This window comes from Candidatus Eisenbacteria bacterium (genome assembly GCA_005893305.1).
Classification (GTDB): Bacteria; Eisenbacteria; RBG-16-71-46; order SZUA-252; family SZUA-252; genus WS-9.
Genome location: VBOZ01000016.1, coordinates 14,453 through 63,622 on the forward strand (window position 1 = coordinate 14,453; position 49,170 = coordinate 63,622).

Genomic DNA, 49,170 nt, shown 5'->3' on the forward strand with positions numbered 1-49,170 from the left:
TAGCCGCGATCGAGCAGGTCATCAACGAGAGTGGAATCGCCTCCGCCGACATCGATCACAGGGGCGCTCTTATCCAAGCCGGCCGATTCGATCAACTGGACCGAATAATCGAGATGGGGTCGGTACCAGCTGGGCTTTCGACCCTCACTGTAGACGCGTTCCCAGTGGTCCCTTTGATCCATTCGAACCCCCTGGATGGCGGAGCATGGCGCGCTGGCCGTCGGCATCGTGCGGCCGGCCGAGGGGCCGACACCTGCTCATGACTCCGCGACGTATTCCTTGAGACGGACGTCGATGCGGCAGATGTGATCGATCAGCCACTTGTCTACGCTGTCCACGAGATCGCGAGCGTCGGCGCGGACGAAGCCGCTCGCCGTGTAGCGTTGCTGAAATCCGGAGAGAACTTCCACGAATCTCGCGTGCGCCTTCTTATTCCCCTCTGCCACAGGGCAGCTGTATTTGTCCATGCACCTCTCCTCGAAACCGAAGTGGGTGCGAACGTAGAGCTCCAGTGACTCCAGCATCCCGCCGTACACCTTCTCTCCCGCCCCCTCGTCAAGGGCGGCCCGGAAGTCCTCGGCCATCTTGAAGATCATCTTGTGCTGATCGTCGATGTGATCAATGCCGGTGGCGTACTGGTCGGACCACTTCATCGTGGACTCCTCGCCAGAAGCGCGGCGCGGGGGTCTCCCACAACGGTCCGTGCCTCAGCGCTCAGGCCAGCCTCCCGCAGGCGAGCCGCGGCACGCTCCGCGATCTCCTTGTGGTACTTCTCTTGCTCCGCCATCAGCCGACCAATCGCATCCGCTGCCGCGGGTTCATCGGCTCCGACGAAGATGGGCGAAGCGGCCGAGAGGACGAGGAACTTCGTCGCCTTCGGCCACGCCGTTCCGGTTACGTGCCCGATGACCGCATCGGAATGTGGTGAGTCGTCGATGCCTATGAGGACTTTCATTACCTGACCCCTCCGTCAGCGGGAATCGTATCGCTACCCCGCACCCAGCAAAATGCTACCGTCGACTGCCTAGGCTAACACACTGTCTGAGCGAAGCTTAGCACGATTTCGGGCAACCCCATGCTCGATTCCATCCGGCCAACGACGAGATCGCGCAGGATCGCATTGAATTCGACCGATAGAGAGTCTCTGTACCGGAGCGGGCTCGGCCAAGACCGGGAACCGGGGAGGGACTCTCATCGGATCGGAGCCAAAGAGCGGCGGGGGCCGGGAAGCGTCGGCGCGAGGGTATACCCTCGTCGCGGCCCTAACCTTGGCCGTATTTGCGACGTCCGTGGCCGTGACGTTCCCGCCATCCCCTCGATTCCTTCCAACGGAACAGGCGGACCTCGGACGCGTGACGTGGGGGCCGCCGCGGCGCGGGGACACCCTGAGCCGGGGAGCGCCCTTCTCCCAGGTCCTCGATTCCCGGGGATTCGATTCCGATCAGGTACGGGAGATTACGCGCCTCCTCTGGGCCTACCGCAGCCCCCAGGCGCTCCGCCCGGGCACGACCCTCCTCTTCTCGGCCGGGGCGGATAGCCTTCCGGACCGAATCCGCATCCAGCTGAACCCTGATTCCCTGCTCCATTTCGTCCGCGCGGATTCCCTCTGGACGACACGCGTCGAGTTGGTTCCCTTCGTCATGGATACGGTGCGGATTTCCGGCGCCATCGAATCGAGTCTGTGGTCGGCCCGCCTCAGCGGGGACCTGGATCGGTTCGGGAGGAAGGACTTTGAGGATCTGGTCTACGACATCGCGGACGTATTTGCCTGGAAGGTGGACTTCACGCGGGACCTGAGGCGCGGCGACGCGGTGCGCTTGGTCCTGGAGCGAAAGGTGCGGCCAGACGGTTCCATCCGAAGCCGCCACTTTCTGGCGATCGAGCTACGCAATGGCGACCGCGTCCTGCGGGCCATTCCGCAGCCGACGCCCGGCGGGCGCTACGCGTACTTCGACGAGGAAGGTCGCTCTCTCCGGGGAGCCTTCCTGCGCTATCCGGTGCCGTACCGCATCACCAGCCATTTCACGACTCGCCGTTTTCATCCCATACTCAAACTGTGGCGGGCGCACGAGGGCATCGACTACGGCGCGCCAGCCGGGGCGCCGGTGGAAGCCACCGCATCCGGGATCGTCACGCGGGCCGGATTCATGGGCGCGTATGGTCGCCTTGTCGAGCTACGCCACCCCGGGGAGATCCGCACGCGCTACGCGCACCTGAGCTCCATCGCGCCGGACGTCCGGCCCGGCGCGCGGGTGGAGCAGGGCCAGATCATCGGGCGGGTTGGGTCGTCCGGCCTCGCCACGGGACCGCACCTTCACTATGAGTTCCTGAAGAACGGAAGGCATCGGGATCCCCTCACGGTCGAAATGCCGGGCGCCCCGTCGATCGCCGCATCGCAACTGGAGGATTTTCGCCGGGATCGTGACGCGGCGCTTGCCCTGCTTTACGGCGTCCCGATTTCCGAAGCCGTCCAGATCTCCCTCGCGAGCGGGCCGGTCCGGAGCACGACGAGGTAGCTGCCGAGACCTCCCAAAGGGGATGTACCAAGGGGGCGCGACCCCCCACAAATCGCGCCCCCCGTCCTCTGCCTTCCAGCGAGGCTACCGAAGAATCGCCGTCCTCTGCACCGTCTCCTTCCCGCCGGGCAACGTCACCCGGTAGAAGTAGATTCCGCTGGGGACGCGGCGGCCGTCAGCCCGCCTGCCATCCCAGCTGATGCCGTAGCTTCCGGCCGGCTGATCCTCCTCGAACCGGTGCACCAATCGGCCGGCGACGTCGTAGACACGCACGACGACATGCCCGCCCTGCTCCATGGCATATCGCATGACCGCCACGCCGTCGACCGGGTCGGGTATCACAACCTTCCCCGAGCCGGCGGTGCCCGCGGGCACCGCGCCCGTGAGGTGCGCCGTTGTCGAATTCGTCGTGATCACCCGGAGCGTGTACGGCATTGGCGAGCTGCCCCAGTTCATGACCGCGAAGCCGTAGCTCCCCGGGGTGGTCGGTATCGCTTGGAGGGCGCCCGTCGGGAGTAGATTCGGAGCGTCCCCGAGCAGCGCCCCGGCCGGATCGAGGATCTTGAGCTCGCGACTGCCCAACGTTTCCTCCGGAACCTCGAGCACTCCCTCGATCAGCTGCTGCTTCTCCGTGGTGCTGACATGCTCCACCGCCATCCCAGGAGCCCCGGCGACTCCCGAAGGCGCGGTTCCGGTAAAGGTAATCGTGGTCTCGGTCGGATTCGCGCTGCCCTGGGTGCTCCCGGCGATGAGTAAGCCGTCCACGTAGATGATGTCCCGGGCCAGGCCGTTCGCTGGGCCGATGTCGTTCAGGACATTGAGCCGGAAGGTGTGCGTTCCCGAGCTTGTCGGGAAGGCTACGTACTCCCCGAACGTGAGGTCGTTCTTCCCGGTTCCGTCCGGATGTGCGGGATCGGATGGCGGGCGGTAGAAAGTCACCTTCCCCTTCGATGCCCCGTCGATCTTCACTTCGGCGTCCCCGCCGCGCGGGCCGCGCGCGATCAGGAGATCCACCTCGGTTCCGGTGTAGCGAAATTCCAGGTACGCCTTCGAGCTCTGTTTCGCGCCTACGTTCCGGCAGTAGTGGCCGTCCGTGGCGCGGGCATCGGTCATGTCGTGCCATCCACCCGACTGGCTCAGACTGGCGCTGTTGCAGTCGATCTCCGTCATCGGCCCCTGACCGCCGCCGCCGAGCGGACGATTCGCGCCCTTGGTGTAGAAACAGATGGCCGCGGTGGACGGCGGATCCACGCCGTCGATGGTGTCCGCCGCATAGATGATGTTCGGGAAGCCATCATTGTCGACGGTCAGGGAGGAATACTCCGCCAACTCGCGCGTGCCGCTCGGGCAGCCCAATCCGCGAAGGCAGACTTGCCCCCTGTGAACGACACCTCCGCCCTGCTTGCTCGCGATGTCGAGGTACACGCTCGGCGTGGTCGAGAGGGCGTTGTCGACCTGCGCGTAGACGAGCTTCCACGGCACCTGGGCAGTCTCGAAGTCCGGCGTATCGGGATCGCCCTGCACGTCCGTGGCGTACCAGATCACCCCGACCTTCCCCGGGGCGCCGCCATGAATCCACGGAAGCACGCACGTCCGCGTGAACTCGAATCCGGCAACTCGGGGCGCGTTGAGCGGGACGGGCTTCGTCCAGCTGGCGGGAAGGGTGGGGTTCGCTCCGGCCGGGCAGCTCACGAGGTAGATGTTGTGCCGGTCGGAGAACACGATGTGGATGTTGTCCCCGCGATCCACGGCCATGATCGGGAACCGGTTACTCGTCGTGAGATCTCCCGCGCCGTGGAAAATCAGACCCGTGTCGAACGTGTTTGGCGTGAAGACCGGCACGTCCATCGTGCCTACCGGGATGTTCGCCGGAGCGCTCGAAGGATACTTGGGCGTGCGCCAGACGTAGAGATCGTGCCTGTCCCTGCTGACGAAGGTGCCTAGCAGCGTTCCGTTGCTTTGGATCACGCTGTTGCCCCCGACATCGTCCCCAGCGCTGCTGAGCGGATCCCGCACGAATGAGCCCTTCGGCCACGTCGCCCCACCGTCGTCCGACTGGGCGACATAGACATCGAACTGGCCCGCCTGGAGCTGGGCAGCCTTACGAAGGCTCATGTAGACGGTCTTCTCGCCGCGCGCGACATTCCACTGCCGGTCGAGCTGCGCGGTCGTGAATGGGAACGGGGTCCAGTGATCGCCTCTGTCCTGCGAGACCGACATGGTGGCGGAGCCGAGCCAGAGGCTCGTCACATAGACACGTCCCGTGGACTGGATCCCAGGGGACACGCCGGGCACCGGCGGAACGACGAAGAACGGATCCCCCAGAGCGATGTCATCGTCACCGCCCCCCACGCCGCCTTCCGGCGGCGGATTCGGCGTCGGAGTCGGATTCTGGGTGCCGTCCGGCTGGCCCAGGAAACGGAAGGACGTGCCGCCGTCGTCCGAGCGCCAGAAGTCCACGCCCCCTGGGATGCCACGGATGGCCCCGATGTAGATCGTCCCGAAGCGGTCGATTTCGATCTCGGGCTCGACATCCTGGTCGATGAAGACTTGACTACGCTCTTGATCGGGGAGTTTCACCTCGGGTCTGAAGCCGAAATCGAAGCGCGTGTAGGTCGCCGTCCGGAACTGGTTCGGGGGCTCGGCCGGAACCGTGACGAGGTCGGCCTTCGCGGTGTAGGACTCGTTGACCGCACGGTAAACGAGCACGGACACACGATAGACAACGGCGGGGTCGGCGGCGAACGTGACCTGCTCGGCGTTACCGACGGCCTGACCGTCCACGGCGATCTCCGCGTTGGTCGCGTTATTGAAGACATGGAGATCGAGGTCGTTGAGGGGATTGGTCCAATCGATCCGCACCGTCACCTTGTGAATCGATGGGTCGGTGCCCGACAAAGTGAGCAGGTAGATGTCGCAGGTCGAGTTGGAGCAGTCGGCGGCGACCGGGTTGCTACTCGATCCCGTGAAGGGACCGCCGGTCCACGCCAATGACGGCGTGGCCGTCGACATGGTGCCGCTCGACGGCGTCGCGGCTTGGGACAACGGTGTAAGAACGAGAAGCAACAGAAGCGCAACAAGAAGGATAGGGACATGCTGCCGCGTCCGCATCGGGACCTCCGTTGCAGAGGGTTTTCCTGTCGAATTCAATTGGCCGCCGACCGGCGACTTCTGGGAGTGGAGCGTAAATTTTAATGAGGAGACCGCCTACGGGGCTATCGGCGTACTTCTGAAAATTGTGTCGGGATCTGGCCTACGCGGTGTGGGGGGATACCCGGTCAGTGCATGTAGTGCGCGTCCATCTGGCCCGCGCGGATCGCCACCTTGAGCCGGTTCGTCGCGGGTGGGATGGGGCAGTTGTAGTGCTCCGAATAGGCGCACGCTGGGTCGTAGCAGAGGTTGAAGTCGAGTACGTAGAGGCCGTCGGGCCGCAGCTGGGCATCGAGATAACGCCCCACGCTGTAGGTCTCCTTGCCGGTCGTCGCGTCCGTGAAGAACAGACTGAAATCCTTCTCCCCCACCCCTGGCTCGAGGAGCCGCGTCGCCTCGAGGCGGCACGGCGTGCCCCCCACCTTGAAGTCGAACCACCCCACCCGGACGGCGCGTCTCTGGTTGCCTCGGGTCGAGAGGATGATGGTCGTATCGGGCTTCGGATTCGGCGTGAGCGCCGCGACGATGTGGTAGGAAAGATCGGGCGGGAAGAACTTCATGCCCTTGTAAAGCTTGTACCGTGGGCTCTGCGGATCGAACACGATGATCGCCGGGAAGCGTTGGTGCGAGAGCCGGAGTGTGAAACGCCCCACGCTGATGGTGCTCGCCGGGAGTGTCGCGGAGGACATCTCGGCGTCCTTGACCTTGAAGCTCGCCCCGCGGGCGAGAGTCTCGACGCGGAACGAATCCCCCACGACGGTCGCTCGTAGATGGCGCGGCTTGACGCCCGGATCTTCGATCCGCACGTCGTTACCGGACGCGCTGCCCACCGTGAGCGACGTGCTGCTCCCAAAATCGCGCCGCTGGACGGTGGCCAGGTAGGAGGTCGGCGCGCTCTTCAACCAGTCCTCGGTATCGGCGCGGTCCTTGGCATAGGATTGGAGCAGCGTGTCGGCCTCGGCAGCGCTCATGGCCTTTGAGCCGGCGCGCGTCGCGTCGCTTCCGCCCCCCGAGCAGCCTGCAAGCAGGCCGGCGAGCAGAAGTGCCGCAGGCGGAGCGGCGCGAGACATGCGGCGCAGGTAATCATGTATGGTCATCCAATCACTCCTCCGAGAGGCTGTCGCGGCCGTCGAAGGAGAACTCGAGGTCGGAGCGGAATCGCTAGGAGCAAAGCGCGAGCGGAGCAAGGACCACTACCGAATCTCGAGCGACGCGATCTTGTCGCCGCCGAGCTCGAAGATGTGCTCGAGGGTCAGGGGGCTGTTCGGAAAGTTGCCGGAAACTCTAGCCTTCACCACGATCTTACCCTCCCTCAAAACGGAATCGAGCGGCTCGACCGTATGGTGATACTTCTTCCTCGCCTCGGCGTTCCACTCCTTGATTGCCGGAAGACCTCTTACCGTCTGGCCCTCATCCCGGACGACCCCGTCGGCGACAAAGCAAAGAGCCACCGCGTCCGCATCTTTGTTCTTCTCGGCCGCGAAATACGCGGCGACTGGTCTCGGTAGTGTCATGATCCCCATGTCTGGAGGTTTCCCGAAGGAGGCTCCGTCACTCGACCGTGGCCTCGATGGCCGCCTCGATCGCGGCGACCAGATCTTGGTGATACCACGGCCCGTCGTGACGCTCGCCGTTGATAAAGAACGTCGGGGTCCCATTGACCCCGCTCTTCACCCCGCTCATGAAATCCTCCTTCACGCGCGCGGCGTGCTTGTGCGACTTGAGCTCGCCGGCGATCCGGTCGGCATCGAGCCCGAGGCCGGCGGCATAGGCAACGAGATCCCGAGTCAGGAGGGCGCTCTGATGCTCGAAGAGCGTATCGTGCATCTCCCAGAACTTCCCCTGCGCCCCGGCCGCCTCGGCCGCTTCCGCTGCGTTCGACGCGTTCGGATGCATTTCGCTTAGGGGGAAATTCCGGAACACGAACCGGACGCGTGGGCCGAGCGTCTTTTGAACGGCCTTCACGATCGGGTAGGCTTGGCCGCAGTACGGGCATTCGTAGTCCCCATACTCGACGAGCGTGACGGGCGCACTCGCCGAGCCCTGCGCGTGATCGCGATCGCCGACCGGCAGAACGAGAGTGGGGCCATGATGTCCGCTCTTCATGTCTTGCTCACCTCCTGCTGAAGCGCCTCGAGCGCCGCAAGAATGCCCTCGGCGCCCGGATTGACCCCCACCGGGGAAACGTGACTCCATCGAATCACCCCATCCGCATCGATTACGAACAGGGCACGTTCGGTGAAGCCATCCGAGGGTCGATAGACGCCATATGCTCGCGCGACCGCACCCTTCGGCTCGAAGTCGGCCAGGAGCGGAAAATGCAGCTTCCGATCCGTGGCGAATGCCGAATGACACCACGCCCCATCCACGGAGATCCCGAGTAGCTCTGCCTGGTAGCGCCGGAACTCCGGCAGGATCTCGTTGTAGAGCGCCATCTGATCGCCACAGACCGGGCTCCAGTCGGCGGGATAGAAGGCGAGGATCACCGGCTGCCCGCGAAAATCCGAAAGGGATACCGACTGATCGGGCGTCGTCTTGAGTGAGAACTCGGGCGCAGGACTGCCCGGCTGAAGCGCGAGCCCATGGTGCTGGTTCGCGCCGTGGATCGTCTCGGGGTCGTTCATGGATCCTCCTGGCTGTGAAGCAATCGAGTCTGATTCCCGGATTGACGCAGGTCAAGGATCGGTGATGAGACCGCCATTTTATCACGAACGGTCCGGGCCGCCATACGCAGCCGGTTCACCAACAAGCTTCTGATGCACTGGCGTGCCGCCGGATGCACAACGGGCGGAGCCGCATCTCCTCCACGAAGGCAGACTAGCATCGGTTCCCGCCGCCAGCTACCCTGCAGCCAGGTCGAAATGGTGGCGATCCGGATCCGGTCCGGATCCGCCAGCCGTCCTCCTACCTCAAAGGGGCCAAACCATGCACGACGTTGCCGCCGCACACCTCTCGGCGTGGGAGAGCTTTTACATCATCGTGGGTTCCTCCGCCGGGGCGCTGACCGGATTGCAGTTCGTGGTAATGGCGCTGATTCGGGAGGCCCGCCCCCATGGCAGCAGACATGAGGTATCGGCGTTCGGCACCCCGACCGTGGTGCACTTTTGCGCCGTCCTGCTCCTCGGCGCGGTGTTGAGCGCGCCGTGGGGTGCGGTCTCGAAAGCCGCGTTCCCCTTGGGGGTGCTGGGATTGGCGGGCATAGCCTACACGGCGGTCGTAATCAAGCGCGCCGTGAGGCAGCAGGGTTATAAGCCGGATTTCGGAGATTGGACATGGCACACCGCGCTTCCCCTCTTGTCCTATGCGGCGCTCCTGGTCGCGGCAATAGCCATGTCGCGAAGCCCGGCGCAAGCGCTCTTCGTGATCGGCGCATCTTCCCTCACCCTTCTATTCGTCGGGATCCACAATGCTTGGGACACGGTTACCTACATCATCGTGAGCGAATGGGAGTCAACGAAGGCAAAGCGAAAAGCGGAGGAGTCCTAGGACCGGTCCCGCCAGCGCGCCAGCGTGGGCGGCTCCTTGAATAATTCGGGGACGGTGACGAATCGATATCCCTTCGCGCGTAGTCGCTCGATGACCGACGTCAAACCGCGGACGACGACACTCCGATCGGCGCCGGGCGCGAGGTTGAGCCCGTCGTGAAGCAGGATGATCGCGCCGGGATGCGCGTTTGCCACCACGCGGTCCGAGAGCTGTTGAGCCGTCACTCGATTCCAGTCGATGGCCGAATCGTCCCACGTCACGGTATCGAGCGAGTCTCCCTGGGCGACCCGCATCAGCCATGGGGAGCGCAGCCCCTGAGGCGGGCGGAAGAGGTGCGGGTAGATCCCCGTCGCATCATGGATCGTGATCTCCGCCCGATTGATCTCCCCTTGGATGCGGTCCGGGGACTCGAACGCCAGGCCGAAGGGATGGGTGTCGCTGTGATTCCCCACAACGTGCCCTTCCCCGACGATCCGCGCCGCGATGCTGGGGTCCCGCCTCACTCGCTCGCCGATCAGGAAGAACGTCGCGCGGACGTGCTCCCGCCTCAGGACCGATAGGACTTCGGACGTGTACGGCTCGTTCGGCCCGTCGTCGAACGTCAACGCCACGACCCGATCCCGATTCGAGCCCGTCCAGTGCGTGGTGCCGAACGCGCTCGACCAGGGCGAGACCGCGTCGTAGACGCCGATCCCGACAACCGCGGAGACAAGCGCGGCCGCCGCCCACCGTATCGACCACTTACGGCCGCCGGCCGGGGTCTTGCCGGGGCCCTCATCCCGCACGTCGGGAAATGCCCTCCAGAGCGGCCGGCCCCGCAGCTCGAGCGAGAAGAAATTGGTGGCGTAGAGAAACAGGCTGCGGCCAAGCATTCGGTTCCAGCGCCGGCACGAGGTGTACACCGGAAGGTCCTCGAGGAGCACGACCTGACCGAACTCGCGCAAACGCTCCGACAATTCGGTATCGACTTGGAGATTGAAATCGAGGTTCCACCCGCCGGCCGCATCGAAGGCCGAGCGACGAACCGAGAAGTTGGCACCCCAGAGGTGCGGCCCTTCGGGGCAATTTCGATCGAGGCGATTCAGGACCGGAAGCAGGCCCCGGGTGAACAGTTTGGCGCGGCGGTTCGGGTTGCAGAAGACGATCTCGCCGCCGACCGCCACGACCTCCGGCCGCGTTTGGTACTCGCGTACCAGCCGGGAGACCCAGAATCGAGGAACGACGGTGTCGGCATCGGTGCTCGCGAGGATGTCCCCGCGAGCGACCGCGAAGCCGCGGGCGAGCGCCCGGCTATAGCCGTGCTCCGGCTCCTCCACGACCCGCACGCCGCGGGAGCGCGCCACGGCTGCCGTGGCGTCGGTGCTTGCGTTGTCAACGACAATGACCTCGATGTCGCCCTCATAGTCCTGCTGGAGAAGCGAGTCGATGCAGGCGGCGAGGAGGACCTCTTCGTTGAAGGCGGGGATGACGACGCTGACTTTCATTTGCCGCGCCCGTCACTGTTCTGGCGACCGCTGAGACGGGTCGCCAATAGAATTCGGACGTCCCGCTGCCAGTTGCGGGCTGCCGTCGCGTAGGCGCGTTCCGCGAAACCTTTCGCCGGGTTGTGCTCGATATCGCGCCGGGTGGCCAGGCCAGCCAGGAAGGTGACCTCCACGCTGTCCCGCGGCAGGGATCGGACGGCGACGAAACAGCGGCCGAACGCCTTTCCCGAGAAGAGGCGGAAGAAGAAGTTGTGGATCGGCTTCCACTGAGTCGTCAGGTGGGAGTCCTCCTGTCGCGGAGGCTCGAGCTGCCAGTGATCGTCCTCGAGCGCCAGGCGGGACGCGAGGAGCGCTGTCCTGAGAGAGGTGGCGAGCGTGTCCCGGTGCGCACGTCCGAGGTGCAGATGCCATCCCCCCCCATTCGCCCAACCGCGTGGGTCGCGTCCGACCGAAGGCGGGGGCGGATCCGGCTTCTTGGCCCACGCGGCCGCGGGGCATGCGACCGCGGCGAAGAGGGAGAACGCGGCGAGCGAGCGCGCGATCAAGCGACACCCGCGGCGGTGACGGCGGGATGCAGCTCCAACACCCCGTCCAACGGGGAATGCAGCTCTTCCCTGGGCCGATCGACGTAGGTGCGGGCCCACAGCTCGAGGCAGGTCAGTGCGAATATCTGATGCGCTTGCCGGCCCGGTTGCCACGAGTCCCGGTCGAGCATCGCGGCCACCCCCTTGGGATTCAGCCAACCGCGTCGCGCACAACGTCCGTCCAGCAGCGTCTGGCGGGCAAGGGTTCGGAGTCCGTGATCCATCCATCGGTGGAGAGGGATTCCGAAGCCACGCTTCCCTCGACGGAGGATCGCATCCGGCAGGAGCTGCTTCGTGCTCTCGCGGAGTATCCATTTCGTTACTCCCTGGCGCACTTTCATGGAGAACGGAAGCCGAGCGGAGAACTCGACGATGCGCTGGTCCAGCAAGGGAGTGCGTACTTCCAGCGTGTTGAGCATCGACATCCGATCGACCTTGGTCAGGACGTCGTCCGGAAGGTAGGTCTTCGCGTCATAGTCGAGCAGCGCGGCGAATGCCTCGCCGTTCCGCCCGGCTTGCGGGCTGGGCGTCTCAGCGAGCAATCCAAGTGGGCCGGAAGTCGCCGTCGCGGCCATGTCGGGCGTCAACAAGCTCCCGATATCTTCGGGACGGAACAGCGACATGTTCGCCAGATGGCGTTCGAGGATACCTCGATCCAGCTGGCGCAGCCGCCCCAGAGCGCCTTGCCCGAGAGGAAGCGCCCTCGCCGCGGAGGCGACTTGTCTCCGCAACGCCAAGGGCACCCAATCGCCCGATGCGTGCCGCAGCGCCTTCCGGTACGTGTCGTATCCGCCGAACATCTCATCGCCGCCGTCCCCCGAGAGAACGACCGTCACCTGCTCGCGCGCCAGGCGCGCCACGTGGTAGCTCGGCAGGATGGACGGATCGAAAAACGGCTCGTCGAGCCCCCACACGAGACGAGGCAGCAAGGACAAGGAGCTGGGCCCGATAAAGTACTCGCGATGCTCGGTGTGAAGATGGTCCGCCATGAGCCTCGCGTGCGCGATGTCCCCCTCCGTCTCTCCTTCCACGCCGATGCTGAACGTCGGAATGGATGGGCCGCACTGCGCGGCCACCACGGCGGCAACGCAGCTCGAATCGATTCCACCGGAGAGGAAGACGCCGATCGGCACATCCGCGACGAGGCGCGTCCGTACGGCGTCGTCGATCAGGCCCCGGAGCTCGTCCGCGGCATCGTCGTCCGATCGGGGCTCCATCCTCTCGGTTGGGGCCGCCCAGTATTGCTCGGTGCGCGGACCCGACGAGTCACAGAGGAGGCGTTGTCCCGGAAGGAGCTTCTGCACGCCCTTCCAGATCGTCCGAGGAGACGCGATGTAGCCGAACGTGAGTGCCTCGACGACCGCGCTCTCCTCGACGTTGCGAGGGACGGCCGGGTCGAGGAGTAGCGCTTTCAGCTCCGACGCGAAGACAATCCGATGCCCGTCGTCGTACCAGTAGAGCGGCTTCTTCCCCATCCGATCCCGCGCGAGGAGCAACACCCGGGTCCTGGTGTCGAAGACGGCCAACGCGAACATTCCCGTCAATTCTTGAAGCGCGGCCATGCCCACCTCTTCCCAGAGATGGACCAGCACTTCGCTGTCGCTGGCGCCGCGGAAGGTGTGGCCGCGATGCCGCAGGCGATCGCGGATCGCCCCGCTGCCGTAGAACTCTCCGTTCACGACGACGACGACCGTCCCATCCTCGTTCTGGATGGGCTGTCTTCCGCCTTCGGTTGTATCGATGATTGGAAGTCGCTGATGCCCCAGCCTGGCGCGCTCCCCTCTCCAGACGCCGGGTGTTTCGGGACCGCGATGACGGAGCGCGTGAAGCTGACTTTCGAGGACGTCGAGCGCGGCGGGACCATCGGCATACGCGAACGACCCTGCGAAACCGCACATCGAATCGCCCCTCCGGGCTGATCAGAAGTTACCGTCCGCGCTGCACAGCTACTCTATGGGTATAAGTCGTTCGATACGAGCGTATACCCCTCCCGCATTGCACGGTTGCACGGACGCGAGGAGAAAGTGAACCGGACCCAAACGTTGGCGGCGCGGCGAGGTCCTTCGACGGGCGCCCGTAATGTGGAGTAGCCTTGGTCAAGTGAAGTTAATTCAGCTACTTAACGTCTTGCCTTCATGTTTCATGGCAGCCCATCCGACATCCGATAGCCCACGCCTGTTTCGGTCATGAGCAGCCGCGGCCGCCCCGGATCCGGTTCGAGCTTGTGCCGGAGCTGAGCCATGTAGACCCGTAGATAATGAGACTGGGTGGTATACGCCGGTCCCCATACTTCTCGGAGCAAGAACTCATGGGTCAGCACGCGACCGGCATGTCTCGCCAGTGTGACCAGCAAGCGGTACTCGATCCGCGTGAGCGAAACCGGCGTACGTCCGATCGACACGCGCCGTCGCCCGAGGTCGATCCGCAGAGCTCCAATGCCGAGGACGCTGGTTCCCGAGTCGGACTCGCCGCGAGCCCGATGCCGCAGCGCGACTCGCATTCGGGCCAGAAGCTCCGGCATTGAGAATGGCTTCGTCACGTAGTCGTCCGCGCCGGCGTCAAGCGCACCGATCTTGTCGGACTCCTGCCCACGAGCCGTCAGTACGATGATCGGGATTCCTGACCACTCCCGAATCCGCCGCACGACGGCCAATCCATCGAGATCGGGGAGCCCGAGGTCCAGAAGAACGACGTCCGGGGATCGCGTGGCGGCTTGAGTCACTCCTTCCCCACCTGTGCTGGCCTCGATGCAGCGATATCCCTGGCCTTCCAGCCCGGTGCGCAGAAATTTTCTGATGCCACCCTCGTCTTCGATCACGAGCACGAGCGCGGCAATGCTCCGGTTGACGGGGTCTTTGGCGACTCCGCTCGCAGTCACGGCGTTTCCATCTCCGGCGAATCGCCGGCGTCCTCACGCTCGACGGTGGGCGGCGCGCCCCCGAGCGGAAGGTTTACGGTGAACACGGAGCCGCCGCCGGCGCGCCTCGCCGCGAGGATGGTCCCTCCGTGAGCATCCACGATCCCTCGACAGATCGAGAGACCGAGCCCGGCGCCCGGTCGGATCGCGACTCGCGATCCTCGATAGAACTTCTCGAAGACTCGCTTCTCCTCGCCGGCCGCGAGCCCTTCCCCTCGATCGGCGACCTCGAGGCGAAGCTGCTTCTTGTCGACGGCCGCATTGATCTCAATGGGACAGCCCGCTGCCGAGTACTTGTGCGCGTTCTCGACGAGGTTTCGGACGACTTGCTCGAAGAGCACGTCGTCCATCGGAATGAGAGGGAGGTCGGCCGGGAGCGAGACATTGACCTCTCGACCCGACAGCTCGGGACCGAGCCTCGTCAGCGAGGCCCCGACCACTTCCTCGAGCGAGTGCCACTCCTTCTTCACGCGAAGGGTGCCGGACTCCAGCCGCGTCATGTCGAGCAGATTCCCGATGAGGCGGTTCAACCGCTCCGCTTCCTCCGAGATCGTATCCGCAAGCTCTCGACGGGCACGCTCGCCGATCTTGCTCCCATCGTCTCGAAGGGCGCTTGCCGCGCCGGTAATCGCGGCGAGCGGCGTCCGCAAGTCATGCGACACGCTGCTTAGGAGCGCGTTTCGGGCGCGCTCGGCTTCGATCTGGGTCTGGATCCGACGTGCGTCCTCCGCTAGGCGACAGCGCTCAAGGGCAAGCGCGGTGAGATTGGAAAACGCCCGGATCATCTCCATGCGCTCGGGGTCGAGAAGATTCTCTGGATCCATGGCGCTCAACGACAGGACCGCGTTCACTTTCGTTCCGGCGACGAGGGGAAGGTGCAAGCCTCGGACTCCTTCCGGCGTGCCCCGTGTGAATCCGATGGGCCGGCCATGAAGCAACGCCGACCGAGCGGCGGCACGATCGGGTTCGGACGCGAGGATCTCGGGATCGCCGGCCGCCACAGTGACCGCGCCTTGCCCGTTGGGCAGCACCGCGGCGGCCTCGATTCCGAGGATCTCTCGGATACGACCGACCGCGGCCTCCAGCACCTCGGTCGGGCCGCTGCGTAAGGCGAGATCCTGGCTCAGCCGCTGCAGGGACGTGATGCGTCTCTCGCGCAGGAGGGCCCGCTCCCGCTGCTCGCGTAGGCGGGCGGTGAGCGTGCCGGTGATCACGGCCACCGTCAGCATCACCGCGAAGGTGACGAGGTATCGTGCTTCCGAAACACGGAAGGTGAATCGAGGCGGAACGAACAGGAAGTCAAATGCCGCCACACTCAGCAATGCGGCGACAATCGCCGGACCCCGACCAAAGGAGATGGCGATGATCACGACGCCCAGCAGGTAGAGCATCGTCAGATCGGATAGTTCGGCGTGGTTCTGGAGGAAGGACGAAATGGCGGTCGCGCCGGCCACGACGGCGATGGCGCCCGCGTAACCCTTTCCACTCCCCCGTCGCGCCATGGATCATGATTCTAGCGCAGCCGAACCCGGCGCGAGGGTCAACGCCCATAAATTGATGAAATCTTGATGTGCCCGGCCCGCCTCCTGACACCGCATTGACACCGTTCCGTCATCTACTTACGCGAGGTGCGACCCAACGAGAACATGCCTCGGGACATCTTCGCGGAGCTTCGTCGCTTCTTCATCGGCGGACCCAAAAACCTGTTGGATCCACGCATTCACCAGCATCTCGCCCTCGTCGCCTTCTTCGCCTGGGTCGGCTTGGGCTCCGACGGGCTTTCGTCTTCTTCATACGGCCCGGAGGAGATATTCCGCCAGCTCGGAGCCCACCAACACCTCGCTCTCTACCTCGCGGCGGCGGTCGTGGGGACCGTCTTCCTCATCTCGACCTCGTACAGCCAGATCATCGAGCAGTTCCCGTCGGGAGGCGGCGGCTACCTGGTTGCAACGAAGCTGCTCGGCCCCACTCCTGGGGTAGTGTCCGGATCCGCACTCGTCACGGACTACGTGCTCACAATCGCCATCTCGGTCGCCGCGGGATGCGATGCAATCTTCTCCCTCCTCCCTGGTGCATCGGGCTGGCTCAAGCTCCCTGCGGAGTTCGCCGTCCTCGGGTGTCTCATCCTGCTCAACCTGCGCGGCGTGAAGGAGTCGGTCTACGTCCTGACGCCGATCTTTCTCGCCTTCATCGTGACACACGCCGGGTTGATCGTGTACGGCATCGCGCGGCATGCGAGCTACATCGTCCCAACGGTGACGGCCACCGTCGCGGAGACGCGTGGCGCGGCGGGCGAGCTGGGGATGGCGGGCCTGGCTGTCGTCCTCCTGAGAGCGTTCTCGCTCGGCGGGGGAACATTCACCGGGATCGAAGCCGTTAGCAATGGCGTCGGCATCCTCCGAGAGCCCCGCGTGGAGAGCGGGAAGCGAACCATGCTCTACATGGCTACGTCGCTCGCGTTCACGGCTGGCGGGATCCTTCTCTGTTACCTGCTGAACCGCGTTCAGTTCGAGCCAGGGAGGACCCTGAATGCCTCCCTGTGGGATCAGCTCGCGGGCGGGTGGAGGCTGGGCTCCATGGAGATCGGATCCCCGATCGTCTGGATCACCCTCGTTTCCGAGGGAGCCCTCCTCTTTGTTGCGGCACAGACAGGCTTCGTCGACGGTCCTCGCACGCTCGCCGCCATGGCCGTCGACGAATGGGTCCCCCGTCGGTTCAAGAACCTCTCGGACCGCCTCGTGACGCAGAATGGAGTGCTGACGATGGGCACTGCCACCGGCGTGGTGTTGTGGTACACGCGGGGCGCGGTCGAGCTGCTGGTCGTCATGTATTCGATCAATGTGTTTCTGACATTCACGCTCAGCCAAACCGGCATGGCGCTCCATTGGGCCAAGGCGCGAGGCCACGAACGCCACTGGCGCCGGCGGCTGATCGTGGCTTCCCTAGGCGCGCTGGTCACCGGGATGATTCTCTCCATCATGATCGCCCTCAAGTTCCTCGAAGGAGGCTGGGTCACGCTGCTCGCCACGGGCGGATTGATCGGCGTCTGCTTCGCGGTCAGGGGACACTACAACGACGTCCGCCGGCACCTCACCGCCCTCGATGAAACCCTGCTCGATCTCCCCCTTCCGGCCGCTGCCGAGGTTCCCAGGCGATCACCGACCAGCGCCACCGCGATCATGCTGGTCGAGTCCTACAGCGGGCTCGGGGTCCACACGTTTCTCTGGATCCATCGCCTCTTCCCCGAACAGTTCAAGAACTTCGTCTTCGTCTCCGTGGGACTCGTCGACTCCGCCCAGTTCAAAGGAGTCCAGGAGCTCGGCGCCCTCGAAGGGCGCGTGCGTGAGGATCTCGAGAAGTACGTCCATCTGGCCCACCGGCTCGGGTGCTACGCGGAATACCGCTACGCCCTTGGAACCGATGTTCCTCTGGAGCTGGAGGGCATTTGCACGGCTCTCGCGGGAGAGTTCCCTAGCCCCACCGTGTTTGCGGGAAGGCTGGTGTTTCAGCGGGAGTTACTGATTACCCGCTCCCTTCACGACCAGACGGCCCATTCCCTCCAGCGCCGGCTCCTCTTTCATGGGATCCCGGTCATCATTCTGCCTGTGCGGGTATGGGATATCGCGAGCGTCGGCTGATTTCCGGCAGCGAACCATCGGTGCCCGCGGCGCTAGTGCGCTCCGTCGTGAATCGAGGGCGATGAAGCGCTAGTACGCCAGTTGTACCGCGCCTTTTCCGGCGGCAGCCAATTGGGAAGCGGCATCAGCAAGTAGTCGGAGAGGGCCGTAAGGTAGGGCGTATACAGTCGTCGGAGGTCTCGGAACCGGGCATCGGCTTCGGGTCCTTGCTCCAACGGTAGGCCCGCCGCTTCGAGCCAGGCGCGCAATCCCGCGATCCGCTCGGTCTCGCCGCCGGCGCTTCCTTCATCCCGAGGCTTCAGCCGAAATACCTGACTTACGTCGACCAGGGTGTGGCGGCAGATCGCGAAGGTGAGCCGCGCCTGGAACGGGTCGACGCCCTTCACCCAAGCGCCGGCAAGGGCCGAGGCATCCAAAATGGCGCAGAGCGACGCTAGCCACGACTGGTTGTCGTGCTGCGAGCGGAAGAAGGCGAGCGTTGGGTACGAGAGGTGGCTCTCGAGGATCTCGGCCGCCGTCAGCTCCCAATCCCGGAACAGTCGATCCAGCTCGCCGCCGGGATTTCCGCTCTCGAACGCACGCTTCAAGATGAGGCCGGCGGCGGGCGGCGATCCCGCCCACTGATCGAGCATCGTGATCCGGGCCTCCCGCCGGGAGAAGAACTGGTAGAGAACCGGCACGTACGCGATCACGAGCGCGAGGAATCCGAAGCCTATTCCCGCCTCCAGCACGGTGAGCACGCGAGCGAATTGCGTCATCGGGACGACGTCGCCGAGCCCCAGCGTGAAGAAGGTAGTGCCGCTCATGTAGAGGTCTTTTCCAAAACCGGCGACCCCGCTGGGCGCCGCGAGGTGCGATCCGACCGCCCAGTGAAGCAACGCGAAGCCCAGGATGAGCCCCGCGGCCCAGACGCTGAAGAGCCCGAGGAGCGACAACTGCGCGTAGAAGCTGAGGAACAATTCACGATCGTTTCGGGCGCGGATCCCCCGGGAAAGCCTCCTCCACACCCTCCAGATACTCCGGAGCACCAGGCGCGAGACGCGGATGTCCCCCGGAAGTCTACGCGGGAGCAAAATGGTCTCGTACGCGTCCCACAAGAGGATCGCGAGAAGGAAAACGCCGAGCGCTCCCGTGAGCGTCGTGATTAGGCTCATCGCTTCGCGTGGGACTCCGTCGTCTTGTCGAGAGCGGCGCGGAGCCCTTCCGCGAGAGCCCTGGTGGAGCCCACTCCCCAGTAGTGAAGAAAGACGATCCTCGGTTCCTCTCCTGTCATGTGTTGATGGATCGCAACGATGTTGATCCCCGCGGCTCGCAGTGCCTTCAACACGCCCTGCAATTCGGATTCGAGCATCGCGAAGTCGCCATCCACGACCGAATGATCGTCAGTTCCCACAAAGGCTGCCCATGTATTCACGCCCATCGTGTTACCCATGAGATGACCGTGCATTTGGGTCGTTCTTCCCACGACGACCTTGTAGACCCCGTCATTCAGGCTTCCCTTTTCGCGCAGTGCCGCGTCGATCTTGGACGGGTCCAGCGTGGTCTTCGAGGGGTCGAGGTCGGAGGCCGGGGTATCCCCCTTGCCGCCTCCGGTGTCCTTGATCTTCGCGAACACAAATCCGACGGCCGCGGCGAGCTTCGCCTCGTCGCCCATGCCGCCGATATGCATGAACATCACCCTCGGGCTGTCCCAGAGGAAGTGATTATGGAGAGCGGTGACCTCCAGCCCGTTGTCGAGCGCCACGCTCATGACCGGATTGACCTGATCTTCGAGCAGGACCATGTCACCCATGACCACCGTATTGCTGCCTATACGCTTGAATGAGGCCCATGACGTCAGGCCCATCGGCGGTGTCATTCGCACCCCTGCAACCCTGATGTCCAGGTCCGCGCGCGGAACCGACACCTTAAAGACGCCCTCGTCGTCGAGTTTTCCTCTCGCTCCGGTCAGCTCTTCGATTCGGGCCGTGTCTGGCCGCGTCGTCTCGTGGGCTGGGGCTCCCGCCGCACTCGAGACCGCTGCAATCAAAATGAATGCCGGTGCGAGCAATGCTGCTTTCATGGTGCCTCCACTGGGCTCGCTACGGAACAACATCGAAAACACGAATCTCGGACTGCTGGGAAGCATGGTGAGGCACCGCGACGAAGAGCCGTTGGCGTTCCGGAACGAAGAGCGCGGTTCGGGCTCCCGGCGCCGTCGGGACCCTGGCGATCACACGGAGCCCACCGAGGTTAGCAGGCTCCAGCACATCGACGAATCCTGCGCCGCACGCGACGTACAGACGTTCGCGCCGCGCCTCGTAGAACATATCATCGGGGTCGCCATCGACGGGTACTGCTTCTAGAGTTCGCCCGGACCGGGTGTCCAGGACCACGACCGCCGCGGGAGTGCGGCAGCCCACGAATAAGCGATGCCCTGGATCGTCAAGCTCCATGGGGTAGTTCGCGCGATAGGCCCCGAGCTTCCACGTCGCGATGACCTGGCCGCTCGCGCGGTCCGCGACAGCAACCTGACTGGCATCCGGGATGTTTACGAATATTCTGGCACCGTCCCGTTCGAGCTGGAACGACTCGGGATGACCGGCAAGCGCGACGTTGCCCAGGCTGTCGCCTGTCCGAGCGTCGACGATCCCGACCGCGCCGCCGCCGTATCCCACGTAGATTCGATTCGCCTTTGCGTCGTACCGGATGTTGTCGGCGTCGCCGGAGAAGCGCAGAGTTCGCAAATGATGAAACGTCGCCCCGTCGACCATGTCGCACGTGCCGTCGCCGCCGTTGGAAACGAAGAGGCGTGTGGGAATGTTCGTGAAACCGAGACCCTGTGGCTCGCGGAACCCACGAAGACTCCGTTCCCGCCTTCCCGACCGAAGGTCGACAACCTCAACCGTCCCATTTCCGAGCGCGGCGACGAAGAGCCGCTCTCCCTGGGGATCGACCGCCATATGGTCAATGCGACCTTCGACCCCGGCGAGCGGGACAGACTGAACGAGCCGCAATGGGTTTTCGTCCCGCGCCGCGGCTGCCGGCATGCCGCAGCATAGGAAGCTGAGGGCCAGGCACAGGGTGATTCGGCTCACTACCGCAATTCCACGTGGGCGAACACCATCCCCGACGTCGGATTGCTTCCGTAGACGTCCTGGATCTCTTGGGGCACCAACGAGAGCGTACCGAGAACTCCCAGGCCCGCGGCCAGGTGTTGATTCCTCCAGAAGTCATACCGGTAGCCAAGACTCAGCTCACCCACGTCGAATGCTTCCCCGCTCCGCGAATCGCCCTCCGGGAAAAGCTCGTTCTTCTCGACACGCTCCGCGCGCGCAAACAGCGTGTGCTTCTCTTGAAGCTGTACCGCGGCCTCGGCGGTGAAGGCGTCGAGAATGGGACCGGGGCGACTGCGGTTTCGACCCCAGGCCACGGTCGTCTCCCACCGCCCACCCGTCCAGGCCCCCGCGTACATCGCTGATGCCGTGGTGCGGTCGACGTTCACCTCGGGCTCGAGCTGCTCGGGGCTCATCAATCGACCGTAGCTCACCTGGAATGCCCATGCCGGCGCGGGATTGAGCGACAGGCGGAAGGAGTGGGAGTCCAGCTTAGGCGACTCGATGTCGTAGCGGTTCTGATCGGGCTCGCGGCCGCGGAACGCCGACGCCTCGATCTTAGCGCCTCCCACCACCGCTCCCGCCGTCAGAACGCCGAAGGTGATGTGGGAGGAGTCGAGCCAGTGGTGCGTGATGGGAGCCTGCGGGATGTTCGAGCCCGAGAAGCGGTGCATGAACGCCGGAGGCCCCAGCGCGGGCTCACCCGGAAGGCCGCCGTAGACGAAGAGCGACCGGTTCCCCCTCGCGATGCTGTAGGTGGCCGCGAGCTCCATGAAGAGATCATGAGGATGCTGCCGGTCGATCAGATGGGTTCGGCCGTTCGCCGTCTCTCCTGTCTGAAGCAAGAGCGGATAGCCTTCCTTCCCGATCGTCGTGGGTTCCAAGGAAACCATCGCCCGGAAACCTAGCGTGCCGGGACCAGCCGGCCGCTGCGCCATGCCCATGAGCATGTTCGAGCTGAAGACCTTATCGTCCCCGCGCGCGCCGCCCTGCTTGTCGTACACCACGTCCGCCATGCCGTGAAGCATGAGCACCCACGATCCCCTCATTTCGTGAATGCCATGGTGACCCGCTCGGTCGGGTTGCCAGGCCGTCCCCGAAGCCTCGCGAGACATGGAATAAGGACCGTACAGACCGTTCATCGCCATCTCGTGATCATTGCCCATCGCCGCCATGTCATGCCCCATCGCGGACATGTCGTGGTGGTGAGCCGTAGCCGAGGTGTCGACTTGCGCCGACGCGGGTTGTGTCAGGGCCAAGCCAGCGGCTAGGACGTACGCCATCCGCCAAAGTAAATGATCCAGCATGTCTGCCTCCAATGTATTGCTTTGAGTCACGCGTTCCCGGGAAAGTGGAGAGTGCTGCGGAATTTCTAAGTGCGGAGAACCGCGGACCCCATCCACCAACCGTGACGGCGACCAGCCACCGACGCAAGGCATTTCTCGCCTAGCCTCGGGGGCACCGGAAACCGCTGGCCACGGCTTCCCCCAAGAGCAAAACGGGCCGGGAAAATTGCCCGGCCCGCTTCGGTTCCATCATGGATCTCGCTACATCAACAAGCTCCCCGTGCGGAGCAGATACGCTAGCTTTGTCCGCTGGTCCGGGTTCAGCAGGGCGTGGAGTCGATCCACGGACTCGACCACCTTCCGCTGTACGTGCTCGGCGCTCTTCGTTCGCAGCGCCGCGGCCTCGTCCGCCTTCGCGCGATCGAATACCTCGCCCTCGGCGGCTTCGGCAAGCAAGCTCACGGCGCGACGGTCATCCACCTCCGCCTGCGCCCGCTCGATCTTCAGCTGATCCAGGATCGCGGCGAGCTGTTTCATTTGCGGCTCGTCGAGCTGAAGCTTCCACGCCAGGAAACGGAGTGGACGGCGGACGCCGAGGCCCGGCGAATGCCCGAAGCCTGGGAAGTGGTGGTGCTCGAAGTGGGTGAACGGGTGGCTCGCGCCCCAGTTACGGGGACCGCAGTGGGCGCGCGCCATAAACACGGCGGGACGGCACATAGGTTGTTCCTCCTCGCGCCGGGGTTGGATAACGCCCGGCGGGTCGTCAAGACGCGGGCACCATACCTCGCGTCCCAATAAATATAGCATACTAATGTCGATTCCGGGCCCCTCCAGGGAGGTACCCATTACCGCCGGCCGTCGCGCTCCAGTGTCGTGAAGGTTCTCGAAACCCAGCGCCTGATCGTCCGGCGCTTCTCTCTCGAAGACGCCGCGTTCGCCCTCGAGCTGGTGAACGATTCGGCGTGGCTCCAGTACATCGGCGATCGCAAGGTGAGAACGCTCGCGGACGCCCGTGCCTACCTTCGCAAGGGCGCGCTCGACATGTACGATCGCGTCGGTTTTGGCATGTTCGTGGTGACGCTGAAGAGCTCCGGGGAGCCGATCGGGACCTGCGGCCTCATCAAGCGGGACTCGCTGGACGATGTCGATATCGGATTCGCGTTCCTGCCGGGATTTCGAGGCCAGGGATTTGCTCTCGAGTCCGCCGCCGCGGTCCTCGACTACGGCCGCCGCTCCCTCGGCCTCACGCGGATCGTCGCGATCGTCTCCCCCGCCAACCGCCGCTCCATTGCGATTCTCGAGAAGATCGGCCTCAAGTACGAGCGGATGATGAAGCTCCCCGGAGAGGACGAGGAGATTTCTCTGTACGGCTACGAGACTGCGGATGCCGGGAGCTGATCGATCATCTTCTGCACGTGGGCCAGCTCGTCCCGATTGATGGTGTGCCCTAGCGCCGGATAGATGCGGAGCTCCACCTCCCCGCCGATTCGCGTGAGCTCCGCGCCCGACTCCTCGACCCGCTCGCGCGGGATGTGCGGATCGGTGTCGCTGCAGCCGAGAAAGACCGGCGTCCGGTCCAGAGAGCCCGTGAAATTCCACCGCCGGCCGGGCGGTCCGATGAGGCCCGCCGAGAGGCCCGCGACTCCACCCCAGCGCCGGGCAAACCGGCCAGCGAACTCCACGACCAGGCAACCGCCCTGAGAGAATCCAAGCAGGATCTGCCGCTCGGCAGGGATGCCCCGAAGGCCCAGCTCATCCACGATCGCTCCAAGAAGCGCGATGGCCGACGAAAGATGGGGCTCGTTCTGCTCGAGCGGAGCGAGGAAAGTATACGGATACCAGGTGGACCCCGCGGCTTGGGCAGCGACGAAGGCGAATCCTGCCGCGCTCCATTCCTCCCGCAGCATCAGGATGTCCTCGGCTGATGCCCCTCGACCGTGCACCAGGACCATCGCCGCCCGAGCTTCCTTGAGGGGCGTGCCCGCCGTCCGGATGATCGCATCACCGTGGGGAGGAGGAACCTCACTACTCAGAGTGAGGCGGTCCCTGCGCTCGTTCATCGCGCGAAGGGTAGCTCAGAAATCCACCGGCGGGGGTGAGAGTCTCGAACCGTTGGGTCGCCTACGCGATACCGGTCGCCGATGCCTTCAGAACATCGCGCAGCTTCTCCAACAGCGCGTCAGCGTTGAATGGCTTCTGGATGAACGCGACGCGCGGGCCGAGGAGCGAGCCCAAAGCTTCCACGTTCTTTCCAACATACCCCGACATCAGCAGCATGGGCAGATTGGGCCGGATCTTTGCCACTCGACGGGCCAGCTCTCGCCCGTTCAGGTTCGGCATGACGACGTCCGTGACGACGGCGTCAATCACCGAACCGTCATTCTCGAGCATGGTCAAGGCCATTTCTCCGTTGTTCGCCTCAACCACGGTGTAGCCGTGGAGTCTTAATATCTCGCTCACCAAGCCGCGCAGCGAAGCATCATCGTCGACGACGAGAATCGCCTCCGTACCCCGGGCCGGCTGTGCGTGCGAAGCCGTGGACTTCGAGACTTCCTGACCGGCCGAGACCCTGGGGAAGTGGATCCGGAACGTTGTTCCTTGGCCCAGTTCGCTTTGAACCGCGATGTGACCTTCGCTTTGCTTCACGATCCCGTGCACGGTCGAGAGCCCAAGGCCGGTGCCTCTCCCGAGCTCCTTCGTTGTGAAAAAAGGCTCGAAGATCCGCGATGACGTCTTGGCGTCCATTCCGGAGCCGGTATCGGAAACCGTCAGAAGGACGTACGAGCCGGACGGAATCTCGGATCGGTCTCTGATCTCGACGTTCTCGGTCTCTATGGTGATCCGCCCCCCATCGGGCATCGCGTCACGAGCGTTGACGATTAGGTTCAATAGCACCTGCTCCACTTGGCCGGCGTCCGCCCGGAGCTGCCCCAACCCCTCGGCTGGCCGGAACCGAAGGTCGATGTCGGCGCCCAGAAGCCGGCTGAGCATCTTCTCCACGCCCTCGATGACCTCGTTCAGGTCGAGGACCCGAGGCTCCAGAACTTGCTGGCGGCTGAAGGCGAGTAATTGCCGGGTCAGATTGGCGGCCCGCTCGCCGGCTTTCACGACCTCCGCGAGATCACGCAGCACCGGATGTCCCGCCTGCAGTCGTGCTTGTGCGAGTTGGCAGTAGCCCGAGATCACGGTCAGCAGGTTGTTGAAATCGTGCGCCACACCGGCCGCCAGGAGGCCCATGGCCTCCATTTTTTGAGCCTGCTGAAACTGTCGCTCGAGCTGCTTGAGCTCGGTCACGTCCCGCATCGTGATCACGGCGCCAAGCTTCTCCCCGCCGTCATCGATGATCGGCTGACCGCTGACCACCATCACGTGCGCGGCGCCCTCCCGGTGGCGGATCGTGATCTCCGCATGGCGCAGATGCTCGCCCTGCAGGGCGCGATGAAGCGGGATCTCCTCGGTGGTGAGGGGAGTCTCTCCGTCGGCCTGGTAGAGCTTGTATTGGCTCGCCCACTGCTCCGGGGGTATCGACTGCTCCTCCAGGCCGTGCAGCTCCCGGGTCGCGCGGTTGAAGAGCGTGAGCGTCCCATCCTGGTCGCAGGCCACGACGCCGGCATCAAGACTGTCAAGCAGGGCTCGGAGGAATTTGCGCTCGCGTTCGAGAGTCACCTCAGTCTGGTGCCGGGTCTTCCGCTCGTTGGCTTCCTCCACGGCGCGCCGCACCGCCGGCGCCAGACGAGTGAGACGACTCTTCAACACATAGTCGGTTGCCCCGCCGCGCAGGCTCTCGATCGCGGCTTCCTCGCCCATCGTTCCCGAGACGAGGATGAACGGCGTGTTGGGCTGAACGCGGGAGGCGATCGCCAGCGCCGAGAGCCCGTCGAAGCCGGGTAGTCCGTAATCGGAGAGGATGAGATCGATATCTGCCCGCTCCAGCGCGCGGACGAACTCATCCTTGGTGGAAACGCTCGCGACCTCGCAGTGGACGCCCTGCTGCTTCAGGGTCGCGCGGACGATCAATTTGTCGTTCGGATCGTCCTCGAGGTGGACGATTTGTAGCGGTCGTTCCACGGCGTCACTCATGCCGCCGCCTCGTTCAGAGCAACGGCCGAGGCACGAGGAAAGGCCACATAGAACGTCGCGCCGCAGTCCACCGCTCCTTCCGCCCAGGTCCGTCCGCCATGCCGGTGGATGACACGCCGGACCGTCGCGAGGCCGATGCCGGTTCCTTCAAACTCCTCGTCGCTGTGGAGCCGCTGGAATACGCCGAACAGCTTGTGCGCGTAGGCCATGTCGAAACCGACTCCATTGTCCCGGACGTAGAGGACCAGTTCGTCCTCGGACTCGCGGTTCCCCACCTCGATCCGGGCACTTGCGGCGTGGCCCGTGTACTTGACCGCATTCGCGAGCAGATTGGTGAACACGACCCGTAGCATCCGTTCGTCGCCGTGAATCGTCGGCAGTCCGTTGATCTGCCATTCGATCCCTCTTCCGTTCGTCTCCGCAGCGAGAGTCTCCCGCACCTCGGTCACCAGCCGGCCGAGATCAACGATCGTGTTCTGCATTTGGGTTCGGCTCATCCGCGAAAACGAGAGCAAGTCGTCGATCAGCTGCCCCATCTCCTTCGCGGAGCTGCCAATGGCATCCAGGTAGCGCCGCGCGGTCTCATCGAGATTCGCGCGGGCGTGGCGCGCCAGGAGATCGGCGAATCCATTGATGTGGCGGAGGGGCGCTCGAAGGTCGTGGGATACGGAATAGCTGAAGGCTTCGAGCTCCTTGTTCGCGGCTTCCAGGTCCTCCGTGCGCCGGCGGATTCCTTCGTTCAGTCGCCCCATCTCCCGATCGGCTTCCTTGCGGGCGGTGATGTCCTCTGAAATCCCGAGCAGGTAGTGCGCCACTCCCTGCGAATCGAGAATCGGGACCTTCTTGGTGTGAAGGATCCTCGTTCCGCCCGACGCCGTCTGTACCGGTTCCTCGGGAATGTCCAGCAGCTCCTGGCTCGAGAGGACCGACCGGTCCTTCGCGGTGAAGAAATCGGCTTGCTCCCTGGGGAAGAGGTCGTAATCGTTTCTTCCGATGAGCTTCTCCCGCGCGATGCCGAGCAGCTCCTCGCCGGCCCGGTTCATCCGCACGAATCTCAGCTCCTCGGCGTCCTTCACGAAGACCATGGTCGGCAGGTTCTCAAAGATCGAGTCGAGGAACAGCCGCATGCGCTCGACCTCGAGCTCCGCACGCCGCTTGCCGCTGAGATCGACGATGAACGCGACCACCTCGCCGTCCGAGCCGGGGACGCTCGCGGCCCCGACGAGCGCGGGCACGCGGGTGCCGTCCGGGCGCATGTACTCCTTCTCGAAGGGCGTCGCGATATCGCGCTCGGCGAGCTCGCGAATCGCCGTTTCGGTCCTGCTGAGCCACTCCGGCGGAGTGACCAGTTCGGTGCGGAACGGTAGATCTTCCGGGCGGCGCCCAATCATGGCGAGGAACGCAGCGTTGGCCTCGGTGATCAAGCCGTCCCGGTTCGCGGTGAGCACTCCGACGAGGTTCGAGTGGAGGAAGAGAGTCTGACGCTCGAGGCTTCTCTTGAGCGCCTCGTCGGACCGGGCCCGCTCGCGGTCCGCCTCATCCAGACGTCGCCCGGTCACAGCCACAAGCCAGACCAGAATGCCGACGATGACCAACATCAGAAGCCCGGTCCCAATTTCCAATCCGAACAAGCCTGCCCGCTGGCCCAGTATCCGGAGCCAGCCGAGGAGCAGGGGCAGGAGGATGGCGCTAGGAAGCACACGTCTCGCCAGGACGCCGCCCGGTGAGTTGCTCAACACGAGCCCGCAGAGCCCCCGGTCGGGTCGGGACACGAGCATCGCCGTTCCGAGCAGAAGAAACGCCACCGAGCTGTTGAACGCCATGAGGCCGTGGAGCGGAGAGGCGGCGTAGATGTAGCCGATGAGCGCCATCAGCGAGACCGCCAAACCGGCGAGGGCTAAGGGCCCGCCCGGGCTCCAGCGGCGGCCCGGGCGGAAGTCGAGCAGGAGGAGGCCCGCGCCGTTGCAGACGCACGCGAACGACGAGAAGAAACCCATTCGGGAGGGGACCGGCGAAGCAAGGACTTGTGAACGAAGGATTACTTGGTCCAGATGCAGCTCGATTCCGAAGATGATCGAGAGGAGCCGAACCGCCCCGATTCCCACGAGGAGGGCGGCGCATCCCTGAGCCGATCTCTTCGTGAGTCGTCCCGGGTGCGACCGCCGCAGGAACCAAAGTGACACGGCCGCGAGGAGTATGCAGACGGCCGTCAACGGGTTCATCGCCGGGTTCCCGGGCAGAACATCGGTCAGGGCGAGGGTCCCGGTCTGCCAACCGACCAGGGCCAAGGCGGCGATGGCAAAGGCGCTCACGCAGGCGGCGCCGCTCATCGTCTCTAGGAGCGAATTCAAACGGGGTCCGGGACGCGTCATCCTCAATCTCCTGGGGGGGTTCGCTCAAAAGTATCGACCAGGCCGAGACCTGACTTGAGCCTGCCGTGGTGCGGGTGGGGAGGGGGTTGGCGGCTGTCGGATGGCGGCCGGAGGGCCGGCTGGGCGCCTACACCCGGCCCATGAGCCTCAAGTATTCCCTATCCCATGCGGCAGGAATGCTTTCCCGGGGCGAGTAGGGGCCGGGGGTGTAGCGGCGGGAGCCGACGCCTAGCTGGCTGCGCTCCACGATGTCCCAATCCTGGCGGTTCGTGAGGTCCCAGAACTCGATCGCGTCTTGAATGTTGTTCTTGGGATCGGCAACGGTGTCGGGATGGAACAGCCACTCCGATTCCACGCGCGTCCGGTTCGACGCGACCGGGTGGACGAGGTAGTAATTGACGTAGTCGGGGTGGAGGCTGAGCAGCAGATTCGGCATCAGCGTGTAGTAGTAGGCGCGCCGTCGATCCGACTCCGGAATGTCGCCGCTCACGATCCGGCCGCACGCGCGGCCGCTCATCGTCGCGCTCACGTTCGGCGGCTTGATCTCCATGTACCCGCCGAGAAACGGCCCCTCGGTGAGGTCGTTCGCGCCGCTCTGGTACGGTAGCACCGTGGCGAGCTTCGGATGGATGGTCGGACAGTGGAGGCACTCGGAGTAGTTCTGGAACACGAGCTTCCAGTTCGCCCCGACGTCGTAGACGGCACGATGTCCCACCTGAAGCCTTTCCAGACCGAAACGATCGAGGCGGCCCCGCATCGGTGCCCAGACCTTCTCGAACGGCTCGGGGTCGCGCGCGATGTTCACGAAGAGGAATCCCCCCCATTCCGCGAGAGCAGCCGCGTGGAGCGGGTATTCGCCCCTATCGAATCCTTCCACCTCCTGCATTCCCGGGGCGCCGACGAGGGCACCGTCGAGGGCATACGTCCAGGCGTGGTAGGGACACTGGATCGCCGCGTTGAAATGGCCCGAGTCCTCGCGGCAGATCCGCGTGCCGCGGTGCCTGCAGACATTGAAGAACGCGCGCGGAGTCCCCTTCCCGTCGCGCAAAACGACGATCGACTCCCCGGCGATCTCGCGCACGAAGTAATCGCCGGGCTTCTCGAGGCGGGAGGCGCGGCCGACGCAATTCCAGGTCTTCGCGAAGAGGCGCTCCATCTCGTCGGCGAGGATCGCCGGCGCGGTGTAGAGCACTCCCGGGAGCGTCTTCGAGCCCTCTCGATACGTCGTGGCCGTCGGACGAAATTCGGTCATGAAGCCCCGTTCCCCTTGCGTCGGTCGGCGAGAAGCCGCCGCGCCGCGAGCCACCCGGGTCCGCCCAGGACGCCGGGCCCCGGGTGGGTCCCCGCTCCACCGAGATAAAGTCGCGCGATCGGCGTGGCGTGCTGGCCCCAGCCGGCGACCGGTCTCATAAAGAGTATCTGGTCGAGGCCCAGCTCACCATGAGTAGCCGCGCCTTCCCGGAGGCCGAATTGCCGCTCGAGATCGAGCGGGGACCATGCCGTCCGGTGGAGCACGGAAGACGCGAAGCCGGGCGCCACCGCCTCGATCGCGGCGGTGATCGAATCGGCGAGGGCATCGCGGCGCGACGCATCCCAGGACGCGGCGCCCGCCAAGCGATAGGGCGCGTACTGGACGCGGGCCGCGAGGACGTGCTTGCCCTGAGGAGCGAGATCGGGCCAGAGGAGCGTGGGCACGGTCACCTCGACATGAGGCTTCTCCGAGACGGCGCCGTACTTGGCCGCGTCGGCCGCGCGCTCGAGCGATTCCACGTGCGGCGTCAGGGTGACGATGCCTGCGAGCGCCTCCGCGGCGAGACCGGGAACGCGCGGCAGGGCCCCCAGCGCATAGAGCACGACGGCGGTGCAGCCGCGGAATCGGATATTCCGAACCGCGTGGATGAACTCCGGATCGAGCCAGACCGGGTCAACCCAATCGAGAAACGTGCGCGCGGGATCGGCGGTCGAGAGCACGTACCTCGAGTCGATCACCTCCCCACCCTCGAGCACCACCCCGGCGACCGCGTCGTCCTTCACCTGGACGCGCGCGACCGGGGCGCCGGTGCGAACGGTAACGCCGGCCCTGCGGGCCGCCTGCTCCGCCGCCTCGGTGAACGCGGCGGGTCCGGCCCGCCACGGCACGCGGCCCCGCACCAAGCCAGCGGGCGCCCCGACCAGGTAGTGGAGCAGGACGAAGCCGGTGCCGCCGGAGCGCGGGCCCTGCTGGAAGTCCTGAATTCCTCCCGCGGCCACCGCGGCCTTGAGCGGCGCGCTCTCGAACCAGTCGTCCAGAAGCTCCCACACCGACATCGGGAGCGTTCGGAGGAACTCGATCATGTCGACGCGCCCCAAAGCCCGGAACTTCCGGCCGACCCCGAGCAGCGGAAGGAGGTCGCCGAGCGCACGCGCGTCGATGTCCGGAGCAGGCGTCTGGTAGAGGACCTCGAGGAACCCTGCCAGCTTCCGGATGCGCGTCGTGAAGGCCGGCCATTTCGCGGCATCCCCTGGCGAGTGAGCGCGGATTGCCTCTGCGGCGCGGGAGACGTCGCGTGAAAGGGTGAGGAACTTCCCGGGCTCCACCGCGACCGACAGCGGCGCGTCCGAGGCCGCGCGCTCGATGGCGCTCAGCCGGAGGGCTTTGGCGACCGTCGGAGGCAGCCAGCCGGGATCCGACCCAAGCGGAGCGGCCCGAAACCCAGGCGCGAACTCCACGACGGCGCCCTGGCCGCCGGCCGCCTCTCCCCCCTCGAGCAAGAGGACGCGGAGCCCGGCATCGCCCAGCGTCGCGGCGGCGGTGAGCCCGTTCGCTCCCGCGCCGATCACGATGGCGTCGTATCTCTGCGCCGTCATTGCCGGCTCCTCAAGATCTCGAGGGCCGCGAGCCTTCCCGATGCGCCCATGATCCCCCCGCCGGGGTGGGTTCCCGCCCCGCATTGCCAGTAGCCGTGGATCGGGGTGCGGTACTTCGCCCACTCCGGGACCGGCCGGAGGAAGAAGAGCTGCTGGAGCGCCAGCTCGCCCTGGAAGATGTTCCCCTCGGAGAGGCCCGTGATGCGCTCGATGTCGGCGGGCGTCAGCACCTGGCGGTGGAGGATCAATGATTTGATGTTCGGGGCGTAGCGCTCCAGGGTGTTGACCACCGCGTCCCCGAACGCCTCGCGCTTCGCGTCGGTCCATCCGCCGTTCAGGGCGTAGGGCGCGTACTGGACGAAGATGCTCATGACGTGCTTCCCCGGCGGCGCCATGCCGGGATCGATCATCGACGGGATCACGATGTCCATGTACGGATTCCGCGAGAATTCCCCGTACTTGGCGTCGTCGTAAGCGCGCTCCAGGTATTCAATGCTGGGACTGATGGAGACCGCGCCGCGAAGGTGCGGACCCTTCCCAGGAAGGCAAGTGAAGTCGGGGAGGCCGGACAGGGCGAGGTTCACCTTCCCCGAGGAGCCGCGGAACTTGTAGCGGCGCACTCCTTCGAGGAGCTCAGCCGGAAGCGACCCCGGCTCGACGAGGCGCGTGAACGTGAGGCGGGGATCGAGCCCCGATACGACGAGGTCCGCGGCGATCTCTTCCCCGCTCGCGAGCGCGACGCCTGTCGCGCGCCCGTTCCGGACGATCACGCGCTCGACGGCCGCGTCGGTGCGGATTTCGGCGCCGGCCGCGCGCGCCGCGCCGGCGATCGCGTTGCTGATCCCTCCCGTGCCCCCCTTCTGGAAGCCCCATGCGCGGAACGCTCCGTCGATCTCGCCCATGTAGTGATGAAGCAGCACGTAGGCCGAACCGGGCGAGCGCGGCCCCAGGAATGTCCCGATGATGCCGCTGGCCGATTTCGTCGCCTTGAGCGGCCCGAACTCGAACCACTCGTCGAGATAGTCCGCGCTGCTCATCGTCATGAGCTTGTGGAGCGCGTGGAAGCGCTCGGCCCCGAGCGAGCGGAAATGCCCGCCCAGCTTGAGGAGCCCGCGCAGATCCGACGGCGCGAGCGACGCCGGGTCCGGCGGGACCATGCCGATGATCGGCTTCACCGCCATGGCCATGTGGTGCATGAGCCGTCCGAAGACCGACGCGGCATCCGCGTCGCGCGGGGAGTGGCGCTCGAGCTCTCGCCGCGTCTCGTCCGGGTCCGACCACGACCCAAGATAGTCCCCATTGTCCATCGGGGTGATCGTGCTCTCGAGCGGCAGGATCTGGAGCCCGTGCCGCGGAAGGTCGAGGTCCCGGATGATCTCGGGGCGCAGGAGGCTGACCACGTACGAAAAGACCGAGAACTTGAATCCGGGGAAAACCTCCTCGGTCACGGCGGCGCCGCCGATGAGCGGCCGCCTCTCGAGCACGAGGGTCTTCTTGCCCGCGCGCGCGAGATAGGCGGCCGCGACCAATCCGTTGTGCCCGCCCCCGATGAGGACGGCGTCGTATCGCGGGGCGCTCATGCCTTCTTGCGCTCGGGATCGTAGAATGGGAGCTTGCGCACGACGGCGTTGGCCGTCTTCCTCTGGTGCTCGACCGTGATCTCGAGCTGGACGCCGGTGCCGGCCTCGAAGTGGGGCGACTTCAGGTGTGCCAGGGCCAGCGATTTCTTGAGGAGCGGCGACCACGACCCGCTCGTCGCGTAGCCCACCTGAACGCCGTCCCGGTAGACCGGGGCGCTGGTCCGCCAGGCGATGTTCGAGAGATGAGGCGGGAGGTGATGCGCGCGGAAGAGGCGCTCGAACGAATCCCAATCCAGCTCGAGGCCCACGAACCCCCAGGCCGCGCCCCGGGCGCGCTCGGCCGCGAGCGCCCGCCGGCCGTTGAACGGCCCCTTCGCCGCGCTCACCGCCCAACCGAGGTTGATCTCGTAGGGCGACGACTTCCGCGCCTCGATCAGCGCGTGCTGCGCCGAGAAGTAGTCGACGTCGAGCATGATGAGCCCCGCCTCGATCCGCGCGATGTCGAGCGCCCAGACGCCGGTGGGCGTGATCCCGAAGGGCGTGCCGGCCCGGACGAGGGCGTCCCATAGCTCCTCGGCCCGCGCCGCCTCCGCCCAGATCTCGTACCCCAGATCGCCGGTGTACCCGGTGCGGGAGACGGTCACCGGGACGCCGCCCACCGTGGTCTCGACGACGCGGAAATACTTGAGCTTCGTGAAATCGGCCGGAGAGACCTGCTGGAGGATCGCGCGGGATGACGGACCCTGGAGCGCGAGCGTCCCGACCCGCTCGGACACGTCCTCGATCTGAACGTTCATCCCGACCGCGTTCATGTGGAGCCAGCGAAGCGAGGAATCCGCGCTGGTCAGACGGTAGGTGGAGTCGGCCAGCCGGCTCACGGTCCCATCGTCGATCACCTTCCCCGCCGCGTCGCACCACGGCGTGTAGTAGACCTGCCCCACCGAGCACTTCGCCATGTCGCGGGTGATCATCCGGTCGAGGAGCCGGGCCGAATCCGGGCCGGTCAGCATGTACTTGTGGAGGGGCGAGACGTCGATCAGCGCGGCCGCGTTCCGGATCGCCGCGTACTCTCGGTCCGGATGCGGATCGTAGGCGCTCGCCATCTGATAACCCGCCCAACGACGCCACGTCTGGGCGCGCACCAGGGGCGCCGTGCGCGAATGAAATGGGCTGATTTTCAACATGGGACGGAGATTCTAGGGGGCCACGTAAGTTCTGGCAACGTGGCATCTTGAGCGCCTTGCGCCCGAGGACAGCTGCTTACTCTCTCAAATGATTCCGCACGACCTCGACAACCCGCCGCCCCGAAGGAAGGATTCCCATGGTCGAGAGCAGGCCTGCCTGGATCACGGTTCGGCCATCGACGAGGATCTTGTACTCGCCGTAGTGTCCTCGGATCATGTCGACCTCGATTCCAAGCTCACGGCGGATCTTCGCCGCCACACGGGCGGCGTGGAACCGCGAGATTCAATAGGCGCAGAATCGGATGGATACTCTGACCATGCTCAGTCCCTCACCTTGCGGAAACAATACCACCTGGCCGCCGCGCTCTAGAGAAGCCCGAGCCACCCCGCCCAGATGTCCGACCAAGCGTGCGCGATCATCACGGGCCGGAGGCTCCGGCGCCAGAGCGCGAGCGAGCCATACAGAATGCCGAAGAGAGCGATCTTGGCAGTCGCGGCGACCCCCTGATAACCGTGCGAGACCCCGAAGAGCAGGGCTTGCAGCAAGAGCCCGATCACGTTGCTCCGGGTGAGGGCCGCGAACTGCCTCTGTAGATAGCCGCGAAAGACCAGCTCCTCGCAGAATCCCGCGCTGATCGAGAGCGCGATCCAGAGCGTTATTTCCACAATGCCCTTGGGCAAGAGATTCTCGATCGACTTCGCATGGTCGGGGCTCAGCCATCGATCCCAACTGACCTGGATCCCGACCCACGCGAGCCATGCTCCGAGCGCCAGGGCGCCATCGCGCACGACGTCCAGTGGGCGGCTCCACCGCCCGCCGATCAGATCCCTGAGTCTCGCCGCGTCGCCTCCGAGGGCGCCGCGCCAGACGAAGAGGACGAGTCCCCACTCGAGGACGAGAAGCGACAGATAGAGCGGCACCACGCCGGCGTGTGCGGGAGGTGCCGCGGTCTCCCGTCCCCGACCCTGAAATACCGCGCCGCCGACCGTCAGGAGAAGAAACAGTGCGACCAGCACCGCGGTGTGTCGGTACGGAGCCACCGGTTGTGGATGGGTGTATACGCGTTGGGGAGTTGCAGAGTCGGTCACGATGCCCTCTTAGGTTGGGGACGGCGGGGCTTGGCCCCGGGGAGACGAGCACCCATTCGCCGGATTGCCTCGTCGCACCAGAGCACGTGCGCCTCGAGCGAGAGAAGGCCCTTCCGAAGGGTGAGCTGAAGGTGAAGCTCGGAGGTCGGGAGATCGTCGGGATAGCGCGGATCGGCTTCCGCCCATCGGCGATCGAGCATGCGCAGGGCGTCCAGCTTCGTGGCGAAATGGTCCCGCATGCGTCCGAAGAATCGGATCGTCTGCCGCAAGTCCTTCAGCTCGTCCATGAAGTAGACCTGGGCCAGATACGCGAATCGCTCGTCGCCGAATTGGGGCTCGCCGCGAAGCCATTCGCGCAGCGCCCGCCGGCCGGCTGGGGTAGTCACGTAGACGCGGCGACCGGAGCCGCGCTTGGAGGCGGCGGCACGGCTCCGCACCCACCCGCGCTTCTCGAGCCGCTTCAGGGTCGGGTAGATCTGGCTCAGCTCGGCCGCCCAGAAGTAGCCGATCCCCTCGTCGAAGAACTTCTTCAGGTCGTAGCCGGAGGCGGGCCGGCGCAGGAGACCCAGGAGGATGAATTCGAGGCTCATGGCGTGAATATATAACTAATTATACAATTGTCAACATAAAAGACGGCCGCGGCCTTGCGCTGGCTCGTTGCCACCCGCCGGGCCGGTCCGGTCGCCCCAGCCTCCTAAGCTCCACGCAGCGGGGGCTTTAAGACTCTCCGCCTCCTCAAGATGGACCGGCAACCCGCCGATAATCCCCGGATAGCCGTCCGCTCTCCGGAGGAGTCGCCGTGAAACTCGTCGCGTGCCCGAAGTGCCACGCCCATTACGACGTCGCCGACATCACCGACGAGGCGGTCCGCTGCCCTTGCGGCGCGATCATCCCGGCCAAGCCGCCGGCCGCCGTCGACGCGGCGGTGAAGCGGTGCGCGGCGTGCGGCGCCCTCGTGGCCGACGGCGAGCAGGTCTGCTCCTACTGTCAGGCAGCGGTCGCCCGGGACCCGGCGCCGGCGGGCCCCGTCTGCCCCGAGTGCTACGCCCGCAATCCGGAGGGGGCGCGCCACTGCACGGCGTGCGGCGTTGCGTTTCTGCCGCAGCCGATCCGCCGGACCGCCGATCCCCTCGAGTGCCCGACGTGCGCGGGCGTCCATCTCGCCGCGCGAAGCCTCGGCGGGCTGTGGGTGGACGAATGCCCGATGTGCCTCGGCCTCTGGGCGCCGGGCGACGTGATGGACCGCCTGGTCGAGCGCGTTCGCGAGCGACGGCGCCGCGACGGCAAGCCTGCCGCCGAGCACGCACACCGGGAGCGGCGCGCGGCGTGGCAGGCCGAGGTCTCCTACCGGCGCTGCCCCGTCTGCCGGGGAGGCATGCAGCGGAAGAACTTCGGGCATCGGTCCGGCGTCGTCGTCGACTGGTGCGGGAGCCACGGCACCTGGCTCGACGCGCACGAGATGGAGGACATCGCCGCGTTCGTCCTCGAGGGCGGCCTCGAGACCGCGCCCGCGCAGGGGAAAGAAGGAACCTGGAATCTACCGGCCGACCCGGCGCGCACCGCGGCGATTCTCGCCGCCGAGCAGCTCCTCGCCGATGAGAGGGCGCGATCCAACGAGCGAACCCAGCAGTGGACATTCGGCCCCGGGCATCCCTTCAAGGGGATCGGAGATTTGATCGCGGAGTTTCTGAAGCGATGATCGGCGCGCGCCAACGCGCTCGCCAGGACGTTTGATCGAGGAGGAACCGATGGGATTCGTGAACAAGCTCCGCGGCGAGTTGGTCGACATCATCGAATGGGTCGACGACAACCGGAACACGCTCGTCTGGCGCTTTCCGCGCTACCAGAACGAGATCAAGAACGGAGCGCGCCTCGTGGTGCGGCCGGGTCAGTCCGCCATCTTCGTCGATGGCGGACGCATTGCAGACGTGTTTCAGCCCGGCACCCATGAGCTCGCGACGAAAAACCTCCCGCTCCTGACCACGCTCCGCGGGTGGGGGTTCGGATTCAACAGCCCCTTCAAGGCCGAGGTCTACTTCGTCGCCACGCGCCAGGTGACCGAGCTCAAGTGGGGCACCCCGCACCCCGTGCTCCTCCGCGACCCCGAGTTCGGACCGCTCCGGGTGCGCGCATTCGGTACGTACACGCTTCGCGCCTCCAAGCCGGAGGCATTGCTCAAGGAGCTGGTCGGTACCGACGGCTCCTTCGAGGCGGACGAGATCGAGGTTCTCCTCCGATCGATCGTCGCTTCGGAGTTCTCGAAGATCGTATCCACGACGGAGGTCTCGGTGGTCGACCTCGCTTCCAACTATGGCCGGCTCTCCGAGCAGCTCCGGACGGCGGTCGTGTCGAAGATCGACAACGAATACGGCCTCGACCTCCCACAGCTCATCATCGTGAACATCTCGGTTCCGGAGCAGGTGGAGCAAGCGCTGGACGCCCGCTCGAGCATGGGCGTGATCGGAGACATGAATCGCTACCAGCAGTATCAGCTCGGCTCGTCGATCCCGACCGCGGCGGCGAATCCGGCCGGCGGGCTGGCCGGGGCGGGGGTCGGACTTGGGATGGGCATGGCGATCGCCGGGCTCGGCACCGCAGGCGCGCCGTCGAGAGCGCCTCTCCCGCTGATCCCCCCGACTCCGGAGGCTGATCTCTGGCACGTGGCGTCGGGCGGGCGGACGTTCGGCCCGTACACGCTGGCTCAGCTCGGACAGGCGGTGTCGGCGGGACAGCTCAGCGGGGAGAGCATGGTGTGGACCGCCGGGATGGACGCCTGGACGCCGATGGGACGCGTGCCGCGGCTCGCGATCCTGTTCGCGCCGCCGCCGCCGCCCTCGGCGGGTTGATCGCGCGGCCGCCGCCACCCGAGACGGCTTGATCGCGCGGCAGCATCACCACCCACCCGCGGGCTAAGCGCTCTTCCGGGTTTTATCGAAGGCTTTGCCGAGGAGCCGGGCCGCGACCCGGCCCACGGGCCCCGACTTCTCCAGCTGATCGAGCGTCAGCGTGATCTCTGCCTGCCGAGCCTCCCGCCTCGTGCGGTCCTCGAGCGGGACGCCCGCCGCTTTGGAGAGCCACGCACCGAGCAGGCGCGGCACGCTGGGATCCCGAAGGACCGACGTAATGCGCCGGCGGTTCTTCGACGACACGCGCGTCCATTGCTCCGGTCTCGACTCGGCGGCGCCCTCCCCCAGGGCCTCCAGGGCGATCCACTCGTCGCTGTCGCTGTCTCTCGACACGACCAGCTCGAGGCGACGCCCCTCGAAGACGTCCTTGATCGTGGATCCAAACCGGCGGCGGAGCGTCAACGATCCCCTTCCGATCCTCCATTCCATGCGACCCCGGGCGAGCCAGACGGTGAGCCACGAGACCCCGACCGTGCCGGCCACGGCGATGATCGCCACGGGGAGCACTTCAACCCGGTGCAGCGACTCCATGACCAGGCCGTACGCCAAGGCACCGGCCGCCAGCGCGGCCAGGGCAACGACCCGGACCCGCAGCCTCTTCGTCGCGGCATCGACCGTAACCGCGCGCTCGCCTTCCGGCGTGATGACCTCGGCCCAACCCTTCGGCAGCGCCACCGGGTCGGTGCGGGGCGCGTCCTCTCGAATCCCCAGCTCCGATCTCAAGGCGGCCGCCGATTCTTCCCTCTCCTCGTTGGTCCCGAGGCGGGTGATCTCGATCCGTCCCTGCGGCGTCTCGGCGACAACGGGGCCGCTCGGGGAGTCGATGACGATGCGCCGGAGCAAGTCCCGGGGAATCTCGCGCCTGCTCCGGAACGGGCCCCGGCAGCGAACAATCGTGAGCCCGCCGGCATTCACGATGAGCCGATCCTCGCCCCACAAGAGCCGCAGCACCTCTCCGATCGCCATGATCCCGCCGAGGGTCCAAAGCGAGAGCCAGAGCAGCAGGAAGCCCCCGGCTGCCAAGGCGGGGCCAAGCTGGAGCGGCGAACGCCCCTCCTCGAACGGCGCCCCGTTCATCAGGGCCAGAATGCCCTTGGCCAGGAATGTGAGCGCGACGCCCTCGCCGATCGCCCACCCGCAGAGCCAGAAAAGCAGGAACGCGGCGGAAACGTACCGCATGGGCCCGCACGACTTGAGCCGCACCTGCCAGCCTTCCGTGACGCGCTCGCCGATCATGACCGTGAATATCGGCAGATTGAGCGGCGTTACTTGAGACGAAGATCGGGGGAGGCCCCACCGCGGTCCGCCAGAACCGCGAGGGCTGACTCCATCAGGCGCGATCCACCCTGCAGCTGTAGCAGCCGGCACGGGCGTTGTGGAGGTGCAGGTAGTCGACCCGCTCATCGGAGAACAGCCGGGACACGACTCCCTCGAGCGACCGGCCCTCGGTGACATCGGAGGCAACCATGATCCCCTCCCGGTCGTAGCCGCGAACGGAGAGCAGGCGGGCCCGGACCGATTCTGGGACTTCATTCACGCCCAAGCGCGCCTCCCGCGCGGCCTCGCGAGCGAATACAGGACCGGAGGAGCGGTATGGGCCCGGCCCGGTGTGATGCGCGTAGGGCAGAAGGATCACCCGCTCGCCCACCTCGGCATCCACGAGGCTCACCCGGCATGGATACCCGGGCTTGGAGTCGGCGACAATCCGGCGCATCCCCCGCGTGGCCAGCTCGGCATCGCTCAGCTCGAAGAGTGCCGCGAATGCATCTAAGGGAAGAGGGGAAATTCGAAACGGTACGGTGGCGATCATCGGATCCTCCTCTGGAGAGAGATTCAACACCCTCAGAGGATCGGGCCGGCCGCGGACCTCGACTATCCGATGCTTGCGGGGAATTTGAGATTTGCTCGATAACGCACGAAGATCAGACTTTAACTGACTGTGTGTAATAGCGTTAGGAGCGACTCCACAAGTAGACCGGGCGGGCCGATAGAGAGGGAGGCATGCACGAGATTCCAGAACATATCCCGATCGTGGTGCAGGACGCCTACGATGACATCGCCCGGCGCCTTGCCGGGCGGATCGCCGAGGTCATCCGCGATCGGCGCAGCCAGGGACAGAAAGCGGTCCTCGGCTTGGCCACCGGCTCGACGCCGGTCGGAATCTATCGGGAGCTGATCCGGCTCCACCGTGAAGAGGGTCTCGATTTCTCGAACGTCGTGACCTTCAACCTCGACGAGTACTACCCCATGTCTCCCGACAGCCTGCACAGCTACCACCGGTTCATGCGGGAGAACCTCTTCGATCACGTCAACATGCCGCCGGAGAACATCCACATTCCCCGCGGCGACATTCCCCGCGACCAGGTCGAGGCGCATTGCCACGATTACGAGCGCGCGATCGCGGACGCCGGCGGCATCGACTTCCAGATTCTCGGCATCGGACAGACGGGCCACATCGGATTCAACGAGCCGGGATCGGACTCCACTTCCCGCACCCGGCTCGTCGTCCTCGACACGATGACGCGCCGCGTGGCCGCGGCGGACTTCTTCGGGACCGAGAACGTGCCGGTCGAGGCCATCACGATGGGCGTCGGGACGATCTTGGAGTCGAGGGAGATCGCGCTCGTCGCGACGGGCGAGCACAAGGCGGCGATCGTGAAGCGCGCCGTCGAGGGCGACGTCGACCGCTCCGTGGCGGCCACCTATCTCCAGCAGCACCCCAACGCGACGGTCTACCTTGACGCCGCCGCCGCGGCCGACCTGACGCGGAGGAAGACGCCCTGGCTATTGGGCGAGATCGCCTGGACCCGCCCGCTCGAAATCCAAGCCGTCGTCTGGCTCAGCCTGACGACCGGAAAGTCCGTGCTCAAGCTGGACGACGTCGACTATCGAGAGCACCACCTGACGGGACTTCTCTCCCGCTACGGCTCCTCCGGAGAGCTCAACGGAATCGTGTTCAACGCCTTGAGCGCCAAGATCCGTGGCCGGAGCCGCCTCCCGCAGGGCCAGCGCATCATCGTCTTCTCCCCGCATCCGGACGACGACGTGATCTCGGCGGGCGGGGTCTTGCGGAAGCTTCACGAGAATCAGAACGATATCCTCGTCGCGTACCAGACGTCGGGCAACATCGCCGTCTTCGACCACGAGGTCCGCCGCTACCTCGAATTCCTGCGCCGGACGGCCCATGATTTCGACTACGGGAACGAGCACTTGGCCCCGCTGATCCGGGAGGTCGAGGACTTCCTGGAGCACAAGCAGCCCGGCCAGGTCGACAGCGACGCGGTCCTGATGCTGAAGCAGCGGATTCGGGAAGTGGAGGCGATCTCCGCGATCGAGGTGCTGCGCCTTCGGCCGGATCAGGCGCACTTCCTCAACCTGCCCTTCTACCAGACCGGAAAGGCGCGGAAGGATCCGATCGGGGAGGAGGACGTCGAGATCATTCTGGGGGTTCTGGAGCAGCACACGCCGCGCATCATTCTCGTCGCGGGCGACCTATCGGATCCGCACGGGACGCACCGGATGTGCAACGAGGCGGTCGAGCGGGCGCTCGAGCGCTACGCCGGCGAGAGGCCGGAGATCTGGTATTACCGGGGCGCGTGGCAGGAGTGGACCATCGACGAGGCCGACGTCCTGGTCCCACTATCCGAGGAAGAGCTGCGCCTCAAGATCAGCGCGATCTTCAAGCACCAGAGTCAGAAGGACCGCGCGCCCTTCCCCGGCGTGGACGAGCGCGAGTTCTGGCAGCGCGTCGAGGAGCGGAACCGGGCCACGGCGCACCTGGTCGATCAGCTCGGACTGCCCGAGTACTTCGCGATGGAAGCGCTGGTGGTGCGCCGGGGATCGATGCGGTTGGAGCGCGTCCCCTCGTTGATTCCGGGGTAACGCGCTCGCCGCGTCACCCCGTGATGCGCATCCTGTAGAACGACCGCCACACGAACGTCATCGAGACCAGGAAAAATGCCGCCGCCAGGATGCTCGTGAAGCCGGCTCCCTGCTGGCGCGTGAGCGAGACGGCCAGCTCGACCGCGAGAAGGCCGAAAAGCGTCGTGAACTTGATGACCGGGTTCATGGCCACGGACGACGTGTCCTTGAACGGGTCGCCCACCGTGTCCCCGACGACGGTCGCATCGTGGAGCGCCGTCCCCTTTTCCTTGAGCACCACCTCGACGACCTTCTTGGCGTTGTCCCAGGCGCCGCCCGCGTTGGCCATGAAAATCGCTTGGAAGAGGCCGAAGAGCGCGATCGAGATCAGGTATCCGATGAAGAAGAACGGCTCGACGAACGCGAACGCCAAGGTCCCGAAGAAGACCGCGAGGAAGATGTTGAACATCCCCTTCTGCGCGTACTGCGTGCAGATCTCGACCACCTTCTTGGAATCGGCGACCGAGGCGCTTTTGGCGCTATCGAGCTTGATGTGCTTCTTGATGAACTCGACGGCGCGGTAGGCTCCCGCGGTCACCGCCTGCGTCGACGCGCCGGTGAACCAGTAGATCATGGAGCCGCCCGCGATCAGGCCCAGCAGAAACGGCGCGTGAAGGAGCGAAAGGTTCGCGACGTACTCGGGCTTCAAGCCCTCGGTCAGGGCCACGATGATCGAGAAGATCATCGTCGTGGCACCCACGACCGCCGTCCCGATGAGGACCGGCTTCGCGGTGGCCTTGAAAGTGTTTCCCGCCCCGTCGTTCTCCTCCAAATTATGCTTCGCCTTCTCGAAGTTCACGTCGAATCCGAACTCCGACCGGACCTGCTCCTTGATCCCAGGGATCGACTCGATCGTCGAGAGCTCGTAGACCGACTGGGCGTTGTCGGTCACGGGGCCATACGAATCGACCGCGATCGTCACCGGGCCCATGCCGAGGAACCCGAAGGCGACGAGCCCGAACGCGAAGACGGCCGGCGCCATCATCAGCGTGCCGAGGCCCATCGTGCTGACGCCGTACGCGAGCGCCATGAGGATCAGGATGGTGATGCCCAGCCAGTAGGCGCTGAAGTTTCCCGCGACGAAGCCCGACAGGATCGTGAGCGACGCGCCGCCCTCCTTCGAGGAGGTGACGATCTCCTTCACGTGCTTGGAATTCATCGAGGTGAAGATCTTGACCAGCTCGGGAATGACGGCGCCCGCGAGCGTGCCGCACGTAATCACCGTCGAGAGCTTCCACCAGAGCGAGCCGTCGCCCAAGGTCGGGATCAGGATGTACGACGCGAGGTAGGTCGCCCCGATCGAGACGAAGGAGGTCAACCACACGAGGCGGGTGAGCGGAGCCTCGAAGTCCATCTTGTCGACATTCTCGTACTGGCTCTTCGAGAGACGCTCGTTGACCAGATAGGAGAGGCCGCTCGCCACGATCATCATGACGCGCATGACGAAGATCCACACTAAGAGTTGGACCTGGACGGTCGCGCTCGCCACCGCGAGCAGGATGAAGGAGATCAGCGCGACGCCGGTGACGCCGTAGGTCTCGAAGCCGTCGGCCGAGGGACCCACCGAATCGCCCGCGTTGTCGCCCGTGCAGTCCGCGATCACGCCGGGATTCCGGACGTCGTCCTCCTTGATCTTGAAGACGATCTTCATGAGGTCCGAGCCGATGTCGGCGATCTTCGTGAAGATGCCGCCCGCGATTCGGAGCGCGGCGGCGCCGAGCGACTCGCCGATCGCGAAGCCGATGAAGCATGGGCCCGCCATGTCCCCCGGGATGAAGAGGAGGATGATGAGCATGATCAGGAGCTCGACCGAGATCAGGGCCATCCCGATGCTCATGCCGGCCTGGAGGGGGATGGAGTAGCACTTGAACGGCTTTCCGGTCAGTGCCGCGAACGCGGTGCGCGAGTTGGCGAACGTATTGATGCGGATTCCGAACCACGCGACGCTGTAGCTTCCCGCCATGCCGACGAGGCTGAAGAAGAGGATGACGGCGACCTTGAACGGCGGGAATCCGCGCGTGACGTGGCCGGCCGCGTCGACACCGGTCACGGCCAGCCAGCCGAAGTAGACCAGGACGATCGCGCTGATGAAGATCCAGAGGACGATCAGGAACTTGCCCTGCTGGAACAGGTAGGTCTTGCAGGTCTCGTAGATCAGATCGGAGATCTCAAGCATCGCCTTGTGGACCGGCAGCCGCTTCAGCTGCGCGTAGTTCATGATCCCGAACGCCATCCCCAGGGCGCAGACGAGGAGCCCAAAGAGGAGGAGCGTGTGCCCGTTCAGACCTCCCGCGAACGTCACCGTGCGGAGGTCCGGCAGCGTGAGGTTGGCCTCTCCGCCGTGGTGCCCACCGCTCTCCCGGGCCATCGCAGCCGGAGCCAGCGCTACGAGCGCCAACGCTAGGAGCATCGGCACCATAAGCAGGGCAAGAATCCCCCGCTCCCTGCTCTTTCTCAGAAACGTCATGTCTACCTCACTTCGAGCTTGAGCTGTCCGTGGGGTTGGCCGCCTGGTGGGGGGTGCCAGACGCTTCATCGCCCGTGACTGAGTGGAAACCCCCGCGCAAACCTTGGGTTTATAGCAGGTTGAGGGGCGGGTGTCGAGGGCTGGGTTCGCGGGCCGGGTCGAGCCGAAACGGGCCGACGAGGGCCTTACGACGCCTCGCTGACCTCATTCGAGAGTAGCTGGTCGATCGTCTCGCGCCGCCTGACGAGGCGGAACCGGCCTTCGCTCTCGCGCATGACCTCGGGGGCCGTGGGGTAGGAGTTGTAGTTCGAGGTCGACATTGCCGCGCAGTAGGCACCGGCGCCGCCCACCACCACCAGATCGCCGATCTCCGGCAGCGGCACCTCCCGCGGCGCCAGCGCCTCCGGGTCGCCCGAAGCGGGCGTGAGGATGTCGCCCGTCTCGCAGCAGGGTCCGACGAACACAACCGCGGTCTGGGGCCGCTTGCTGGCGACGACCTCGATCGGGTGCTGGGCGCCGTAGAGGGACGGCCGGGTCACTTCCGTCATGCCGGTGTCGAGCTTCGCGAAGACGTACCCGCCGACGCCGGTATCCACCACGTCGACGCAGGTCGCCAGGACGAGGCCGCCGTTCGCGACCAGGTAGGTGCCGGGCTCGATCTCGAGGCGGAGCGAACGTCCGGTGCGACGCTGGAAATCGAGAAGCGCATCGCGTACGACCGCCCCGACCACCGCGAGGTCGGTCTCGTGCTCCCCCGCGACGCGCGCCACCTTGAATCCGCCCCCGAGGCTCACCGTCGCCACGTCGAGCAGGCGCTCGGCGATGTCGAGTACCATCGAGGCGACCCGGGTCCAGACGGCGGGATCGTTCCCCGATCCGATATGGGTGTGGAGGCCGCGGATCGTGACCCGGTGCCGCGCGGCGGTCGCCTTGGCTTCGTCCAGGTACTCGTGCCAGATCCCGAAGCTCGAGGCGGGCCCTCCGGTGTTCACGCGGTGTATCGACCCGCTCCCCAGGCCCGGGTTGACGCGGATCGTGACGTCCCGACCGGCGAACGCGTGGCCAAAGCGGTCGAGCTGATGGAGGGAGCAGGCGTTGTAGAGGATTCTTCGCTCGACGAATTCCTCCAGGCGCCTGGAAGGCATCTGCGAGGTGAGCATGATGCGCTCGGGCGCGAATCCGGCCCGGAGCGCCCGCTCGACCTCGTGATCGCTCGACGCATCGATGTGGAGCCCGAGATCCCGGAAGATCCCGAGAACGGCGTGGTTCGAATTCGCCTTGATCGCGTAGCGGACGGTGATGCCGAACGCATGGGGGAACGCGAGGGCGCGCCGCGCCGCCGCCTCGAGGGTCGCGCGGTCGTACACGTAGCATGGGGTGCCGAAACGCTCTCGTACGGCCGCGGCCTCGCGCGGTGTCAGGAACAAATTCTCAACCGCCCCGGGCTAGCGGCCCACCGTATGGGTCGGGCGCGGATTGGCGTGCCGCTGCACGTTCTCGTCACGGCCCGAGCCCACGGAAACGAGCCGGATGGGAACCCCGGCCAGCTCCTCGAGCCGGTCGAGGTAGCGCCGCGCCTCGCGCGGGAGATCGTCCCATTGCCGCGCGCGCCCCGTGGCGGCCTCCCAGCCCTGGAATCTCTCGCAGACCGGACGCGCGTCGCGGAGCTCGGCCAAGGACTCCGGCATCTCCACCACGCGCACGCCGCGGACATCGTACGCGGTGACGGCCTGCACCTCGGTCAGGGAGTCGAGGACGTCGAGCTTGGTGATCACGATCTGGGTGAGCCCGTTGACGCGCACGGCGTGGCGGATAGCGACGGCATCGAACCAGCCGCACCGGCGTGGCCTCCCGGTCGTGGCGCCGTATTCGTTTCCTTCCTCGCGCAGGATCTCCGCGAGCTTGCCCTCGAGCTCGGACGGGAACGGCCCGTTCCCGACGCGGGTCGCGTAGGCCTTCGCCACGCCGATCACCTCGTCGATGTAGGTCGGTCCGATGCCCACGCCCGTGCACGCGCCGCCCGAGACGGCGCTCGAGGACGTGACGTACGGGTACGTGCCGTGGTCCAGGTCGAGGTGGGTTCCCTGCGCGCCTTCGAGAAGGATCCGCTTGCCCGCGGCGAGCGCCGCGTTGACCTCGCGCGACACGTTGGCCACGATGGGACGGAGAAGCTCGGCGTCGCGCTCGCAGCGCGCGAGCACGTCTTCCATCGGCTCGACGGGCGCGTCGGTGCCAACCATGCGGAGCGTGCGCTCCCGCAGCGACCGCAGGCGCTCCGACCGGATTTCGGGATCGAGGAGGTCCACGACGCGAAGCCCCACGCGGCCGGCCTTGTCCGTATAGGCCGGGCCGATGCCCCGCCCGGTCGTTCCGATCGGGCTGTCGCCCCCCTCGGTCTGACGCTCGAGGACCCGGTGGTCGGGCAGGATGACGTGGGCCGATCCCGAGACGAAGAGCCGGCCCTCCACCGAGATGCCCTGCTTCAGAAGCTTCTCCCGCTCCGTCCGCAGCGCCTCCGGGTCGATGACCACCCCGTTCCCGATGTAGCAGACCGTGCGGGGGCGAAGGATTCCCGAAGGAATCAAATGAAGGATGAACTGCTTGTCGCCCACGCAAACGGTATGGCCCGCGTTCGGGCCACCTTGGTACCGGGCAACGACATCCGCCTCCTGGCTCAGCAGGTCGACGATCTTTCCTTTTCCCTCATCGCCCCATTGGGCGCCTACGACGACGCGGCACGACATGACGCTGTTCCCCTCCGAACGCAAAAAAGCCGCGAGGACCTGACCTGGATGGCCTCCCCTCGCGGCAAATCAACTCGGGCGTAGCCAAGTAAGAATACCCGAGCCGCCGGCGCGCCGTCAATACGTTGGTGCGGGCGTGTCCGGTCCTCCTTGGCCCCAAAATAGAGAGGGGAGAGGCCGACCGCTCCTCTCCCCGACTTCTCCGGTGGGCTGTTGGAATTAGCCAGGCCACACCAGGCTAATGCGCGCAGCGTGTAGCGCTAGCTACAGCCACCTCCGCTGATCCGACTGCCACATTTATGCAATGGACCACCTCCTTTCCGCGATTCCTCAATGCTCGCGCCGTCTCGAAACGGTGTCAACGAAAAATCGACTGCCCGGGCGCTCAGCGCCCCGCCGGGGCGGTCTCCATCTGCGTAAGAAGCAGCTTCACGATCTCCTCCCCAACCGCCTCCTGGGCCTCCACGGTGGCCGCGCCGATGTGGGGGGTCAGGACGACCCGGGGATGGGAGAGGAGCGGCGAGCCCTTCGGAGGCTCCCCGGCGAAGACGTCGAGCGCGGCGCCGGAGAGGGCCCCGGTCTCGAGCGCGGCGAGGAGCGCCGACTCGTCCACCAGCCCGCCCCGGGCCGCATTGACCAGGATCGCCCCGCGCGGCATCCGCGCGATCTGGGCCGGGCCGATCATCCCCTTCGTCTCCGGCGCGAGCGGCACGTGGAGGGTCAGGATGTCGGCCCGCCCGAGGAGGTCCTGGAGGGCGAGCGGCTCGACCCCCATGACCCGGGCCCGCGTATCGGAAACATGCGGATCGTGCCCGACGCAGGGCATCTCGAAGCCACGCGCGCGTTGCGCGACGGCGCGGCCGATCTTGCCCAGCCCGACGATGCCGAGCGTCTTGCCCCGAAGCTCCCGGCCCATGTAGCGCGACTTGTCCCACTCGCCGCGCTTGACCGACGCGTCGGCGGCCGGGATCTGCCGGAGGAGACCGAGGAGGAGGCCGAAGACAAGCTCCGCCACGGCCACCGCGTTCGCCCCGGGCACGTTCAGCACCCCGATGCCCCGCTCCTTCGCGGCGGCGACGTCGATGTTGTCGAGCCCGGCGCCCGCGCGCGCCACCCAGCGGAGCCGGGGCGCCGCCTCGATCAGCCGGCGGGAGACCTTGGTGCCGCCACGGACGATCCAGGCGTCGATCTCGGCGACGAGCGGCAATAGCTCGGCTTCCGTGAGTCCTCGGCGTACGTCGACTTGAATCCCTGGGGAAGCGCGCAGCGTTTCGAGCGCGCGGGCGGAGAGCGGATCGCTGACGAGGACGCGGCGGGTCATGCCGCGGCCCCCGGCACTGCGGCGGACCGGGTCACTTCGCCGCGCGGCGGAACGATTCCTGCGCCGCTTGAAGCGCCGTGCCCGGCTCGGCCCTGTAGCCGTGGTCGATCAGGGCCGATTCGAAGGCGCCCACAAGGCGGAGGATATCGCCCTCGTCGTAATAGCCGATGTGCCCCAAGCGAAGGATCTTCCCTTTGAGCTGGTTCTGGCCCCCGGCGATCTTGACGCCGTACCGGTGCTCCATCGTTTTCATGACCGCGCCCCCGTCGACCCCCTCCGGCACCGTCACCGCCGTGAGCGTATTCGAGGGCACCTCCGCGAAGAGGCTGAGACCCAACGCCGTCGCTGCCCGCCGGGTCGCGTCCGCGTTCCGCTGGTGCCGCTCGAAGATCTGGGTGCGCCCTTCCTTCGACATTAGGATAGCCGCGGCGCGTGCGGCCAGCACCAACGTGATCGCAGGGGTGAACGGAGTGTCGCCCCGCTCCAGCTCGGAGCGCGCCTTC

The 49,170-nt window shown here is 65.8% G+C and carries 41 protein-coding genes and 2 pseudogenes (2 of these 43 only partly in view); 7 read left to right on the forward strand and 36 right to left on the reverse strand.

The genetic code is table 11. From position 1 onward, the window contains the following. From E6K79_06055 to E6K79_06065, 3 genes and pseudogenes are all read right to left on the reverse strand, one after another. Positions 1–182: pseudogene (locus E6K79_06055) on the reverse strand (class I SAM-dependent methyltransferase); it reaches 427 nt to the left of the window's first position. A 75-nt stretch (positions 183–257) separates the two neighbouring features. After that, complete coding sequence (locus E6K79_06060) at positions 258–653, reverse strand: bacteriohemerythrin (GenBank protein TMQ64907.1); 396 nt, start codon at positions 651–653, stop codon at positions 258–260. Next, complete coding sequence (locus E6K79_06065) at positions 650–955, reverse strand: universal stress protein (GenBank protein TMQ64908.1); 306 nt, start codon at positions 953–955, stop codon at positions 650–652. Before E6K79_06065 ends, E6K79_06060 begins: the two co-directional genes overlap by 4 nt. A 397-nt stretch (positions 956–1,352) precedes the next feature. Between E6K79_06065 and E6K79_06070 the strand changes: the two genes are divergently transcribed. Further along, positions 1,353–2,516, forward strand: coding sequence for a M23 family metallopeptidase (locus E6K79_06070; GenBank protein TMQ64909.1), 1,164 nt, complete (start codon positions 1,353–1,355; stop codon positions 2,514–2,516). Between the two features lie 84 nt (positions 2,517–2,600). Here E6K79_06070 and E6K79_06075 read toward each other — a convergent pair whose 3' ends face one another. The 5 genes from E6K79_06075 to E6K79_06095 form a co-directional block, all read right to left on the reverse strand. Continuing rightward, complete coding sequence (locus E6K79_06075; protein TMQ64910.1) at positions 2,601–5,627, reverse strand: T9SS type A sorting domain-containing protein; 3,027 nt, start codon at positions 5,625–5,627, stop codon at positions 2,601–2,603. Between the two features lie 167 nt (positions 5,628–5,794). Further along, on the reverse strand, positions 5,795–6,763 hold the full coding sequence (locus E6K79_06080) for a DUF1684 domain-containing protein (GenBank protein ID TMQ64911.1): 969 nt from the start codon (positions 6,761–6,763) through the stop codon (positions 5,795–5,797). A gap of 96 nt (positions 6,764–6,859) precedes the next feature. Continuing rightward, complete coding sequence (locus E6K79_06085; GenBank protein TMQ64912.1) at positions 6,860–7,189, reverse strand: nuclear transport factor 2 family protein; 330 nt, start codon at positions 7,187–7,189, stop codon at positions 6,860–6,862. 28 nt (positions 7,190–7,217) lie between these two features. Continuing rightward, positions 7,218–7,772, reverse strand: coding sequence for a disulfide bond formation protein DsbA (locus E6K79_06090; GenBank protein TMQ64913.1), 555 nt, complete (start codon positions 7,770–7,772; stop codon positions 7,218–7,220). Beyond that, positions 7,769–8,290, reverse strand: coding sequence for a redoxin domain-containing protein (locus E6K79_06095; GenBank protein TMQ64914.1), 522 nt, complete (start codon positions 8,288–8,290; stop codon positions 7,769–7,771). Before E6K79_06095 ends, E6K79_06090 begins: the two co-directional genes overlap by 4 nt. 301 nt (positions 8,291–8,591) lie before the next feature. Here E6K79_06095 and E6K79_06100 point away from each other — a divergent pair, with 301 nt between their 5' ends. Then, positions 8,592–9,152 carry a hypothetical protein gene (locus tag E6K79_06100; GenBank protein TMQ64915.1) on the forward strand — a complete coding sequence of 187 codons (561 nt, stop codon included), beginning with the start codon at positions 8,592–8,594 and terminating at the stop codon, positions 9,150–9,152. On the opposite strand, the gene E6K79_06105 is transcribed toward E6K79_06100, so the two are convergent. The 5 genes from E6K79_06105 to E6K79_06125 form a co-directional block, all read right to left on the reverse strand. Then, positions 9,149–10,636, reverse strand: coding sequence for a glycosyltransferase (locus E6K79_06105; protein ID TMQ64916.1), 1,488 nt, complete (start codon positions 10,634–10,636; stop codon positions 9,149–9,151). The genes E6K79_06100 and E6K79_06105 overlap by 4 nt on opposite strands. Next, positions 10,633–11,181 (reverse strand): hypothetical protein, encoded by a 549-nt coding sequence (locus E6K79_06110; protein TMQ64917.1) that lies wholly within the window; start codon positions 11,179–11,181, stop codon positions 10,633–10,635. Before E6K79_06110 ends, E6K79_06105 begins: the two co-directional genes overlap by 4 nt. After that, positions 11,178–13,118 (reverse strand): asparagine synthase (glutamine-hydrolyzing), encoded by a 1,941-nt coding sequence (gene asnB, locus E6K79_06115; GenBank protein ID TMQ64918.1) that lies wholly within the window; start codon positions 13,116–13,118, stop codon positions 11,178–11,180. Before asnB ends, E6K79_06110 begins: the two co-directional genes overlap by 4 nt. A gap of 242 nt (positions 13,119–13,360) precedes the next feature. Continuing rightward, positions 13,361–14,056 carry a response regulator gene (locus E6K79_06120; GenBank protein ID TMQ64946.1) on the reverse strand — a complete coding sequence of 232 codons (696 nt, stop codon included), beginning with the start codon at positions 14,054–14,056 and terminating at the stop codon, positions 13,361–13,363. A 38-nt stretch (positions 14,057–14,094) separates the two neighbouring features. After that, a complete protein-coding gene (locus E6K79_06125; protein ID TMQ64919.1) occupies positions 14,095–15,639 on the reverse strand; it encodes a DUF4118 domain-containing protein in 1,545 nt (514 codons plus the stop codon). A gap of 144 nt (positions 15,640–15,783) precedes the next feature. On the opposite strand from E6K79_06125, the gene E6K79_06130 reads away from it, so the two are divergent. Next, positions 15,784–17,775, forward strand: a complete 1,992-nt coding sequence (locus E6K79_06130; GenBank protein TMQ64920.1) for an APC family permease — start codon at positions 15,784–15,786, stop codon at positions 17,773–17,775. 32 nt (positions 17,776–17,807) lie between these two features. Here the strand turns inward: E6K79_06130 and E6K79_06135 are convergent, their stop codons facing one another. From E6K79_06135 to E6K79_06155, 5 genes are all read right to left on the reverse strand, one after another. Further along, positions 17,808–18,929, reverse strand: coding sequence for a two pore domain potassium channel family protein (locus E6K79_06135; protein TMQ64921.1), 1,122 nt, complete (start codon positions 18,927–18,929; stop codon positions 17,808–17,810). Continuing rightward, a complete protein-coding gene (locus E6K79_06140) occupies positions 18,926–19,837 on the reverse strand; it encodes a DUF1259 domain-containing protein (protein TMQ64922.1) in 912 nt (303 codons plus the stop codon). The genes E6K79_06135 and E6K79_06140 overlap by 4 nt, the downstream gene beginning before the upstream one ends. Positions 19,838–19,856: 19 nt before the next feature. Next, entirely contained in the window at positions 19,857–20,852 is a 996-nt protein-coding gene (locus E6K79_06145; GenBank protein TMQ64923.1) for a hypothetical protein, read from the reverse strand. Then, positions 20,852–22,018 (reverse strand): hypothetical protein, encoded by a 1,167-nt coding sequence (locus tag E6K79_06150; GenBank protein ID TMQ64947.1) that lies wholly within the window; start codon positions 22,016–22,018, stop codon positions 20,852–20,854. Before E6K79_06150 ends, E6K79_06145 begins: the two co-directional genes overlap by 1 nt. Positions 22,019–22,417: 399 nt before the next feature. Then, positions 22,418–22,873, reverse strand: coding sequence for a hypothetical protein (locus E6K79_06155; GenBank protein ID TMQ64924.1), 456 nt, complete (start codon positions 22,871–22,873; stop codon positions 22,418–22,420). Between the two features lie 156 nt (positions 22,874–23,029). Between E6K79_06155 and E6K79_06160 the strand changes: the two genes are divergently transcribed. After that, complete coding sequence (locus E6K79_06160; protein ID TMQ64925.1) at positions 23,030–23,554, forward strand: GNAT family N-acetyltransferase; 525 nt, start codon at positions 23,030–23,032, stop codon at positions 23,552–23,554. Here the strand turns inward: E6K79_06160 and E6K79_06165 are convergent. The 10 genes from E6K79_06165 to E6K79_06210 form a co-directional block, all read right to left on the reverse strand. Next, on the reverse strand, positions 23,527–24,216 hold the full coding sequence (locus tag E6K79_06165) for a phospholipase (GenBank protein TMQ64926.1): 690 nt from the start codon (positions 24,214–24,216) through the stop codon (positions 23,527–23,529). The two genes, E6K79_06160 and E6K79_06165, sit on opposite strands and share 28 nt — an antisense overlap. Positions 24,217–24,277: 61 nt before the next feature. Then, complete coding sequence (locus tag E6K79_06170; protein ID TMQ64927.1) at positions 24,278–26,236, reverse strand: response regulator; 1,959 nt, start codon at positions 26,234–26,236, stop codon at positions 24,278–24,280. Further along, on the reverse strand, positions 26,233–28,608 hold the full coding sequence (locus E6K79_06175) for a PAS domain S-box protein (GenBank protein TMQ64928.1): 2,376 nt from the start codon (positions 28,606–28,608) through the stop codon (positions 26,233–26,235). The genes E6K79_06170 and E6K79_06175 overlap by 4 nt, the downstream gene beginning before the upstream one ends. Positions 28,609–28,735: 127 nt before the next feature. Next, the gene (locus E6K79_06180; GenBank protein TMQ64929.1) at positions 28,736–29,860 is read right to left on the reverse strand and encodes an aromatic ring-hydroxylating dioxygenase subunit alpha; all 1,125 of its coding nucleotides are present in this window, start codon (positions 29,858–29,860) and stop codon (positions 28,736–28,738) included. Continuing rightward, positions 29,857–31,539: an NAD(P)/FAD-dependent oxidoreductase gene (locus E6K79_06185; GenBank protein ID TMQ64930.1), complete on the reverse strand. Its 1,683-nt coding sequence runs from the start codon at positions 31,537–31,539 to the stop codon at positions 29,857–29,859. The genes E6K79_06180 and E6K79_06185 overlap by 4 nt, the downstream gene beginning before the upstream one ends. Next, positions 31,452–33,035: an NAD(P)/FAD-dependent oxidoreductase gene (locus E6K79_06190; GenBank protein ID TMQ64931.1), complete on the reverse strand. Its 1,584-nt coding sequence runs from the start codon at positions 33,033–33,035 to the stop codon at positions 31,452–31,454. Before E6K79_06190 ends, E6K79_06185 begins: the two co-directional genes overlap by 88 nt. Further along, on the reverse strand, positions 33,032–34,219 hold the full coding sequence (locus tag E6K79_06195; GenBank protein TMQ64932.1) for an aminomethyl transferase family protein: 1,188 nt from the start codon (positions 34,217–34,219) through the stop codon (positions 33,032–33,034). Before E6K79_06195 ends, E6K79_06190 begins: the two co-directional genes overlap by 4 nt. Positions 34,220–34,295: 76 nt before the next feature. Next, complete coding sequence (locus tag E6K79_06200) at positions 34,296–34,478, reverse strand: hypothetical protein (GenBank protein TMQ64933.1); 183 nt, start codon at positions 34,476–34,478, stop codon at positions 34,296–34,298. 107 nt (positions 34,479–34,585) lie between these two features. Further along, positions 34,586–35,311, reverse strand: coding sequence for a CPBP family intramembrane metalloprotease (locus tag E6K79_06205; protein ID TMQ64934.1), 726 nt, complete (start codon positions 35,309–35,311; stop codon positions 34,586–34,588). Further along, a complete protein-coding gene (locus E6K79_06210; GenBank protein ID TMQ64935.1) occupies positions 35,305–35,898 on the reverse strand; it encodes a PadR family transcriptional regulator in 594 nt (197 codons plus the stop codon). The genes E6K79_06205 and E6K79_06210 overlap by 7 nt, the downstream gene beginning before the upstream one ends. A 209-nt stretch (positions 35,899–36,107) precedes the next feature. Here E6K79_06210 and E6K79_06215 point away from each other — a divergent pair, with 209 nt between their 5' ends. Together E6K79_06215 and E6K79_06220 are read left to right on the forward strand one after the other, a co-directional pair. Further along, positions 36,108–37,007: a zinc ribbon domain-containing protein gene (locus tag E6K79_06215; GenBank protein TMQ64936.1), complete on the forward strand. Its 900-nt coding sequence runs from the start codon at positions 36,108–36,110 to the stop codon at positions 37,005–37,007. 49 nt (positions 37,008–37,056) lie between these two features. Further along, complete coding sequence (locus tag E6K79_06220) at positions 37,057–38,154, forward strand: SPFH domain-containing protein (GenBank protein ID TMQ64937.1); 1,098 nt, start codon at positions 37,057–37,059, stop codon at positions 38,152–38,154. A gap of 63 nt (positions 38,155–38,217) precedes the next feature. Here the strand turns inward: E6K79_06220 and E6K79_06225 are convergent, their stop codons facing one another. Together E6K79_06225 and E6K79_06230 are read right to left on the reverse strand one after the other, a co-directional pair. Then, positions 38,218–39,450 (reverse strand): hypothetical protein, encoded by a 1,233-nt coding sequence (locus E6K79_06225; protein ID TMQ64938.1) that lies wholly within the window; start codon positions 39,448–39,450, stop codon positions 38,218–38,220. 94 nt (positions 39,451–39,544) lie between these two features. Next, a complete protein-coding gene (locus E6K79_06230) occupies positions 39,545–40,024 on the reverse strand; it encodes a DUF1203 domain-containing protein (GenBank protein ID TMQ64939.1) in 480 nt (159 codons plus the stop codon). 191 nt (positions 40,025–40,215) lie between these two features. On the opposite strand from E6K79_06230, the gene nagB reads away from it, so the two are divergent. Next, the gene (gene nagB / locus E6K79_06235; protein TMQ64940.1) at positions 40,216–42,096 is read left to right on the forward strand and encodes a glucosamine-6-phosphate deaminase; all 1,881 of its coding nucleotides are present in this window, start codon (positions 40,216–40,218) and stop codon (positions 42,094–42,096) included. 13 nt (positions 42,097–42,109) lie between these two features. On the opposite strand, the gene E6K79_06240 is transcribed toward nagB, so the two are convergent. The 6 genes and pseudogenes from E6K79_06240 to E6K79_06265 form a co-directional block, all read right to left on the reverse strand. Continuing rightward, positions 42,110–44,545, reverse strand: a complete 2,436-nt coding sequence (locus E6K79_06240) for a sodium-translocating pyrophosphatase (protein ID TMQ64948.1) — start codon at positions 44,543–44,545, stop codon at positions 42,110–42,112. 242 nt (positions 44,546–44,787) lie between these two features. Further along, positions 44,788–46,029, reverse strand: a complete 1,242-nt coding sequence (locus E6K79_06245) for a diaminopimelate decarboxylase (protein ID TMQ64941.1) — start codon at positions 46,027–46,029, stop codon at positions 44,788–44,790. Between the two features lie 18 nt (positions 46,030–46,047). Further along, entirely contained in the window at positions 46,048–47,346 is a 1,299-nt protein-coding gene (locus tag E6K79_06250) for an adenylosuccinate synthase (protein TMQ64942.1), read from the reverse strand. Positions 47,347–47,731: 385 nt separating this feature from the next. Further along, positions 47,732–48,667, reverse strand: coding sequence for a hypothetical protein (locus E6K79_06255; GenBank protein TMQ64943.1), 936 nt, complete (start codon positions 48,665–48,667; stop codon positions 47,732–47,734). A gap of 31 nt (positions 48,668–48,698) precedes the next feature. Continuing rightward, entirely contained in the window at positions 48,699–49,082 is a 384-nt protein-coding gene (locus E6K79_06260; GenBank protein ID TMQ64944.1) for a hypothetical protein, read from the reverse strand. Then, positions 49,082–49,170 (reverse strand): annotated as a pseudogene (locus E6K79_06265) (alanine--glyoxylate aminotransferase family protein) (it continues 649 nt past the right edge of the window). The gene E6K79_06260 and the pseudogene E6K79_06265 overlap by 1 nt, the downstream one beginning before the upstream one ends.

Coding starts and splice junctions, on each gene's coding strand:
- E6K79_06165 (TMQ64926.1), bottom strand. CDS start 24,216: ATGAACGAGCGCAGGGACCGCCTCACTCTGAGTAGTGAGGTTCCTCCT.
- E6K79_06155 (TMQ64924.1), bottom strand. CDS start 22,873: ATGTGCCGTCCCGCCGTGTTTATGGCGCGCGCCCACTGCGGTCCCCGT.
- E6K79_06250 (TMQ64942.1), bottom strand. CDS start 47,346: ATGTCGTGCCGCGTCGTCGTAGGCGCCCAATGGGGCGATGAGGGAAAA.
- asnB (TMQ64918.1), bottom strand. CDS start 13,118: ATGTGCGGTTTCGCAGGGTCGTTCGCGTATGCCGATGGTCCCGCCGCG.
- E6K79_06085 (TMQ64912.1), bottom strand. CDS start 7,189: ATGGGGATCATGACACTACCGAGACCAGTCGCCGCGTATTTCGCGGCC.
- E6K79_06140 (TMQ64922.1), bottom strand. CDS start 19,837: ATGAAAGCAGCATTGCTCGCACCGGCATTCATTTTGATTGCAGCGGTC.
- E6K79_06135 (TMQ64921.1), bottom strand. CDS start 18,929: ATGAGCCTAATCACGACGCTCACGGGAGCGCTCGGCGTTTTCCTTCTC.
- E6K79_06175 (TMQ64928.1), bottom strand. CDS start 28,608: ATGACGCGTCCCGGACCCCGTTTGAATTCGCTCCTAGAGACGATGAGC.
- E6K79_06125 (TMQ64919.1), bottom strand. CDS start 15,639: ATGGCGCGACGGGGGAGTGGAAAGGGTTACGCGGGCGCCATCGCCGTC.
- E6K79_06090 (TMQ64913.1), bottom strand. CDS start 7,772: ATGAAGAGCGGACATCATGGCCCCACTCTCGTTCTGCCGGTCGGCGAT.
- E6K79_06210 (TMQ64935.1), bottom strand. CDS start 35,898: ATGAGCCTCGAATTCATCCTCCTGGGTCTCCTGCGCCGGCCCGCCTCC.
- E6K79_06240 (TMQ64948.1), bottom strand. CDS start 44,545: ATGCTCCTAGCGTTGGCGCTCGTAGCGCTGGCTCCGGCTGCGATGGCC.
- nagB (TMQ64940.1), top strand. CDS start 40,216: ATGCACGAGATTCCAGAACATATCCCGATCGTGGTGCAGGACGCCTAC.
- E6K79_06150 (TMQ64947.1), bottom strand. CDS start 22,018: ATGGCGATGAACGGTCTGTACGGTCCTTATTCCATGTCTCGCGAGGCT.
- E6K79_06180 (TMQ64929.1), bottom strand. CDS start 29,860: ATGACCGAATTTCGTCCGACGGCCACGACGTATCGAGAGGGCTCGAAG.
- E6K79_06260 (TMQ64944.1), bottom strand. CDS start 49,082: ATGTCGAAGGAAGGGCGCACCCAGATCTTCGAGCGGCACCAGCGGAAC.
- E6K79_06195 (TMQ64932.1), bottom strand. CDS start 34,219: ATGTTGAAAATCAGCCCATTTCATTCGCGCACGGCGCCCCTGGTGCGC.
- E6K79_06100 (TMQ64915.1), top strand. CDS start 8,592: ATGCACGACGTTGCCGCCGCACACCTCTCGGCGTGGGAGAGCTTTTAC.
- E6K79_06190 (TMQ64931.1), bottom strand. CDS start 33,035: ATGAGCGCCCCGCGATACGACGCCGTCCTCATCGGGGGCGGGCACAAC.
- E6K79_06225 (TMQ64938.1), bottom strand. CDS start 39,450: ATGATCGGCGAGCGCGTCACGGAAGGCTGGCAGGTGCGGCTCAAGTCG.
- E6K79_06075 (TMQ64910.1), bottom strand. CDS start 5,627: ATGCGGACGCGGCAGCATGTCCCTATCCTTCTTGTTGCGCTTCTGTTG.
- E6K79_06105 (TMQ64916.1), bottom strand. CDS start 10,636: ATGAAAGTCAGCGTCGTCATCCCCGCCTTCAACGAAGAGGTCCTCCTC.
- E6K79_06080 (TMQ64911.1), bottom strand. CDS start 6,763: ATGACCATACATGATTACCTGCGCCGCATGTCTCGCGCCGCTCCGCCT.
- E6K79_06130 (TMQ64920.1), top strand. CDS start 15,784: ATGCCTCGGGACATCTTCGCGGAGCTTCGTCGCTTCTTCATCGGCGGA.
- E6K79_06060 (TMQ64907.1), bottom strand. CDS start 653: ATGAAGTGGTCCGACCAGTACGCCACCGGCATTGATCACATCGACGAT.
- E6K79_06230 (TMQ64939.1), bottom strand. CDS start 40,024: ATGATCGCCACCGTACCGTTTCGAATTTCCCCTCTTCCCTTAGATGCA.
- E6K79_06185 (TMQ64930.1), bottom strand. CDS start 31,539: ATGCGGGGCGGGAACCCACCCCGGCGGGGGGATCATGGGCGCATCGGG.
- E6K79_06220 (TMQ64937.1), top strand. CDS start 37,057: ATGGGATTCGTGAACAAGCTCCGCGGCGAGTTGGTCGACATCATCGAA.
- E6K79_06095 (TMQ64914.1), bottom strand. CDS start 8,290: ATGAACGACCCCGAGACGATCCACGGCGCGAACCAGCACCATGGGCTC.
- E6K79_06170 (TMQ64927.1), bottom strand. CDS start 26,236: ATGAGTGACGCCGTGGAACGACCGCTACAAATCGTCCACCTCGAGGAC.
- E6K79_06255 (TMQ64943.1), bottom strand. CDS start 48,667: ATGACCCGCCGCGTCCTCGTCAGCGATCCGCTCTCCGCCCGCGCGCTC.
- E6K79_06065 (TMQ64908.1), bottom strand. CDS start 955: ATGAAAGTCCTCATAGGCATCGACGACTCACCACATTCCGATGCGGTC.